The organism is Streptomyces sp. cmx-4-9 (assembly GCF_046548835.1).
In the GTDB taxonomy this organism is placed as follows: domain Bacteria; phylum Actinomycetota; class Actinomycetes; order Streptomycetales; family Streptomycetaceae; genus Streptomyces.
Map to the genome: position 1 here is coordinate 168,443 of NZ_JAEBEE010000010.1, position 56,392 is coordinate 224,834.

Genomic DNA, 56,392 nt, shown 5'->3' on the forward strand with positions numbered 1-56,392 from the left:
GGGCCCGCCGCCACGCCGGTCGAGGAGTACGCCTCGCTGCCGGCGCAGGGCGAGCACTCCGAGACCAAGGAGAAGGAGTCCGTGCGATGACCCCGGGCTCCGCCGGGGCCCTGTCGGTGACGCTGTGCCGCGACCCCCGGCAGTTCGCCGCGCTGGAAGAGCCGTGGAACCGGCTCGTCCGCGGCTGCCCCACCGCCACTCCGTTCCAGAGCCATGCCTGGTTGCACTCCTGGTGGCTGTCGTACGGGAAGGAGGGGCGCCTGCGGATCGTCCTCGTGCGGCGCGGGGAGGAACTGGTCGGCGCGGCCGCGCTGATGCTCGTGCACCGGCCGCTGCCGCTGCTGGTGCCGCTCGGGGGTCCCATCACCGACTACTTCGACGTGCTGGTGGCCGCGGACAGCGCCGAGCAGGTCCTCCCGGCGCTGGCCCGCGGGCTGCACCGGGCCGCCCGCGGCGCCGTCGTCGACCTGCGCGAGGTGCGTCCGGGGGCGGCGGCCGAGGCCCTGTACGGGCAGTGGTCCGGGGCGCGCGCCCGGCTCGCCGACTCCACCTGCATGGAGCTGCCCGCGCTGCCCTTCGACGAGCTGGTCAAGCGGATGCCTGCCTCCGGCGGGCAGCGGGTGCGGGCCAAGCTCCGCAAGACCGACGCGGCCGGGATCGTCGAGCACGAGGCCACCGAGGCCGAGGTGCCGGACGCCGTACGGACCCTGCTGCGGCTGCACGAGAAGCAGTGGCGCGGCCGCGGGGTCACCCCCGAGCACCTGCGGCCCCGGTTCGCCGAGCACCTGACCCGGGCCACCCGGCGGATGGTGCGGACCGGGGAGGCCCGGCTGACGGAGTTCCGGCTGGACGGGGAGGCGGTGGCGGCCAACGTCACGCTGCTCTCGGCCGGGCTCAGCGGCGGCTACCTGTACGGGGCCGACCCGGACCTGCGGACCCGCAAGGTGGACGTGGCGACGCTGCTGCTGCGGTACGAGGTCGGGCGGGCGCTCGACGACGGCCGCCCGGTGGTGTCCTTCCTGCGCGGCAGCGAGCCGTACAAGAACCACTGGCGGCCCGAGACGGTCGTCAACCAGCGGCTGCTGCTGGCCACGGCCCCGCTCGCACCCCTCCTGCGACTGCACGAATCGCAGCTGACGGGGCGCGAGCGGGCGGTGGACCGGCTGCGGGAGACCCTGCCGGCCGCCCGGGACTGGCGGGCCCGGATCAACGAACTCCGGGTCCGGTGACCGTGCCCGCGCCCGGCCGCCGTCCGGGACGCCCGCGCCTAGAAGGGCCAGAAGCCACTGCCCTTGTCCCAGCCGAGCTGGACGCAGACGGACTGCTTGCCGACCAGCTTGGACAGCCATTCGCCGAAGTTGACCGGCACGCACCACAGCTTGCTGTTGACGGGTGGCTGCGGCTTCGGGTCCGGCTTCGGTGCGACCGGGCTCGGCGTCGCGGGCGAGGGCAGCGGGACCGGGACGGTGGCCTCCGGGGAGGGGGCGCTGGGCTTCGGCGTCGGGGTGGGCTTCGGTGTCGGGGTGGGCTTCGGTGTCGGGGTGGGCTTCGGTGTCGGGACGGGCTTCGGCGTCGGGGTGGCCACCGGGGCCTCGGTGCTGGGGACGGGGCTCGGGACCGCAGGGGTCGGGATCGGAGTGGGGGTCGGAGTGGGGGTGACCACCGGGACGTCGGGCGTGGGCGCCGGGGTCGGGACCTGCGGGGTGGGTACCTGGGGGGTCGGGACCTGCGGGGTCGGGATGACCGGGGTGGGGACCACCGGGGTCGGGACCACCGGGGTCGGGACCACGGGGGTGGGGACCACCGGGGTCGGGATCACCGGGCCGGGCTTCTCCGGCGTCAGCGCGTCACGGAAGACCCGCGCGGAGTCCGGGTTCTGCTTGCACTGCCACACGCCGTGCGGGCAGTAGTCGGTGATGGTGTGGTAGAGCGGCTTGTGCTGCTCGATCCACTTCAGCATGCGCCGCACGTACTCCGGATTGTCCCCGTTGCGGAAGAGCCCCCACTCCGGGTACGAGATCTCCTTGCCGTGTGCTCTTGCGAAGTCCACGTGCTGCTGGAGTCCGTACGGCTGGCTGATCTGGTCGTCGAAGGTGCGGCCGGGAGCCTGGTCGTAGGAGTCCATCCCGACGATGTCGACCACGTCGTCGCCGGGATAGCACCTGGTCCAGCCGATGGCGTCGGTACCCCGGTTCGGCGCGAAGTCGAACTTGAACTCCTGGCCGGGCACCGCGCGCATCGCGGTGACCACGCGCCTCCAGTACGCCTTCCAGTTCTCCGGGTCCGGCCCGCACCGGTGGGTGTAGGTCGTGCCGTTCATCTCCCAGCCGAGCACGATCACCGTGTCCGGGACGCCGAGGGCCACGAGCCGCTCGGCGAGCTTCGTGAAGTGCTGGTCGAACCGGCCGTCCGCACCCTCCCGGATCAGCCGGGCCACCTCCCGGTCGGACACCCGGGCTTCGTTGCGGGCCTGCATGGGCACGTTCAGGACGAACATCCGGTCGTCGTCCGCCAGCCGCCAGGCCGCCCAGGACGACAGGAAGGAGACGTTGCCCTCGATGGCGGGCCAGACGTCACCCGGGAGGTAGGTGTGGCCCACCCGGATCTCCCTGCCGCCCAGCCACCGCGACAGCTGCGGGATGCGCGCCACCCCGGACGGGCCGTAGTCGAGATAGGCGCCCATGGCGGTGCCGGCTCCCGCGGGCCTGTCCTCCCCGGGCGCCGCGAGCGCGGCTCCGGTGGCGAGCAGTCCGGCCGTGACCGTACCGACGCAGGTGCTCGCCAGTCGGCGACGTGGTGTGGGCATGGCGTCTCCCGGGCTTTCCTGAATCGGTGTGCTTACGAAAGACGTTAGACAGCAGATATGACGAATGGCCTGTTCGGTGACTGACGGGTAGGCCATTCGCAGCTGCGCACCACCCCCGCTTGGTCCGACTAGGTGAAAGACACCGCCTCCATGCACGCGTTCGCCCCCCATGCCCCCGCGGTCCTGCTCAGACTCGATCGGAACCCGTTCCACCACGGAACCCTTGGCGCCGTCAGATCCCTTGGCCGCAAAAGCGTGGAGGTCCATGCCGTCGTCGAAGCCGGGGGAGGTCCCGTGGGACGTTCGCGGTACCTGCGTGCCGTGCACCCCGGGCCGGCCGGCGGGCTGGACCCCGAGGCCCCCGAGGCGCTGCTGACGTGCCTGACCGGGGTGTCGGAGCGGATCGGGCGGCCCGCCGTGCTCTTCGCGATGGACGACCTGAGCGCGATCGCCGTCTCCCGGATCGCGCCCGGGCTGACGGACCGTTTCCGGATCCCCCATCAGCCCGACAACCTGCCCGCCCGGGTGGCCGACAAGGCGGAACTGTCCCGGCTCTGCGCCCGCTGGGACATCGCCCACCCGGAGACCGTGATCCCGGCGAGCGGCACGGAGGCGGCCGACGCGGCGTGGCGCCTGGGCCTGCCCGTGATCGCCAAGTGGAGCCGGCCCTGGCTGCTGCCCGCGGGAGCGGACGGGCTGCGGAGCACCACCCTGGTGCACACCGCCGCCGAGGTGCGCAGGCTCTACGAGCGGTCCGCCGAAGCCGGGAGCCGGCTGCTGCTGCAGCGGTTCCTGCCCGCCGGACCGGACACCGACTGGTTCTTCCACGGCGCCTTCGCCCGGGGCGGGCACCCGCTGCTCACCGGCTCCGGCCGCAAGGAGCTGTCCTGGCCGGTGCGCACCGGGCTGACGGCCGTGGGGCGCTGGCTGCCGGACCCGGCGGTCGAGGAGGCCGGGCTGCGGCTGGCCGAACGCCTGGGCTACCAGGGCATCCTGGACCTGGACTTCCGCCGGGACGAGGACGGCACCTTCCGGCTGGTCGACTTCAACCCCCGCCCCGGCGCGCAGTTCCGGCTGTTCACGGACGCCTCCGGGCTGGACGTCGTCCAGGCGATGTACCTGGACCTGACGGGCCAGCAGGTGCCGCAGCCCTCCGGCGGCCCGGGCCGGCTGTTCGTCGCCGAGAACTACGCGCTGCTGGCCGCGGTCCGGGGGCGTTCACTGCCGCGCCGGACGGCGCCGGGCCCCGCGGCGCAGACCGCCGCGGACCGCCCGGCGCAGCGCCGGGCCGCGCCCGCGCCGGCTCCCGCACGCGGCCCGGCGGGCGGGCGGCGCGCCGGGGAGCGGGGGCGCATCGAGACGGCCTGGTACGCCGCCGACGACCCGGGGCCGTTCCTGGCGATGCTGCTGGCCTTCCTCGGACGCGGGGTGGGCAAGGGCGCCCGGGTCCTGCGCGGGGTGCCCGGACAGGGCCGCCGCACGGCCCTCTCGGCGGTCCGGGCCCCGCGCCAGCGCGGCCGGGACCAGGGCTCCGCCGGTCCGGCCTCCCGCACCGCACCGCCCGAGACCCCGGCGGAGCCGGATGAGCTGGTGACCCGTTGAGCTGGACGAGGAGAGGACGGCCGTGACGCGGATGGACGATCTGGTGGTGATCGGCGCGGGCCCGTACGGGCTGTCGGTCGCCGCGCACGCCGCGGGCGCGGGACTGGACGTCCGCGTCCTGGGCCGGCCGATGGCCTCGTGGCGCGACCACATGCCCGACGGCATGTACCTGAAGTCGGAGCCCTGGTCGTCCAATCTGTCCGCCCCGGACGGCCGGCACACCCTGGCCGCGTACTGCGCCACCCGGGGACTGGCCGCGGAACACGGCACTCCGCTGCCGATCGGCACGTTCAGTGCGTACGGGATGTGGTTCGCCCGCAACGCCGCGCCGGAGGTGGAGGAGGTGACCGTCACGGAGGTGGCCCCGCAGGGCGAGGCCTTCCGCATCCGCACCGCCGAGGGCCCGCAGCTGCTCGCCCGCACGGTCGCCGTCGCGGTCGGGGTGATGCCCTTCGTCCACCACCCGCGGGCCCTGCGGGAGCTGCCGCCCGCCCACTACTCGCACAGCAGCGGCCACCGGGACCTGGCCCGTTTCGCCGGGCAGGAGGTCGCCGTGCTGGGCGCCGGGCAGGCCGCCCTGGAGACCGCCGCGCTGCTGGCCGAGCAGGGCGCCCGGCCCTGCCTGGTGGTCCGCGGCTCCCGGCTGAACTGGAACACCGTGCCGCAGCCCCTGGAGCGGCCCGTGCTGCGGTCCCTGCGCGACCCGCACAGCGGGCTCGGCACCGGATGGCGCAGCTGGGCGTGGTCGGAGCTGCCGTGGGCCGTGCGCCGGCTGCCCGCCCGGACCCGGGAGCGGATCGCGGCGACCGCGCTGGGGCCCGCCGGCGCCTGGTGGCTGCGGGAGCGGTTCGAGCAGCGCGTCCCCGTGCTGCTCGGGCACCGGCTGCACCGGGCGTCCGCGGTGGGGGACCGGACCCGGCTGGGACTGACCACCAGGACCGGGGAGTCCGTGGTCCTGGACGCCGCGCACGTCATCGCCGCCACCGGGTTCACCCCGGACCTGGCCCGGCTGGGCCTGCTCGACGCGGGGCTGCGGGGCGCGCTGGCGACGGTGGGGGCCGGCCGGACCCCCGAGCTGAGCGCCCGCTTCGAGTCCTCCTGGCCCGGCCTGTTCTTCGCGGGACTGCTGACGGCTCCCTCATTCGGCCCTTCCATGCGATTCGTGCACGGCGCGGGCTTCACGGCGGGGAGACTGGTGAAAGGAGTCCTGGGGCGTCTCGGCGCCCGGGGACCCGTGCCGGGCGGCAGACGGACCGCGCCCGACCGGGCGACGACGTACCTGCGATGAGATCTCCGTGAGATCTGCGGTGAGAGGGGTCCTCGATGAGCGCGGAGCGAGCACAGGGCCGCGGCTGGGTGCGGATCCCGGCCAGCCGGGCCGAACAGCCCGGGACGCCGGGACCCGGGGGGCAGGCCCCGGGCGCGTACGCGGCGCCGTACGGGGCCCCGTACGCCCCCGGACCGTACGGCGCTCCGTACGGGGCGCCCCGCGGGGGCGGTGCGGCCACCGACCCCGCCACGATCTACCTCTCGCTCGTCAGGCGCTGGCGGGAGGCCGGGCGCACCCTTCCGGGGCATCCTGACGAAGAGTGGGAGCGGCTCATCTCCCAGCCGTGCTGGCCCGGCCGTTAGGTGGTGTGACGCGTGGCAGCGGCGGAGCACGACAGATCCGGGCAGGGCCGGACGGCACCGGTGACCGGGGCCGCGGAGCGGCTCGCACTGAACGGCATGGGCAGCTTCGAATGGGACCTGGGCACCGGGGCGCTGCTGCTGGACGAGGCCGGGATGGCCGTGTTCGACCTGCTGCCCGAGGAGTTCGACGACACCCCGGAGGGGCTGGGGCTGCGGATCCCCGAGGAGGACGGCAGACGCCTCGGGGAGGCGGTCGCCTCGGTCCTCGACGACGGCGGGGAGACCTACGGCTCCTACTTCACGGTGCAGCGGCGCGACGGCCGCGACCAGTGGACGCACACCCAGGGGCGCATCCTGCGGGACGGCGAGGGGCAGCCGTACCGGATCGTCGGCATCGTCCGCGACGCGACGGCGGAACTGGCCCACGCAACCGTGCTGCGCAAGCTGGAATCGGCGCGCATCCAGCAGACGACGATCGTGCAGCGCACCACCGAGGCCCTGTCGCGGGCGGTGACCGTCGACGACGTGACGGCCGCCCTGACCGGGGCCGGCGCACTGGAGCGGCTCGGCGCCGACGGGCTGGCCCTCGGACTGGTCGAGGGCGGCACCATCAAGATGATCGCGCTGAGCGGCGAGACGCTGGAGATCCTCAGCGAGCGCAACCTCACCCGGCTCGACGGCTCGCTGCCGCTGTCCCGGGCCGTCCTCACCCGCAAGGCCCGCTTCGTCACCTCGCTCGCCGCGCTCGGCGAGGAGTTCCCGCTGCTCAGCGACTACCTGAACCGCATCCAGTACGACGCGGCGGCCTACCTTCCGCTGATCGCCCAGGCCAAGGCCATCGGCGGCCTGGTCCTGTTCTACCGGCGGCGCAGCGAGTTCAGCCCCGAGGAGCGCAACCTCTGCCTGGGCCTGGCGGGCATCGTGGCCCAGTCCCTCCAGCGGGCCCTCCTGTTCGACCAGGAGCGGGAGTTCGCCACCGGCCTGCAGGCCGCCATGCTGCCGCGGCGCATCCCGGAGATCACCGGCGGGGAGATCGCGGTCCGCTACCACTCCGCGTGGAGCGGCCGGGAGGTCGGCGGGGACTGGTACGACGTGATCGCGCTGCCCCGCGACCGGGTCGGCATCGTCGTGGGCGACGTCCAGGGGCACGACACGCACGCCGCGGCCATCATGGGCCAGCTGCGGATCGCCCTTCGGGCCTACGCGGGCGAGGGCCACCCCCCGTCCACGGTGCTGGCCCGGGCTTCCCGCTTCCTCGCCGAACTCGACACCGAACGCTTCGCCACCTGCATGTACGCGCAGGTGGACCTGGAGACCGGCGGGGTACGGGCGGTCCGCGCAGGCCACCTCGGCCCGCTGATCCGGCACACCGACGGCCGCACGGGCTGGCCGAACGTCCGCGGCGGGCTCCCGCTCGGACTGGCCACGGCCTTCGCCCAGGAGGAGTTCCCCGAGACCCGGCTCGACCTGGTCCCCGGGGAGACGCTCGTGCTGTGCACCGACGGGCTGGTGGAGGAGCCCGGCACCGCCATCACCCAGGGCATGGAGGCCCTCGCCCACGCCGTCCGCAGCGGACCGCAGGAGGCCGGGGCGCTCGCCGACCACCTCTCCGACCGGCTCTGGGAGCGCTGGGGCTCCGGGGACGACGTGGCCCTGCTGGTGCTGCGCCGGGCCCCCGACCCGGGCACCCACCGGGCCCCGCGGATCCACCAGTACATCCACCAGGCCGACCCCGAGGGCCTGTCCGAGGCCCGGTACGCGCTGCGGCACGCCCTGCGGGACTGGGGCATGCCCGAACTTGCCGACGACGTCGAACTGGCGGCCGGGGAACTCCTGGTCAACGCCCTGCTGCACACCGACGGCGGGGCCGTGCTGACGATGGAGGTGCTGCCCGAGCCGGTCCGGCGGATCCGGCTGTGGGTCAAGGACCGCTCCAGCGTGTGGCCGCGCCGGCGGACCCCGGGGGAGGCGGCCACCACCGGGCGCGGACTCCTCCTGGTGGACGCGCTCGCCACGCACTGGGGTGTGGAGTCCCGCGGCGACGGCAAAGCGGTGTGGTGCGAGTTCACCGCCGGTGGCAGCCCGAGGAACCCGGTGTGAGCAGGCCGTCACCCCGAGTTGTGAGGGGCGGCGTGCCGGGTGATGATGCCGTCATGAGACGGAACGTGCTGTGCGCAGGCTGAGCAGGGGCGCCGCGACGGGCATCCTGGCGCTGCTCCTGCTGGCTGCCGGGGTGCCGACGGTCGTGGACTGGACGACGGGCCGCCCGCACGCGGAGCCCGGGTGCCAGGCGGTGGCCTTCATGTCGATGACGGGCGTGGCGCCCGAGTGCCGGTAGCGGCGGCTACCGGCCGGGCGCGGCCGGGCCCCACCGGGGCTAGCCCCGGGTGATCAGCCGGATCTCGCGGCGGTCCTCGGCGACCGTGTCCACGGAGCGGGGCATCAGGCCCGAGAAGTGGACCTCGTCGAGCTTCGCCTCGGCGAGCGCCGCACCCGCGTGGATGCCCGGGGTGTACCTGAGCGAGCCGGTGGCCTCCCACGCGTGCTCCCGGCCGTCGCAGTCGGCCTCCCCGCCGCCGAAGGCGAGCCGCGTGCCCTCCTGCCGGACCGACGCCGAGATCTGGAGCTTCGCCCCCACGGGTGACGGGTTGGTGCAGTGGTAGGTGCCGGAAAGGGTGACCGTGCCGTCCGGGTGGATGTGACCGTGCGACAGTACGGAAATCCCCTGGTCGTACACGGTGGCCTGGGCCGGGGCGCTGAATGCGGCCGTCGCGGCCAGCGCCGAGAGCGCCGCCAGGGCCATGCGGGTTCCGTGAATACGCATTGTTCCTCCGGGTCGATTCGGGTGACGGGATTCCGCCGGAACGCATTGTGCTGGCAGTTGGACGGCAACTGGCTCCGCACACCCGTGTCGGTGTGTGCAATTTCCCGCCGGCGGGCGTGAGACTGACCGCAATCCGTCCCCGAAGGGATCCGCATGCGTCAGTCGGCCACCCCCAGCCGCACCACTCCCAGCCGCACCACCCCTCTCGGCACCATGCCCCGCCGCACCATGCCCCGCCGCACCATCCCCCTCCGCACGACCCCTCTCCTCGCCGCCGCCCTCCTCCCGCTCCTCCTGTTCGGCGCCGCCGCCTGCCGGCACGCACCCGAGGGCGCCGCGCTCGCGCCCGCCGCGGCCCCCGCCGTCCCGGTGGACGACGGGGCGCCCGGCGCCGGAGAGGACCCCGTGGGAGCACCGGGGCGGGCCGCGGCGGCCGGGCCGCTGCCCGCCGCCGTGCAGGACGCCCACGTGGGCGATGCCGTACGGGTGCGCGGCGCCCAGGTCGGGCGGCACCTCCAGGTGGTGCTGAACGCGTACGTGGATCCGGCGGTCAGCGTGGACAAGAACTTCGCGCCGCCAGCCGGGAAGCGCTGGGCGGCCGCCTCCATGTCGTTCGTCAACGTGGGCGGGGCCTCGTACGGGGCGCTCGGGCGCATGTGGGCGTACGACAGCGCGGGGAAGCGTTACGCGGTGGTGCCCACCGGTGAACTGACGACCGGCAAACCACTCGTCTTCGATTCCCTGGAGGTCGGTGAGCGGGCCGAGGGATGGGTGGTGTTCGAAATCCCGGAAAACGCCCGCGTGGTGCGGCTCCAGTACCAGGACGCGAACATCCAGCCGAATTCCGGAGGTGGTTTCTGGGGTGTCTAGCCCGCCCGGGTGAAAGGCCGTGAAAGAGCCGGGGGAGAGACCACTAGGGTGCGGCGCATGACTTCTACTCAAGCCGAAATCGACCGGTCCCAGCTCGGCACCCTTTCGGTGCTCGCCTGGATCGGCGACCCCTCCGAGGCGCACGACATCCCGTACCTCCTCGCCTACACCCTCGGTGACGGCCCGAAGGGCCGGGAAGCCGGGGAGGCGGCCGCCCGCGGGCTGCTGGAGGAGATCGGCCTGCCCATCGGAGACGTCGTCATGGACGGCACCCGCAACCCCTCGGGCTTCCCGGTGCAGATCCTGCTGGAAGGCAATCAGATCGCGCTGACCCTGCCCGGGATGAACGCGCAGTGCACCGCGCCCGACGAGTGGGTCGCCGCGGCGGACGAGAGCGGTCAGGCCTACTTCCTCTTCGCCACACGCGCCTGGCCGGAGGCCGTTCCCGGCCAGCCGGTCACGGCTGAGACCCTCCAGGCGTTCGCGGGCGACGAGGCCGTCCTCACCGGGAGCGCGCACTGCGTCCTGTCGGTGCGCCGCCTGCAGAAGTAGCCCTTCGGCGGGGCCCCGGCCCGCCCCGCCCCCCCGCTCCGGCCGCCGGGCTCCCAGCCTGCCCGGTGGCCGGTCCTGCGCAGCGCCCGCTCCCCGGCACTACGGGCACCCGGGGCGTTCGAAGGCGAACCGCAGGGAGCGGACCCGGTTGTCGAAGTTCGAACCCGCCAGGTCCGGCAGGCCCACCGCGCGCAGGCCGACCGGCCGGGTCAGCAGCTCCCGGAAGAGGGACTTCATCTCCACCCGGGCCAGGTGCGCGCCGAGGCAGAAGTGCGGGCCCCCGCCGCCGAACCCCAGGTGCGGGTTGGGGGACCGGGTGATGTCGAAGGCGTCGGGATCCGGGAAGACCCGCTCGTCGCGGTTGGCGGAGGCGTAGTACAGGACGACCTTGTCGCCCGGGCGGAACAGGTGCCCGTCCAGGGTGTGCTCGCGGGCGACCGTCCGGCGGAACTGGATGATCGGCGTCGAGTGGCGGATCATCTCGTCCACCGCCCCGTCCGCGTACGCCTCGAAATCCGAGAGCAGCAGGTCCCGCTGGTCCGGATGGTCGGTCAGCAGGGTCAGCCCGTGGGTGATCGCGTTGCGGGTGGTCTCCACCCCGGCGACCATCAGGAGGCTGAAGAAGGCGCCGAGCTGGCGCGCCCCGAGGGCCTGGCCGTCGACGTTCGCGCACACGAGAGCCGAGATCAGGTCGTCGGCGGGGTTCTTGCGCCGCTCCCGCCCGATGCCCGCCACCATGCGCTGCATCCGGGCCAGGGCCCGCAGCCCGCGGCCGGGCATCCGGAGCCGGGAGAGCAGGGCGCGTTCCACACCGATGTGCTCGGAGGCGTGGTTCACGCGGTCGGCGATCTCCGCCCGGTAGTGCTCCGGGATGCCCATCATGTTGCAGATGACCTCCAGGGGCAGCCGGGAGGCCACCGCCGAGACGAACTCGTCGGGTTCCTGGTCCAGTACGTCGTCCACGATCCGCGCCGCGACGGCGTGGATGTCCTCCTCGGCGGCGGCCAGCAGCCGGGGCGTGAAGGCCCGTTGCACGATCTTGCGGAGCTGGGCGTGGTCGGGGCCGTCCAGATTGACCATCGAGTCCCCGAACAGTGCCCGCACCCACCGGGCCGGCTCGGGCGTGGTCACCCCGGGGGCGCTCGCGAACAGCTTGGGCAGCCGGCTCGCCTCCTGCACCTGGCCGTGCCGTACCAGCGCCCAGTGCCCTGCCCCCTTGGCCCCCTCGGGGACGAACACCGGCGCGTCCAGGGCCCGCAGGCGGGCGAAGGCGGCCAGCCGGTGGGCGGGGGGCCGCTGCCAGAAGCCGGGTTCGGCCAGTTCCGCCCCGGGGGCGGCCCCGGGTGGGGGGACGGGGCCGGTGCGGGGTGCCGGGAGTGTCATGGCCTGCCTCCAGTCGCTGCGCGTGTGCGCGTGGTCCTGAGCTGGAGAACGCCGGGGGCGGCCCGGGGTGACGGCCCGGCGGGAACGGCCCGCCGGGGGGGCTCCCGGCGGGGCGTCGGGCGCAGGGCTCAGACGGCGGGGCGTCGGGCGCAGGGCTCAGACGGCGGGGCGGGCCGCGCGGGTGGCCAGAGTGACGCCCACGGCCACCGTGGCCGTCGCGACCAGGCCCGCGTACAGCACCGCGTACGTACCCGCCCAGGTACAGGCGAAGACCGCCAGGGCGGACAGCGGCAGGGTCAGCTGCTGCGCCGCACCGCGCTTGAAGTGCCGGGAGTGCAGCAGCCACACCATCAGGAGGAAGAGGGCGGAGGGGACGGTCACCGCGGCGTTCGCAGCCGCCTGCGTGATGTGCGCCGTGCCCACGGCGTGCTCGACCGCGACCTCGATGCCCGCGCCGATCGCCGCCCCCGAGGCGAAGACGAGCAGGTGTCCGTAACCCCAGGGGATGGCCTGCCGGTTCGAGATCAGGTACGCGTGCATCGGGACCGCGAAGTAGATCCACCACGCGGCGAAGACGATGAGCAGTCCGCCCGCGGCGATGGGCAGCAGCTCGCCCAGGGCCTCGTGCTCGTCGAGCGCCGACTTCACCGCGACCGTGCTCGCGGAGATGGTCTCGCCCAGCACGATGATGGTGAACAAGCCGTACCGCTCCACGATGTGGTGGGCGTGCCAAGGCGTCTGGTGGCCGCGCTCGGCCAGCACCGGGACCAGCAGCTCGGCCGCCACCATCACCAGGAACAGCCAGCGCCGTACGTCCTGCGGGGCGAACAGCAGCCCCACCCAGCCCGCCTGGCAGACCACGAGCCCGGCCGCGTACGTCAGGGCCGCGGTGCGCGCCGGACCGCTCTCCCCGGCCGCGGCCCTCAGCCACTGCGCGGTCAGTGCCACCCGCATGATCAGGTAGCCGACGACGGCCACCGTCCAGTTGTTGTCGTCGAAGGCCCGGCCGACCCCGGCGGCGTACACGAGGACACCGGCGATCTGCACGAGCGTGGCGATCCGGTACGGCACGTCGTCGCAGTCGTAGGCGGAGGCGAACCAGGTGAAGTTCATCCACGCCCACCACACGCCGAAGAAGACGAAGAAGTAGCCGATCAGCCCGGTCCCGGGATGACCCTCGGCCAGCGCGTGCACGAGCCGGGCCCCGCACTGGGCGATCGCGACGACGAAGCAGAGGTCGAAGAACAGCTCCAGCGGGGTGGCCGCGCGGTGGTGCTCCTCGCGGCTGCGTGCGGTCATCGGTACGTAGGCCATGCCGGCCAGCAGACCAGAGGAGGGCGCTTCGGCAGGCCAGACGCGCGGCTCGGGGCACCCGCGTGCCCCGGGCGGACTCGTACCGGTCCAGTACCAGCCGGGTTACGAGCGGATGGCCGGCCAGGGGCTGCGCCACCGTCCAGGCGCCGCAGCCCGCCCGGGCCCCCTTCTCGGGTGCGGGCGGCATCGCGGGCGGCATCACGGGCAGTCGTGACGGCGTGCCGGTGGTGGCCTCGCCGATGCGCAAGCAGGACTGCGGCCTGCGGACCGGTGTCTGTATGGACGACCCGGGCGTGCACCTGCCCGTCCTCGCGCCGGACTGCCGCGGGCGGACCAACGCACTGACAGCGGCGGGACCTTGTCCCGTCCCTTCCGGTGCGTTCTGCTCTGCCGCGGGCCGTCGTCGGGGGCGGAATCTGGATAAGCAAGGACACCCCTCGACGTTCCAGGACATGCCATGAGCTCCGCGACACAGGAAGCGGTACGGCCACAAGCCGATCCCGCGCAGTACCGACCGGGCCGCACCATCACCGAATGGACGCCGGAGGACCCCTCCTTCTGGCAGTCCACCGGCAAGAGGGTCGCGACCCGCAATCTGTGGATCGCCGTACCGGCCCTGCTGGTGGCCTTCGTGGTCTGGCAGGTGTGGAGCATCACGGCGACCAACCTCAAGGACGTCGGCTTCGGCTTCTCGCAGTCCCAGCTGTTCTGGCTGACGGCGGTGCCCGGCATCACGGGCGGTACCGCGCGCATCCTCTACACCTTCATCGGCCCGATGGTCGGCCAGCGCCGCTTCACGGCGATCTCCACCGTCGTGCTGATCGTGCCGCTGCTGTGGCTGGGCTTCGCGGTGCAGAACCCCGACACCCCCTACGGCACGATGGTCGCCATCGCCGCCCTGTGCGGCATCGGCGGCGCGAACTTCTCCTCCTCGCTGGCCAACATCGGCTTCTTCTACCCGAAGCAGGAGAAGGGCAACGCGACCGGCATCAACGGCGGCCTGGGCAACCTCGGCGTATCCGTGGTCCAGCTGCTCACCCCGATCCTGATCACCTCCTCGGTCCTGGCGATCGGCGCCGGCCAGGAGAAAGCGAACGGCTCGGAGATCTACCTCCAGAACGCGGCCTTCGTCTGGGTACCGGTGCTGATCGTGCTGGCGGCCGTCGCCTGGTTCGGCCAGAACGACCTCAAGGTGGCCTCCACCCCCTTCAGCCAGCAGAAGATCATCTTCAAGCGCAAGCACAACTGGCTGATGACCTGGCTCTACGTCGGCACCTTCGGTTCCTTCATCGGCTTCGCCGCGGCGCTGCCGCTGCTGATCAAGACCACCTTCCCGGCGTACTCGGTGGCCACCTATGCCTGGATGGGCCCGGCGCTGGGCGCGCTGGCCCGCTGGGCGGGCGGCTGGATCGCCGACAAGCTCGGCGGTGCGCGGGTGACGATCCTGTCCTTCGTGGGCATGGCGGCGTCGATCATCGGCGTGATCACCTTCCTTCCGGCCGGCTCCGACCAGGGCTCCTTCCAGGGCTTCTTCCTCTGCTTCCTGTCCGCCTTCTTCTTCTCGGGCATGGGCAACGGCTCGACCTTCCGCCAGATCCCGGTCATCTTCCGAGGCCAGCACCTCAAGGGCCTGACGGAGGGCACCGCGGAGTACGCCGCCGCCCTGAAGCAGTCGGAGATCGAGTCGGGCGCCGTGACCGGCTTCACCGCCGCCATCGCCGCCTACGGCTTCTTCTTCATCCCGGCGATGTTCGCCAACTTCGCCGTGACCAGCGCGATGTGGGGCTTCGTGACCTTCTACGCCTCGTGCGTGGTGGTGGCCTGGTGGTTCTACGCCCGCAAGGGCGCCGAAGCCCCCAGCTAGTGCCGTGCCGGGCGCCGCGACCCGGCGCACCTTTCCGGTCACGGCGCCAGGCCCACTCTGATTCCTCGCGGTCATGGTGCTGCTCCTCTCCGCCCTGCTCCCCGCTTACGGCCCCTTGATCGCGGCGGCCGACTTCGGCCGGACCCGCACCAGCCGCGTCGGCCGGTTCGTCGTCCACCGCTTCTTCATGCTGCCGGGGCTCGCCACGACGTGCCTCGCGGTATCCACAGGCCCCGCCCTTCTTCATATGGTCCGACAGGACGGAATTCTTGTGAAAGTTTTCACAAGCGCACGAGGGACCTAGGTCCCCGCTGAAACCCCAGGTCAGCGAGGGGTCTGCGGGGGCAGGCCGAGGGGGTCGGGGGACCTTCGGGCGGCAGGTCGGGACCTACGCGGCCACCGATGATCGATCAAAAGGCGTGCAATGGACACAAGCAATGAGGCGACTCGAAGAAGGTGCGGGCGATGACTGCCACCCCTGCGGAAACCACGAAGAACGGCGGAGCCTGGGAGGGCTTCAAGGGCGGCCTCTGGCGCGATGCCATCGACGTCCGCGACTTCATCCAGCAGAACTACGAGCCGTACGAAGGCGACGACACCTTCCTCGCCGGCCCGACCGAGCGCACCACCGCCGTGTGGAAGGCCATCACCGACAAGTTCCCGGAGGAGCGCGAGAAGGGCGTCTACGACATCGCCCACGACATCCCCTCGACGATCACCGCGCACGCCCCCGGGTACATCGACCGGGACAGGGACCTGATCGTGGGTCTGCAGACCGATGCCCCGCTCAAGCGCGCGATCATGCCGTACGGCGGCTGGCGGATGGTCGCCGGCGCCCTGGAGACCTACGGCTATCCGGTCTCCGAGGAGCTGGAGAAGGTCTTCACGGAGTACCGCAAGACCCACAACGCCGGTGTCTTCGACGCCTACACGCCCGAGATCCGCGCCGCCCGCAAGGCCGGCGTCGTCACCGGCCTGCCGGACGCCTATGGCCGCGGCCGCATCATCGGCGACTACCGCCGCGTGGCCCTCTATGGCGTCGACCGCCTCATCGCCTTCAAGAAGGAGGAGAAGGAGGAGCTGAACTCCTGCCCCGCGGGCCGCCGTTCGCTGGAGGAGACGATCCGGCTGCGCGAGGAGCTCGCCGAGCAGATCCGCGCCCTCGCCGAGCTGAAGGCGATGGCCGCCTCGTACGGCCACGACATCTCCCGCCCGGCCGCCACCGGCCGCGAGGCGATCCAGTGGCTGTACTTTGCGTACCTGGCCGCCGTGAAGGAGCAGAACGGCGCTGCCATGTCCCTGGGCCGTACCTCCACCTTCATCGACGTCTACCTCCAGCGGGACATCGAGGCCGGCCGCCTCACCGAGGAGCAGGCCCAGGAGCTGGTCGACGACTTCATCATCAAGCTCCGCATCGTCCGCTTCCTGCGCACCCCGGACTACGACGAGCTGTTCTCGGGCGACCCCACCTGGGTCACCGAGTCGATCGCGGGCATGGGCGAGGACGGCCGTCCGCTGGTCACCCGCACCTCCTTCCGCTACCTCCAGACGCTCTACAACCTCGGCCCGGCCCCCGAACCGAACATGACGGTGTTCTGGTCGCCGCAGCTGCCCCAGGGCTTCAAGGAGTTCTGCGCCCGCGTCTCGATCGACACCTCCTCGGTCCAGTACGAGTCGGACGAGCTGATGCGTCCGCGCTTCGGTGACGACACGGCCATCGCATGCTGCGTCTCGGCGATGCCGGTCGGCAAGCAGATGCAGTTCTTCGGCGCACGGGTCAACCTGGCCAAGACCCTGCTCTATGCGATCAACGGCGGCCGGGACGAGAAGTCCGGCGCTCAGGTCGGCCCCGAGACCGGCGCCCTCACCTCCGAGGTGCTGGACTACGACGAGGTCATGGCGAAGTTCGACGCGCAGATGGAATGGCTCGCCCAGACCTACGTCCACGCGCTGAACGTCATCCACTACATGCACGACCGGTACGCCTACGAGCGCATCGAGATGGCCCTGCACGACCGGGACGTGCGCCGCACGATGGCCTGCGGCATCGCCGGGCTCTCCGTCGCGGCCGACTCGCTGTCCGCGATCAAGCACGCCAGGGTCACGGCCCTGCGCGACGGGACGGGCCTGGTCACCGACTATGCCGTCGAGGGCGACTACCCGGCCTACGGCAACAACGACGACCGCGTCGACGACATCGCCGTCTGGCTCGTCGAGGAGTTCATGAAGAAGATCCGCAAGCACGAGACGTACCGGGGTGCGGAGCACACCCAGTCCGTGCTGACGATCACCTCGAACGTGGTCTACGGCAAGAAGACCGGCAACACCCCGGACGGGCGCCGGGCCGGCGAGCCGTTCTCCCCGGGCGCCAACCCGATGAACGGCCGCGACACCCACGGCTACGTGACCTCCGCCCTGTCGGTCGCCAAGCTGCCCTACGAGGACGCCGAGGACGGCATCTCGCTGACCAACACCGTCACCCCCGACGGCCTGGGCCGCACCCCCGAGGAGCGGATCCGGAACCTGGCGGGCGTCCTCGACGGCTACATGGCCAGCGACGGCTTCCACATGAACGTGAACGTGCTCAACAGCGACACGCTCATGGACGCCATGGAGCACCCGGAGAAGCACCCCCAGCTGACCATCCGGGTCAGCGGCTACGCGGTGAACTTCGTCCGTCTCACGCGGGACCAGCAGCTCGACGTGCTGAACCGCACCTTCCACGGCTCCCTCTAGAGCCGCGGTACCCCCCACCGCGCGGCCCGGGGCCGGGCCCCGCCCCGGCCCCGGGGCCCGCGCGAACCAGCGGACACCGGATCAGTTGGAGCACCTGCCATGACCGTCCTCTTCGGAACGAGCATCCCCGTCGGCCGGGCCGCCGCCGCCGTCGTCAGCGCGGGCCAGACCCCGGCCGCGGCCGCCACCCAGCGGCCCAGCGAGGGCTCGGTGCACTCCTGGGACCTGTCGACCGGTGTCGACGGCCCCGGCACCCGCTTCGTGACCTTCCTGTCGGGCTGTCCGCTGACCTGCCTGTACTGCCACAACCCGGACACCTGGAAGATGCGCAACGGCAAGCGCACCTCGGCCGACGCCGTCATCGCCGAAGCCGCCAAGTACCGGCGGTTCATCGCCGCATCCGGCGGCGGCGCCACGGTCTCCGGCGGAGAGCCGCTGCTCCAGCCCGTGTTCGCCGGGGAGCTGCTGCACCGGATGAAGCACGAGCTTGGCCTGCACACCGCTCTGGACACCTCGGGGTTCCTGGGGGCCCGCGCCACCGACGCCTTGCTGCGCGACGTGGACCTGGTCCTGCTGGACATCAAGTCCTGGGACCGGGAGACCTACAGGAAGGTCACCGGCCGCCCACTGGAGCCCACCCTGGACTTCGCCCGCCGGCTCGCCGGCCTCGGCAAGGAGGTGCACCTGCGGTTCGTGCTGGTGCCCGGGCTGACCGACGCCCCGGAGAACGTGGAGGGCGTCGCCGCGTTCGCGGCGGGCCTCGGCAACGTCTCGCGGGTCGACGTCCTGCCCTTCCACAAGCTGGGTGAGGGGAAGTGGCAGGCCTTGGACATGAACTTCAGCCTCCATGACACCCCGTCGCCCACCGCCGGACAGGTGGCGCAGGCCGCATCCGTCTTCGCGGCGCACGGGCTCGCCGCGGTCTGACCCGTTCAGCCCACCCGTAAAGGTGGCATAACGGGCCTAAACGGTACAGACCACTTAGCGTGGTGCTGTGTCCGAGCCCTCAGAAGTCCTCGTCGAAGCCCCGCCACCGCCCGGCGACCCCGAGAGCCCAGCGCCCGCCGGGAGATCCGTCACCGCACGGGCCACCCTGGCCGGCGCCGTCGTCTCGCTGCTGCTCGTCGTCGCGATCGTGCTGGGCAGCCGTCTGCTGCGCGACTTCGACTCGGCGCTGCTGCCGTACGCCGTCGCCACCGTCTTCCTGGCCTTCGGCGTGGCCTACCGGTACACGGTCTGGGTCTCCGCGCCCGGCGCCCGCCGGCTGTTCAAGAAGGGCTTCGGCAGTTTCTTCTCCGTCGAGAACTTCCGCAAGGCGCCCACGGCCCTGCCGAAGATGATCGCGACCTACCTGGGCTTCCAGAAGTTCCTCGGGGCCCGCTCCCGCGCGCGCTGGGCCGCCCACCAGCTGATCTTCTGGGGCTGCATCCTGGCGGCGCTGATCACCTTCCCGCTGACCTGGGGCTGGTTCACCTTCACCTCCGACAGCGGATCCGGTCCCGGATACGCCATGCGGATCTGGGGGATCAAGGTCCTCGGCTTCAACTCGCTGAACATCCTGGGCTGGCTGATGTTCCACGGCCTGGACATCGCCGCGGTCCTCGTCATCCCCGGCGCCTCGTACTTCCTGTGGCGCCGGATGAAGGACCGCGGGGCCATGACCGGCCAGCGGTTCGCCTACGACCTGCTGCCGCTGATCTGCCTGATCGTGATCTCGGTGACCGGCCTGCTGCTGACCTTCTCCTCGATCTTCCTGCACGGCGGCGGCTACGAGTTCCTCGCCCTGCTGCACATGGTGTCGGTGGTGTTCACCCTCATCTACATCCCCTTCGGGAAGTTCTTCCACATCGTCCAGCGCCCCGCCGCCGTCGGCATGCAGCTGTTCAAGTACACGGCCCGCAAGGACGAGGGCGAGCAGGTCTTCGCCTGCAAGCGCTGCGGTGAGCCCGTCGACACCGCCCCGTACGTCGAGAACCTGCGCGGCACCATGCGGGACCTGAAGCTCGACTTCGACGCCTGGGCCGAGTACTGCCCCCGGTGCAAGCGGGTACTGCGCGGCACCGCCTACCTGAACCACGTCAAGAAGGGCTTCAAGTGACCGCGACGGACCCCGCCAAGGCGGTGCCGGTGCCCCTGGACCCGTCGATCGCCCCGCCCGGCACCCGCAACTTCCGCGACGCCGGCGGCATCCCGGCCGACCAGTGGCACGCCGACCAGAACGGCGAGACCCTCGTCCCCACCCACTGCTGCTTCTGCGGCGTCCAGTGCGGCATGTACCTGCGCGTGGACCGCGGCGGCAAGGTCTTCGGCGTGGAGCCCCGCAACCACGACATCAACCGGATGCGGCTGTGCCCCAAGGGCATCAACGCCTACCAGCAGGTCAACCACCCCGACCGGCTGACGGCCCCGCTGATGCGCCGTACCCGGGACGAGGAGTTCCGCGAGGCGTCCTGGGACGAGGCCCTGGACTTCACGGTCGCCGAGATCCGCCGCATCCAGGCGGCCCACGGCAACGACGCCTTCGGACTGCTCGGCGGCGCCAGCCTGTACTCCGAGAAGACGTACCTGGTCGGCAAGTTCGGCCGGGTCGCGCTGAAGACCCGGCACGTGGACTACAACGGCCGGCTCTGCATGGTCAGCGCGGCCGGCGCCAACAAGCTGTCCTTCGGCATTGACCGGGCCGCCAACCCCTTCTCCGACATCCTGCTCACCGACTGCCTGCTCATCGCCGGCTCGAACGTGGGCGAGTGCTTCCCGGTCATGACCCAGTACGTGTGGGGCGCCCGCGACCGGGGGGCCACCCTCATCGTGGTCGACCCGAGGGAAACCGCCATCGCCCGGACCGCGGACATCCACGTCGCCCTCAAGCCCGGCACCGACTCGGCCTTCTTCAACGCCGTCCTGCACGTCATCGTGGCCGAGGGCCTGACCGACGAGGCCTACCTCGCGGCGCACACCACCGGCTGGGAGGAGGTCAGGGAGACCGTCCAGTCCTACCCGCCCTCCCGCTCCGCCGGGATCTGCGGTGTCCCCGAGGAGCAGATCGTCCACGTGGCCCGCACCTTCGGCCGCGCCGGCAAGGCCATGGCCTTCCACGCCCGCGGGGTCGAGCACCACTCCCAGGGCGTCGAGAACTGCCTCTCGATCATCAACCTGTGCGTGGCGACGGGAAACCTCGGCAAGCCCGGAGCGGGCTACGGCACCATCACCGGACAGGGCAACGGCCAGGGCGGGCGCGAGCACGGGCAGAAGTCCGACCTGCTGCCCGGCGGCCGCTCCATCCTGAACGAGGAGCACCGCCGGCAGATCTGCGCCATCTGGGGCATCGAGGAGTCCGAACTCCCCACCGCCGGAACCTCCATGATGGAGATGGTCTGGCAGATGCAGCGCCAGGAGATCCGCGGCCTGATCGGGGTCTGCAACAACCCCTTCGTGTCCCTGCCCAACTACGGCACGGTCAAGGAGGGCTACGACACCCTCGAATTCCACGCACAGTTCGACTTCTTCCTCTCCGAGACCGCCGCCAACGCGCACGTGGTCTTCCCCGTCACCGTCTGGGCCGAGGACGAAGGCGTCATGGCCAACACCGAGGCCCGCGTCGTCAAGCACAACAAGGCGCAGGAGCCGCCCGCCGGAGTCCGCACCGACACCTGGGTGCTGTGCGAGCTGGCCCGCCGCCTCGGCGTGGGCGACAAGTTCGACTTCCCCGGCTCCCGCGACGTGTTCGAAGAGCTGCGGGTGGCCTCCGCCGGCACCGTCAACGACTACTACGGCATCACCTACGAACGGCTGGAGGAGACGGGCGGCATCATGTGGCCCTGCCCCTCCACCGACCACCCGGGCACGCCCCGGCTGTTCGAGGGCGGCCGGACCTACCACCCCGACGGGAAGGTCCACCTCCAGGTCGTCGAGTGGCACGCGCCGATGGACCCGTACACCGACGAGTTCCCCCTCTCCCTCACCACCGGACGCACCGTCGCGCACTTCCTCTCCGGGAACCAGACGCGCCGCCTGGGCGCCCTCGTCGAGCAGACCCCGCGCCCCTGGGTGGAGGTGCACCCCTCGCACGGCTTCCGCAACGGCGACCCGGTACGGGTGGTCACCCGCCGCGGCAGCGAGGTGTTCCCGGCGCTGGTCACCGAGGCCATCCGGCCCGACACCGTCTTCATCCCGTACCACTGGCCCTATCCGACGGCCGCGAACGCCCTGACCATCGACGCCCTCGACCCCCGCTCGAAGATCCCCGAGTACAAGGTCTGCGCCGCACGGATCGAAGCCGCCGCGCAGATCGACGAGGTCCCGGCACCGCCCACGCCCCCCGGCCGCCAGGCGTACCCGGAGACCCAGGTGTCCCGCACCGACCCCCTGCCTCCCACGTCCCCGCAGGGCCGTGGCACGGCGGAGAGGAACTGACCCCGCCATGATGGGACGAACGATCTTCATCGATCCGGGGCGCTGCATCGGCTGCCAGGCCTGCGTCTCGGCCTGCCGCGAATGCGACTCGCACCGCGGCAAGTCCATGATCCACCTGGACTACACCGACCCCGGCATGTCCGTCGCCTCCCTCCCGACCGTGTGCATGCACTGCGAGGACCCGGTCGCACCCTGCGCAGAGGTCTGCCCCGCCGACGCCATCCTGGTGACCGCCGACGGCGTGGTGCAGCAGGCCGACACCACCCGCTGCATCGGCTGCGCCAACTGCGTCAACGCCTGCCCCTTCGGCGTCCCGAAGATCGACCTCCAGGCGAAGCTGCAGATGAAGTGCAACCTCTGCTACGACCGCACCGCCTACGGGCTGGCCCCGATGTGCGCCACCGTCTGTCCGACCGGCGCCCTCTTCTACGGAACCCTCGAAGAGCTCCAGGCCGAGCGGCCCGGCGTGCAGGTCGCCGACTCCTTCGCCTTCGGCGACGTGATGGTCAGCACCGGCGTGGCCATGGTCGTGCCCGCCGACAAGGTCCAGTGGCCGGTCCCGGGGGGCCTCCCCGTCGTCGAGATCAACGGAGTGGATGTGCGATGAGCGTGACCGAACAACCCGCTCCCGGACGGGTCCCCGACCCGGGCGACGGCGACGCCGCCGCGGCCGCGCTCCGCGACCGGATCAGCGCCGACTCGCTCACCACCCGCCGCGACTACCTGCGGATCGTCGCCACCGTCTCCGGCGGCCTGGCCATCGGCGGTGTCGGCGTTGCCGCAGGCATCCTGCACCGGCACGGCGACAGCGAGAAGCTCCCCGAGCCCAAGAAGGTCACCGACGCACTGGCCCCGGGTCAGTCCGTCGCCTTCCGCTTCCCCGGTGACGAGGACCGCGCGCTCGCGGTCCGGCTGGCCGACGGTTCCCTCGTCGGCTACTCGGCCGTCTGCACCCACCTGGCCTGCGCCGTGCTGTGGCGTGAGGACCGGGGCAACGACGGGGAGCTGTACTGCCCGTGCCACGAGGGTGTCTTCGACGCCCGCACCGGCGAGGTGACCGCGGGCCCGCCGCCCCGGCCGCTGCCCCGGATCTTCCTGACCGAACGGCCCGACGGCAGTGTCTGGGCCGTCGCCACCGCCCGGTCGGGAGAACCGGCCAGGGAAGCCCTGTGCCGGCAGTTCCTCGACTCCCGTCCCGAGATGGCGCAGCAGCTCGGCTGCCCCGGGGCGGCCGGCGCGACCGGGAGCGGACGGACATGAGCGACGCACAGCTGCCGCCCCGCCCCGAGTACCGCCCGGGCAGCGCCGACCCCCGGTTGAACAGACCGGTGCGGGAGCGGTATCCGCAGATCCGCTCCACCAGCGGGTACGGCGACCCGCGGGTCCGGCACACGGGCCCCGGCCCGGGCGCCGGCACCGACCAGGAACCGGAGCGTGCCTCGAAGCTCAACGCCCGTCTGGTCCTGGCCCTCAGCGTCGTCATCGGGCAGCTCTGGGCCCTGACCGTGACCGTCAACGAATGGATGGAAGGCAACACCGGCACGGCGTGGTGGGGGGCGGGATTCCTCGTCCTGTCCTTCCTCGTCGTGATCGTGCTGTGGCTCCTCGACCCCAAGGACCGGTGACCATGTCGATACCCACGCCCACCTCGCGCACGGTGCCCTCGCACCGCGCGGAGACCTACAAGCCCGGTGCCACGATCGGCGACTGGCGCCCCGAGGACGACGGCTTCTGGGAGTCGACCGGCCGCCGCGTCGCCCAGCGCAACCTCTGGGTCTCGATCCCCGCGCTGATGCTCGGCTTCGTGGTCTGGCAGGTCTGGTCGGTCACCGTGGTCAACCTGAACAACGTCGGCTTCAGCTTCTCCAAGTCGCAGCTGTTCTGGCTGACGGCCATCCCCGGCCTCACCGGCGGTACCTTCCGCATCCTCTACACCTTCATCGGGCCCATGGTCGGCGAGCGGAAGTTCACCGCCTTCAGCACGATCATCCTGGTGGTGCCCATGCTGTGGCTGGGCTTCGCGCTCCAGGACACCGGTTCCCCGTACTGGGAGCTGGCCCTGATCGCCGCCGTCTGCGGTATCGGCGGCGCCAACTTCGCCTCCTCGATGGCCAACATCGGCTTCTTCTTCCCCAAGCGGGAGAAGGGCAACGCCAACGGCCTCAACGGCGGCCTCGGCAACCTCGGTGTGAGCGTGGTCCAGCTGGTCGCCCCGCTGGTGGTCACCGCCGCCGTCCTGGGCGCCCCGGCGGGCGGCCCGCAGTACGACGCCAAGAACAACACCGACATCTGGCTGCAGAACGGCGCCTTCCTGTGGGTGCCCCTGCTCGTCATCATGGCGCTGCTGGCCTGGTTCCTGATGAACGACCTCAAGGTGGCCGCCGCGCCCTTCAGCCAGCAGAAGGTCATCTTCAAGCGCAAGCACAACTGGCTGATGACCTGGCTCTACGTCGGCACCTTCGGCTCCTTCATCGGATTCGCGGCGGGCCTGCCCCTGCTGATCAAGAACAACTTCGAGAGCCAGGGCTACCAGGCCACCACCTATGCCTGGCTCGGCCCCTTCGTGGGCGCGCTCATGCGCTGGGCCGGCGGCTGGCTCTCCGACAGGATCGGCGGAGCCAAGGTGACCATGCTGTCCTTCGTGGGCATGGCCGTGGCCCTGGTCGTGGTGATCTTCGCGCTGCCGGGCGGCGGCGACAAGGGCAGCTTCTGGGCCTTCCTCATCGGCTTCCTGGTGGCCTTCGCCTTCTCCGGCCTGGGCAACGGCTCCACCTTCCGCCAGATCCCCGTGATCTTCCGGGACCAGCACATGCGGGAGGCCGAGGGCAAGGGCCCCGAGGTGCAGGCCGCGGCCCTGAAGCAGTCGGAGATGGAGGCGGGCGCCGTCACCGGCTTCTCCTCCGCCATCGCCGCCTACGGCTTCTTCTTCATCCCCGCGATGTTCGCCGCCATGGCCGTCACCCACGCCTTGTGGCTCTTCATCGGCTTCTACGCCACCTGCCTGGCCGTGTGCTGGTGGTTCTACGCCCGCAAGGGCGCCGAGGCCCCCAGCTGACCGTCGCCGCCGGCGGGGGCGGCCGTACCCTGGAGGAATGAGCAGCGCCCCCGCCCCCCAGCCCCCGCCCGCACCGAAGGGCGACCGTCCCGAGCAGGGCGGCAGCGCGCCCCGGCCCCGGCTGGTCTTCGACGACCCGCTGGACCAGCAGTCCTCGGACGACACCGACCGGGGCTGGGGCGAGCGGCCGCCCGCCGGCGGAAGCGCGGCCGACCTGGCCCGCTTCCTCGACGAGAAGCCCCCGCACCACATCTGAGCCGCCGTGGCGGCCGGTGCTGCTAGAACCCGTTGCGCGGTCCCGCCGGACCGGCGCTGCCGGCCGGGGCGTCGCCGGGAGCACCCCGCTGGGCCACCAGGGTGTCCCGGATCTCCTTGAGGACCTGGAGCTCGGTGAGCTCGATGGTCTCCTGGACGCCCTCCTTGGCCTTGCGGCGGGCCTCCACCTTGGCCAGGTACTTCGCCATCGGCAGGACCATCAGGAAGTACACGACCGCGGCGGTGATCACGAAGGTCAGGGTGGCGTTGAGGACCGAGCCCCAGAGGATCTCCACCCCCGTCGCCTGGCCCTGGGCGTCGACGCCGCACGGGTTCTTGATGCACGACTTGTAGACGTCGAGGTTCTTCGTCCCGATGGCTCCCACCAGCGGCCCGATGATCCCCTTGACGATGGAGTTCACGATGTTCGTGAACGCCGCGCCGATGACGACGGCGACCGCGAGGTCGACCACGTTGCCGCGCATCAGGAAGGCTTTGAAGCCCGCCAGGACGCTCTCCTTCTTCTTCTCGCTCACCACTGAGCCTTTCTACGCATGTGCCGAACACGGAGCCAACGGTTCCGAAAGTTACGGCAGTCCGGGCTCGGTGTGCCCATTCAGGGCGCACGTGAAGGGGACGTGACCGGCCGTCCGTACGAATCAGCACAGGGTCACCGCCAGCCGGGTCACCGCGCCGGCCCCCACCAGCTCCCGCGCGGTCTCCCGGTCCACGGACAGCACCACCAGTGCGCCCCCGTCCCCGGTTCCGGCCGCGCCCCCCTCCGATGGCTCGGGCACTTCGGCGACCCTGGCCCCCGAGGCCACCACCCGGGGCGGCCCGGTGCGCTCCGCCGCGACCACGTCGACCCGGTCGCCGGGCCGCAGCAGCCGCACGGTGGCCGCGTCCGCGATCCGCACCGGCGCGGACACCGTCCGCACCACCGCGGGCGGGCGCTTCACCTCGGGCGGCGGCGCGCCGCCCCGCGAGGCCTGCGCATCGGCCCCGCCCACCGCCAGCGCCGCCGCCACGACGGTCAGCCCCGTGGCCACGGCCCGCCGCCTGCGCCGCACGGCCCGGCGCAGCCGGCCGCCACACCGCTCCACGCGCAGCGGCGGGAACGGCGGGACAGGCCGGGCGGGCGTGCAGGGCGCAGCGCCCGCGGAACAGGCCGGAGCGGCCCCGGCCCTGGCGGAGGAGGGGGCGGGGGAGGGACCGGAAGCGGGGGAGCGGGTGGGGAAGGGTGAAGGCGAACGGGTCGCAGGGGTACGGGACATGAGGTACACCGCCAAGCAGGTCGGATGCCGTGTCCGGACCCGGCGCCCGGACACCCCTCACGATCCCGGCTCCCGCCGCCTCCCGCCCGCGCCTGTGGACAGCCCCCGGCATGGGGAAAACCCCGTCACCCCCACGGGTGCCGGGACCGGTCCGGCCACGCCCCGCAAAGAGCCCCGCGCCGCACGCCGCCGTACCCCGCACGGCGCCGCCCCGTACGCGTCCCGCGCGGCCCGGGCTGCTACGGAAGGTCGATGCCCAGGTCCCAGCCGTCGTGCGCGTGCGTGCACAGGCAGTCGCGGGTCTCCGTCGCCGGCAGCGCCGCCACCGCGTCGAAGAGGACGTGCCGCAGGCGCCCGACGTTCTCGCCGAAGACCTTGAGGACCTCGGTGTGGGAGACGCCCTCACCGGTCTCCGCGCCCGCGTCCAGATCCGTGACCAGGGCCATCGAGGTGTAGCAGAGCCCCAGCTCCCGGGCGAGGACCGCCTCCGGGTGCCCCGTCATGCCGACGACCGACCAGCCGGCCGCGGCATGCCACCGCGACTCGGCGCGCGTCGAGAAGCGCGGGCCCTCGACGACGACCATCGTGCCCCCGTCGACCGGCTCCCACTGCCGCCCCCGGGCCGCCGCCAGGGCGACCGAGCGCCCCACGGGGCAGTACGGGTCCGCGAAGGTGGTGTGCACGACGTTCGGGACGCTGCCGTCGGGCAGGGGCTCCCCGTCGAAGTACGTCTGCGCCCGGGACTTCGTACGGTCGACCAGCTGGTCGGGGACGAGCAGCGTGCCCGGGCCGTACTCGGGCCGCAGGCCGCCCACCGCGCAGGGGCCGAGCACCTGGCGGACGCCCACCGAGCGGAGCGCCCACAGGTTGGCGCGGTAGTTGATCCGGTGCGGCGGGACGGTGTGGCTGCGTCCGTGCCGGGGGAGGAAGGCCACCTGGCGGCCCGCGAGCTCACCGAGGTAGAGGGAGTCGCTCGGGGGGCCGTAGGGGGTCTCCACCCGGACCTCGGAGACGTCCTCCAGGAACGAGTAGAAGCCCGAACCGCCGATGACACCGATCTCTGCGTTCGCCATGCGGTCACCCTAACCGGGCAGGTCCCGGCGGATGCCTGAGGCCCCGCCGCCCAAGCGGGGCGGCGGGGCCTCAGGAGGAAGCCGGCGGGTCAGGCAGCCGAGGTGGAGCTGCCGCTGGAGGCGGACGTCGAGGACGACGAGGCGGCCGGGGCGGCAGCGGTCGACGGCGTGGACGACGAGGCCGGGGCCGGCTTCGTGGCAGGCGTACTGCTCGACGAAGCACCGCGGCTGTCGTTCCGGTAGAACCCGGAGCCCTTGAAGACGATGCCGACCGCGGAGAACACCTTCTTCAGGCGTCCGTCGCAGTTCGGGCACACGGTCAGTGCGTCATCGGTGAACTTCTGCACGGCCTCAAGGCCCTCACCGCACTCGGTGCACTGGTACTGGTAGGTCGGCACGAATTTCCTCCTGGCACTCTCACTCAATGAGTGCTAACGACGCTCCATGGTGACGTATTCCGGCCGTTCAGTCCACCGTCCTCGGCGTGCGGTGACCCAAACCACGCCCGAACCACGCCCGAAGCACGCCCGAACCGCGCTCGGACCGGTGCTCAGACGGTGCTCAGGTCGCGCGGCCGGGCCTGCGTGCCGACGCTCCCTGCCGCGCTGCCCGAGGCCTTCTCCGCCGCGCCGCCCGAGGTGTTCCCGGAGGCGTTCACGATGCGGCTGGGCGCCTTCGGAGCCAGCTTGCCCCGCAGGGCCAGCAGGGTGACCAGGGCCACGGCGGTGGCCGCCAGCGGCACGAGGAACCCGTACGAGGAGCCGTGCGCGTCCGTCAGGCGTCCGGCCACGACCACGGCGATGGCCTGCCCGAAGGCGACCGCGCCGGTCAGCCAGGTGAAGGCCTCGGTGCGGGCGTTCGCCGGGATCAGCGATTCGACCATGGTGTAGCCGGTGATCAGGGCCGGGGCGATGCACAGGCCGACCAGCAGGCCGAGTGCGGCCAGCAGGACCGTCGAGTCGGCCGCCCACAGCAGCGACGCGGTGGCGGTCAGGCCGATGTAGCCGAGCAGCAGCCGGCGGCGCGGGCCGATCTTCCAGGCGATGGCGCCCATGGCGATGCCGGCGACCATGTTGCCGGCCGCGAAGATCCCGTACAGCAGGCCGTTGGCGCCCGGGTTGCCGATCTCGTTCGAGAAGGCGGCCAGCGAGACCTGCATGCCGCCGAAGACGGCGCCGATCCCGAGGAAGGCGACGATCAGGACGCGCAGGCCGGGGAAGGACAGGGCCGAGGCGCGCTTGGCGGCGCCGGCGACCTGGACGTGGGGCTTGGGCTGGGTGCCGCGCCGGGCGGCGAACAGCAGGCCGCCGATCAGGGTCAGGGTGGCCTCGGTGATCAGGCCGGCCGAGGGGTGCAGGCCGGTGCAGAGCGCGGTCGCCAGGACCGGGCCGACGACGAAGGTGAACTCGTCGGTGACGGACTCGAACGCGGCGGCGGTGGGCAGCAGCGGCGAGCCTTCGAGCTTGGCGGCCCAGCGGGCCCGGACCATCGGGCCGACCTGCGGCACGGAGGCGCCGGCCGGGATCGCGGCGGCCGCGAGCGCCAGGACCGGCGCGCCGGCCAGGGCGAGGGCGGCCAGGCCGCTCACGGCGGCGGCGTGGACCAGCACCACCGGCAGCAGCACGGCGCTCTGGCCGCGCCGGTCGGTCAGGTTGCCCATCACGGGGGCGCACAGCGCCATCGAGACGCCGGTGACGGCGGCGACGATGCCGGCGTTGGCGTAGGAGCCGGTGGTGTGCTGGACGAGCAGCAGGATGCTGATGGTCAGCATGCCGAAGGGCAGCCGGGCGGCGAAGCCGGGGAGAAGGAAGCCGAGGGCGCCGGGCGTGCGCAGGAGCTGCCCGTAGCCGGGTCGGGCGGACGTGTCGGTCGTGACCGCGGATGTCACGGCCTGGCCTTTCCGCTGCCTGGTAGAGCGTCCCCGTCTGCGGACGATGCTCCGCCTTGTGAGCGGCCGCACCCGTACATGTGGGAGCCCCGAGAGCTGTCCTCTTGCGCAGAACCGAGTGATACCTGGGCGCCCACTGCGGGGGGTGCCACGGCCGCTTTGCGGTCGCGCCAGCTCTGCGTCAGGCAGAGTTGGTTCGATATGGTGTGCCTTAATCATACAGGGGACGGCGCAAGTGCGCCCTGTGATTGTGCCGACAATGGATCTCTTCACCTGCGATTAACTGGAACTTCGCATTCCAGGGCCCCGTAAACGGGGCTATATCAGGCCACACCGCGCGAAAATTGGCAGAATTGGAACGTCGTTCTAGAACGTCACTCTAAAGCGCCGCTCCAGCGGGACGCTCCGGAACGACTCTTCCGAACGACGCTCCGGATGCCGCTACCGCGCCGCCCCGTTCCCCGTGCCGAGCCAGCCGGCGAGCTTGCCGCCGCGGGCCACGGCCCGCAGCCGCGCCTCGGCCGCGTCCCGGACCGGGTCGGTGGCCACCACCAGCAGCTCGTCCCCGCGCCGCAGCACGGTCGAGGGCGCCGGTACGAAGCTCTTCGCGTCCCGGACCACCAGGGTGACCGAGGCGCCGGCCGGGAGGCGCAGCTCGCCCACCTCGACGCCGTGCATCCGCGAGGCCGGCGGGATCGCGAAGGACAGCAGGTGTCCGCGCAGCTTCTCCAGCGGGGCCGACTCGATGCCGAGGTCGGAGGCGCCCTCCTGGGAGTCGCCGAGCTTCAGCTTGCGCGCCAGCCACGGCAGGGTCGGCCCCTGCACCAGGGTGTAGACGACGACCAGCACGAAGACGATGTTGAACACCCGGTCGCTGCCTTCGATCCCGGACACCATCGGGATGGTCGCCAGGATGATGGGCACGGCCCCGCGCAGGCCGGCCCACGACATCAGGGCCTGCTCCTGCCAGGGGATTCGGAAGGGCAGCAGGCTGATGAAGACCTCCAGCGGCCGCGCCACCATGGTGAGGACGAGGCCGATGGCCACGGCGGGCCAGAAGTCGTGCACCAGCTCGTGCGGGGTGACCAGCAGACCGAGCAGGACGAACATGCCGATCTGGGCGATCCAGCCGAGGCCGTCCGCGAAACCGCGGGTGGCGGGCCAGTGCGGGAGCTTCGCGTTCCCGAGCACCATGGCCGCCAGGTAGACGGCGAGGAAGCCGGAGCCGTGCGCGATGGCGCCCGCCGCGTAGGCCGTGATCGCGATGGCCATCACGGCGATGGGGTACAGGCCCGAGGCGGGCAGGGCCACGTGCCGCAGTCCGTACGCCCCCGCGAATCCGACGGTCAGGCCGATCGCGGCGCCGATGGCCAGCTCCAAGGCGATCTTCCCGAGCAGGACGTACCAGTCGTCCACCGGCCCGACGGTGGAGAAGGCGACGACGAGGATGACGACGGGAGCGTCGTTGAACCCGGACTCGGCTTCCAGTACGCCCGTGATCCGCGACGGCAGCGGCACCTTGCGCAGCACCGAGAAGACGGCCGCGGCGTCGGTCGAGGAGACGACCGCGCCGATCAGCAGGGCCTGGCGCCATTCGAGCCCGACGAGGTAGTGCGCGCCCGCCGCGGTCACGCCCACGCTGACGGCGACGCCGACCAGCGACAGCACGACCGCTGCCGGCAGGGCGGGTTTGATCTCTGTCCACTTGGTGCCCAGACCACCCTCGGCGAGGATGACGACGAGTGCGGCGTACCCGATGACCTGGGTCAGCTCGGCATTGTCGAAGACGACGTTGCCTATGCCGTCCTGGCCTATCGCGATGCCTATGCCGAGGTAGATGAGCAGGCTGGGCAGGCCGCTGCGTGAAGAGATGCGTACCGCCGCGACGGCGACGAGCAGCACGAGCGAGCAGACCAGCAGAAGCTCATTGAGCGTGTGGACAGTCAGTGGGCGACCCTTTCCTCAAAGCGCCGGAGGATCGGCTCGATCGGCGCGTTCGGCAAGTGTTTCGTTACCTTACCTAATCTTTGACGCTTTCTTGACGCGATACCCACATTGTGAAACGCCTGTTCGGCCCTGTCCTCACCAGCTCCACCCCTGGCGGATCATCGAGCCGGGTCCTGCGCCTATGGTTGCTCCCAGCACTCCCAGGACCACCCTGCCCCTCGAAGGACAGCGATGCCCGCCAACGAAACCGCTCCTCCCGCCAAGAAGAAGGGGCGACGTGCCCGTCTGATCGTGCTCGTACTGGTCCTGGCGCTGCTCGCGGGCCTCGGCTACGGGGCGTACTGGGGCGTCGACAGCGTGCGCGCCTCGTTCCCCCAGACGACCGGCTCCCTCAAGGTGCCGGGCCTGACCGGGACCGTCGACGTCAAGCGTGACGACCACGGCATTCCCCAGCTCTACGCGGACAACGACGAGGACCTCTTCCGCGCGCAGGGCTTCGTGCACGCCCAGGACCGGTTCTGGGAGATGGACGTACGCCGCCACATGACGTCCGGGCGGCTCTCCGAGATGTTCGGCTCCGGCCAGGTCGAGACCGACGCCTTCCTGCGCACGCTGGGCTGGCGGCAGGTCGCGCAAGAGGAGTTCGACAAGAAGCTCTCGCCCGAGACGAAGAAGTACCTGCAGGCCTACGCCGACGGGGTCAACGCGTACCTCAAGGGGAAGTCCGGCAAGGACCTCTCCGTCGAGCACGCGGCGCTGAAGCTCAGCGGTGACTACCGGCCCGAGCAGTGGTCGCCGGTGGACTCGGTGGCCTGGCTCAAGGCGATGGCCTGGGACCTGCGCGGCAACATGCAGGACGAGATCGACCGTGCGCTGATGTCGAGCAAGCTCACCCCGCAGCAGATCGACGAGCTCTACCCGCCCTACCCCTTCGACCGGAACAAGCCGATCGTCGAGGGCGGCAAGACCGACGGCGGCAAGTACGCCCCCCAGGGCACCGGCGGCTCGGGTTCGAACCGCGGCACCGGGACCGGCATGGGCACCGGCACCGGGACCGGCACGGGGACCGGATCGCTGGCCTCCGCCGGCGGCGGCACCTCCACCGGGCTGGCCGGCGACGCCACCGCCCAGGGCGCGACCGTGGGCCTGCGCACCCAGCTGACCTCGCTGGCCGAGACCCTGGACGAGATCCCGGCGATCCTCGGCCCCAACGGCAGCGGCATCGGCTCGAACTCCTGGGTGATCTCGGGCAAGTACACGACCACCGGCAAGCCGCTGCTCGCCAACGACCCGCACCTGTCCCCGCAGCTCCCCTCGGTCTGGTACCAGATGGGCCTGCACTGCCGCGCCGTCTCGGCCCAGTGCCAGTACGACGTGGCCGGCTACACCTTCTCCGGCATGCCCGGCGTGGTCATCGGCCACAACGCCGACATCGCCTGGGGCATGACCAACCTGGGCGCCGACGTCACCGACCTCTACCTGGAGCAGGTCAGGCCCGAGGGCTACGTCTACGACAACAAGGTCCTCCCCTTCACCACCCGTGAAGAGGAGATCAAGGTCGCGGGCGGCGCCAGCAAGAAGATCACCGTCCGCACCACCAACAACGGCCCGCTGATCTCCGACCGCAGCGAGGAGCTCGGCACCGTCGGCGCCCGGGCCCCCGTCGCCAGCTCGGCCCCCGACCGCGGCGACGGCTACGCGGTCGCCCTGCGCTGGACCGCCCTGGACCCGGGCAAGTCCATGGACGCGGTGTTCAAGCTCGACCGGGCCAAGGACTTCGACAGCTTCCGCGCCGCCGCGGCCGACTTCGAGGTGCCCTCCCAGAACCTGATCTACGCCGACAACAAGGGCCAGAGCGGCAACATCGGCTACCAGGCCCCGGGCCGCATCCCGGTCCGCGGCCAGGGCGACGGGCGCATGCCCGCGCCCGGCTGGGACTCCAAGTACGCCTGGAAGGGCGGCAGGGACGGCAACGCCGGCTACATCCCGCAGGGCGAGCTGCCCTGGGACCTCAACCCCGCCCGCGGCTACATCGTCACCGCCAACCAGGCCGTCGTCGAAGGCGGCACCGGCTCGGGCAAGTACCCGAACCTGCTGACCACCGACTGGGGCTACGGGGCCCGCAGCCAGCGGATCAACGACCTCATCGAGGCGAAGATCAAGGACAGCGGCAAGATCTCCACCGACGACATGCGCACCATGCAGATGGACAACAGCAGCGAGATCGCCGCGCTGCTGACGCCGATGCTCGCGAAGGTCGACGTGTCGGACCCGGCCGTGCGCTCCGCGCAGAAGCTCCTCGACGGGTGGAACTACACCCAGGAGCCCGATTCGGCCGCCGCCGCGTACTTCAACGCGGTCTGGCGCAACATCCTGAAGCTGTCCTTCGGCGACAAGATGCCGAAGGAGCTGCGCATCGAGGGCAGCTGCATGAACGTCAAGGGCGACGGCACCGGCCCCGCCGACGACCTGGCCAAGACGGTCCGCGAATGCGGCACCCGCGCCGCGGACTCGGCGCAGCCGGACGGCGGCGACCGCTGGTTCGAGGTGGTCCGCCGCCTGGTCAAGGACGAGAAGTCGCCCTGGTGGCAGTCGCCCGCGGCCCGCAACCAGCCGGCCGCCACCACCCGCGACGAGCTGTTCGCGCGCGCCATGGCGGACGCCCGCTGGGAGCTGACGGCCACGCTCGGCAAGGACCAGTCCACCTGGAGCTGGGGCCGCCTGCACCAGCTGACGCTGAAGAACCAGACGATCGGCACCGAGGGCCCCGGCTTCCTGCAGTGGCTCCTCAACCGCGGGCCGTGGAACCTGGGCGGCGGCGAGGCCACCGTCAACGCGACCGGCTGGAACGCCTCCAGCGGGTACGGGGTCACCTGGGTCCCGTCGATGCGGATGGTCGTGAACCTCAACGACCTGGACAAGTCCCGCTGGATCAACCTCACGGGCGCCTCGGGCCACGCCTACAACGGCCACTACACCGACCAGACCACGATGTGGGCCAAGGGCGAACTGCTGGACTGGCCCTTCGGCAAGGAGGCCGTCGACAAGGCGACGGTCGACACGCTGACCCTCAAGCCCGAGGGCTCATGAGCTGAAGCGGACCACCCCCGAGGGGGTGGCCACCGCCCGGACGGGGTGGTCGTGCGGTTCCTCCGGGACGTGCGCGACCACCTCGTCGTCGTAGAGGAGCACCACAAGCGCCGCGCTGCTGCCGGCCCGCTCCAGCCGGGCCAGGACCCGGTCGTAGGAGCCCCCGCCGCGCCCCAGCCGCACACCGCGCCGGTCCACCGCCAGCCCCGGCAGCAGGACGGCGTCCGCCCCGGCCACCGCGTCCGGCCCGAGCGCCGGCCCCGTCGGCTCCCAGAGCTGCATCTTCCCGGGGTGCGCGGCGGCGGCGAGGCTGCCGGGGCCCTCGTACGGCGCCCAGTCCAGGTCGTTGTCGGGCAGCAGCAGGGGCAGCAGGACGCGCTTGCCGGCCGCCCGCAGGGCGTCGAGCAGCTCGCGGGTGCCGGGTTCGGAGCCGACGGAGACGTACGCGGCCACCGTGGCGGCGCCGGCCAGTTCGGGCAGTCCGAGCGCCCGTACGGCGAGGGCGGCGGCGGCCCCTTCGCGGTCCCGCGGCGACAAGGCGCGGCGCGCGGCCAGGAGTTCTCGGCGCAGCGCGGCCTTCGCGGAAGCGGAGGAGAGGTTCTCGGTCACAGCGGATGCCAATTTCTTCGGTAAATAGGTACATAACTGGATCTACCTGCTGCGATCGCGTCAGGTGTTCGGCAGGACCCACTATCGTTCGGGGCATGACTATGTTGCACCCCGTGATCAAGAAGGCCGTGATTCCGGCCGCGGGCCTCGGTACTCGCTTCCTCCCGGCGACCAAGGCGACCCCGAAGGAAATGCTTCCTGTCGTGGACAAGCCGGCCATCCAGTACGTGGTCGAGGAAGCCGTGGGCGCCGGACTGGACGACGTACTCATGATCACGGGGCGTAACAAGCGCGCTCTGGAAGACCACTTCGACCGGAACTACGAACTGGAATCCGCGCTCATCGCCAAGGGCGACGACGACCGGCTGAAGAAGGTCCAGGAGTCCAGCGACCTGGCCACCATGCACTACGTCCGCCAGGGCGACCCGCGGGGCCTGGGCCACGCCGTGCTCTGCGCCGAGCCGCACGTGGGCCGCGAGCCCTTCGCCGTCCTCCTCGGCGACGACCTCATCGACCCGCGCGACCCGCTGCTGCGCCAGATGGCCGACATCCACGCCCGCACCGGCGGGACCGTCATCGCGCTGATGGAGGTGGACCCGGCCATGGTGCACCTCTACGGCTGCGCCGCCGTCGAGGCCACCGACGAGGACGACGTGGTCCGCATCACCGGACTCGTCGAGAAGCCGGACACGGCGGACGCCCCCAGCAACTACGCGGTCATCGGACGCTATGTCCTCAACCCCGCGATCTTCGACATACTGCGGGAGACCGAGCCGGGCCGCGGTGGGGAGATCCAGCTCACCGACGCCCTGCAGAAGCTGGCCGCGGACGAGAGCGTCGGCGGCCCGGTGCACGGCGTGGTCTTCCGCGGCCGCCGCTACGACACCGGCGACCGCGGGGACTATTTGCGGGCCATCGTCCGACTCGCGTGCGAGCGTGAGGACCTCGGCCCGGAGTTCCGCACCTGGCTTCACCGTTACGTCACGGAGGAGATGTAGCACCTTGAGCAGTTCCGCACCGCAGGACACCGGCCGGCAGCAGGACGAGCAGCGCCTCTGGTCGGTGGACGAGCACCTCGCGGACATCCTCGCCGCGGTCCGGCCGCTGGAGCCCATCGAGCTCCAGCTGCTCGACGCCCAGGGCTGCGTCCTGGTCGAGGACGTCACGGTGCCCGTCGCCCTGCCGCCCTTCGACAACAGCTCCATGGACGGCTACGCCGTCCGCACGGCCGATGTCCAGGGGGCGAGCGAGGAGTTCCCCGCGGTGCTGACGGTCATCGGGGACGTCGCGGCCGGCAGCGGCGAGCTGCCGACCGTGGGCCCCGGCGAGGCCGCCCGCATCATGACGGGCGCCCCGCTCCCACCCGGTGCGCAAGCCGTCGTCCCGGTCGAGTGGACCGACGGCGGGACCGGCGGCGGCGCCGCCTCCGGCATGACCCCGGCCAGCGCCGCCCCCGAGGGCGCGGCGGGCGAGGTGCGGGTGCACCGGGCGGCCGAGGCCCGGGCGCACGTCCGCTCGCGCGGCAGCGACGTCCAGGCCGGGGACCTCGCGCTGGCCGCGGGCACCGTCCTCGGGCCGCCGCAGATCGCCCTGCTGGCCGCCGTCGGGCGGGGCACCGTCCGGGTGCGGCCGCGCCCCCGCGTGGTGGTCCTGTCCACCGGCAGCGAGCTGGTGCAGCCCGGCGAGGCGCTGGCCGCCGGGACGATCTACGACTCCAACAGCTTTGCGCTCGCAGCGGCCGCGCGGGACGCCGGGGCCATCGCCTACCGGGTGGGGGCCGTGGCCGATGACGCCGAGGTCCTGCGCGCCACCATCGAGGACCAGCTGATCCGGGCCGACCTGCTGGTCACCACCGGCGGGGTCAGCGTCGGCGCGTACGACGTGGTGAAGGAGGCGCTGACCGCCGTGTCCAGCGGCGACGAGGACGTAGACGGGGCCGGCATCGACTTCCGCAAGCTCGCCATGCAGCCCGGCAAGCCCCAGGGCTTCGGCTCCGTCGGCCCCGACCACACCCCGCTGCTGGCGCTGCCGGGCAACCCGGTCTCCTCGTACGTCTCCTTCGAGCTGTTCGTGCGCCCCGCGATCCGTGCGCTCATGGGCCTGCCGGAGTCCGAGGTGAGCCGGCCGAGCGTGCGCGCGGTGCTGAAGGCCGACCGGGGGATCAGTTCGCCGGCCGGCCGCCGCCAGTTCCTGCGCGGCGCGTACGACGCCCAGAGCGGCACGGTCAGCCCGGTCGGCGGATCCGGCTCCCATCTCATTGCCGCACTGGCGCACGCCGACTCCCTCATGGTGGTCCCGGAGGACGTCACCTCGGTGGAGCCCGGGGCCGAGCTGGAAGTGGTCCTGCTCGGCTGAAGCGGGGCCGGTGCGGGTAGCGTGTTGCACCACACAGGCCCCCGGGGGCCCGGACGGAAGCGGCGCGCAGATCATGAGTACGCAGAGCAGGCTGACCCACATCGACGAGGCCGGCGCGGCCCGGATGGTCGACGTGTCCGAGAAGGACGTCACCACCCGCACGGCGCGCGCCAGCGGACGGGTGCTCGTGTCCCCCCGCGTGATCGAACTGCTGCGCGGCGAGGGCGTCCCCAAGGGCGACGCCCTCGCCACCGCGCGGATCGCCGGGATCATGGGCGCCAAGAGGACCCCGGACCTGATCCCGCTCTGCCACCCGCTGGCCGTCTCGGGCGTCACGGTGGACCTGTCGGTCGCCGACGACGCCGTGGAGATCCTCGCGACGGTGAAGACCACCGACCGCACGGGGGTCGAGATGGAGGCGCTGACCGCCGTCGCGGTCGCCGGACTGACCGTCGTCGACATGGTCAAGGCCGTCGACAAGGGCGCCGTCATCACCGACGTCCGGGTGGAGGAGAAGACCGGCGGCAAGTCCGGCGACTGGAACCGCTCGTGAACGCCCCGCGCGGCGGCGAGGTGCACAGCCACCTCCCCGCGACCGGTGAGGCCTGGGCGGCCGAGCCGCCCCGCGCCGCCGCGGGCCCCTCACTGCGGGCCCTGGTGGTCACCGCCTCGAACCGGGCCTCGCAGGGCGTGTACGCCGACCGGGGCGGCCCGCTGCTCACCGCGGCGCTGGAAGGACTCGGCTTCGCCGTGGACGGGCCCCGGGTGGTACCGGACGGCGATCCCGTCGGCCAGGCGCTGCGCGAGGGCGTGGCCGCCGGCTACGACGTCATCCTGACCACCGGCGGCACCGGCATCTCGCCCACCGACCGGACCCCGGACGCCACCGCGAAGGTGCTGGACTACGAGATCCCGGGCATCCCGCAGGCGATCCGCGCCGAAGGGCTTGCGAAGGTACCGACCGCGGCCCTGTCACGGGGCCTGGCGGGCGTGGCCGGGCACACCCTCATCGTCAACCTGCCGGGCTCCACGGGCGGGGTCCGCGACGGACTCGCCGTGCTCTCCCGGCTGCTCCTGCACGCCGTGGACCAGATCCGGGGCGGCGACCACCCCCGGCCGGGCGAGGACGCGAGACCCTCCGGGAGCGCGAGCTGAACGGCCCCTCCTGGCCGGTGGTCCTGACGGACGGCCCCGTCACGCTGCGCCCGATAAGGCTGCGGGACCAGAAGGCCTGGCGCGAGGTCAACCGGCGCAACCGGGAATGGCTGCGGCCGTGGGAGGCCACGATCCCGCCGCCCGCGCCCTGGGGCCCGGTGGTCCACCGGCCGACGTACCGCCAGATGGTGCGCCACCTGCGGGCGGAGGCGAACGCGGGCCGGATGCTGCCCTTTGTCATCGAGTACGAGGGCCGGCTCGTCGGCCAGCTGACGGTCGCGGGGATCACCTGGGGCTCGATGTGCGCGGGGCACGTCGGCTACTGGGTTGACCGCGAGGTGGCGGGCCGCGGGGTGATGCCGACGGCGGTCGCCCTCGCCGTCGACCACTGCTTCGGCAAGGTCGGCCTGCACCGCATCGAGGTGTGCATCCGGCCGGAGAACGGCCCGAGCCGGCGGGTGGTGGAGAAGCTGGGGCTCCGCGAGGAGGGACTGCGGCCGCGCTACCTGCACATCGACGGGGCCTGGCGCGACCACCTCGTGTACGCCGTCACGGTCGAGGAAGCGCCGGAAGGGCTGCTGCGCCGCTGGCACCGGACGCGGCACCGGGAGATCCCGCCGAAATGAAAAGCGAATGCCAGTTCGAATTCAGGGCCCGGCGAGCCGATTCGCCCATAACCTGATCCGAAGAATCACAAAAAAAGTCCGTGATATCAGCGAGATCGTGCGACACACCGGCCCGATTGGCCGATCCCTTCGTCCGCGCCCCTCTACGGTGTGAGGTGTGAGCAGCAGCGGCCTCATCTACGCAGTCATTGTGGGGGCCTGGGCCGCCTACTTGGTGCCCATGTGGCTCCGGAGGCAGGACGAGCTGAACGAAGCCCGTCCGACGGAACGCTTCTCCACTGCCATCCGGCTGCTTTCCGGCCGGGCGGGAATGGAGCGCCGTTACGCCAAGGGGCTGCGTGAACGCGGTACCGACGCAGCGGATCCCCCGCCCCACGCGGACCCGGACGCGGTCACGGAATCGGTCGATTCCGCCGACCTGGACGCCCGGGCCTTCGTCGTGCCCCCGACCCGGACGGAGCAGCCGCGGTCGGCCGCCGCGGGGCGGGAGCAGCGCGCGGAGCGGGCCCGGCGCGAGCAGCGCCTCCAGGTCCTCGCCCGGCGCCGGCGCACCACCGCGCTCCTCTTCCTCGTCTTCACCCTCGGTGCGGTCGTCGCGGCGGTCGGCGGGCTCGGCTACCTGTGGGCCCCCGCGGTCCCGGCCCTGCTGCTGAGTTCGTACATCGTGCACCTGCGGGCCCAGGAGCGGCGGCGCTACGAGTTCACCATGGACCGGCGGCGCGCCGAGGCGGCCGCCCGGCAGCTGCGCGAGAGCCGGCCGCGCCGGCGCGAGCCGGAGGCCGCGGCGGACACCGAACCGGACCCTGCCCCACCGGTCTCCCCGCAAGAAGCGGGCCGCCGGGCGCTGGTCGAACAGACCGACCACGCGGAGTGGGTGGACCAGCAGCGCGAGCGTGAGCGCGGCCCCGCCCGCGGTGACAGCTGGGAGCCGGTCCCGGTCCCGCTGCCGACGTACGTGACGGCCCCGGTCGCACCCCGCGCCACCGGCCCCGCGGCGCCGGACGCCTGGAGCGCGACCCGCTCCAGCACCGCCGAGCCCACGGAACCCCGGCTGCGCGCCCAGCCGCAGACCCCCGCGCCGGAGCCCAAGGCCCAGCCGGCCACGCCCCGCCCCCGGGGCCGGGAGCGCGGCCGTACGCCGCTCTTCGACCAGTACGAGAGCGACGAGCGTCCACGAGCTGCGAACGAATGATCGGTGACCTGCGCGGACGCTCACACAAACCGGTTTTGGAGCACCCGCGCGGGGATGCTAATGTTTCACACGTCGCAAGGGCCTGTGGCGCAGTCTGGTAGCGCACCTCGTTCGCATCGAGGGGGTCTGGGGTTCAAATCCCCACAGGTCCACACACGACAGTTCGCGGGTAGCTCCCGGGAACGTCACGAGATCCCGTCCGGTCGCAAGACCGGGCGGGATCTCTGCGTTTGCGCGAGGAGTTGGGGGCCGCCGGCCCCAACGGAGCGGGAAGCCCCGGCAGTTGGCGGGGAGCGGGGCCGGGGCCCGGCCGCGTCGGCCGGGCCGCCGGGGTCCGGTCCGGCTCGTCGGGCGGCTCAGGGGGTCTGCAGGGGTTTGGCCATGCAGATGCTGGAGTCGTGGAAGCGGTAGTAGCCGAACTTCGTCACCGTCGTGTAGCCCTCGGAGGCGTACAGGGCGACCGCCTCGGGCTGCTGGTCGCCGGTCTCCAGGACCATGCGGACCCGGCCGGCCGCGCGGGCGTCGCGTTCCAGTTCCGCCAGGATCCGGCGGGCCAGGCCGAGGCCGCGGGCCCCGGGTATGACGTACATGCGCTTCAGCTCGGCGTCGCCGTCCGCGTACCCCTCCTCGTTCTTCTCGTGGCTGCGCCAGCCGCCGCTGGCGACCGGGACGCCGGCGGCGTCGTACGCGAGCAGGTAGCGGCCCCTGGGCGGGACGAACATCGCCGGGTCGAGGAAGGTGAGATCACCCTCGCCCCCGTACCTGGCCTCGTACTCGAGCTGGACCTGGTCGTTGAGCTCCACCGCGTCGGGGTGGTCGTACGGCACGGTGCGGAGGCGGATCCCATGAGACATCCGGACATCGTACGGAAGGGTCCGGCTAAGGTGCTCGGATGCTCACTGTGACCTCCGTGAATGTCAATGGGATCCGCGCCGCCGCCAAGAAGGGCTTCGGGGCGTGGCTTGCGGGATCCGACGCCGACGTGGTGTGCCTCCAGGAGGTACGGGCCGAGGAGGGGCAGATCCCGGCGGAGGTCCACCGGCCCGAGGGATGGCACACCGCCTTCGCACCGGCCGCGGCCAAGGGCCGTGCCGGGGTCGCGCTGTACACGCGCCGGGCGCCGGAGGCCGTCCGGATCGGGTTCGGCAGCGACGAGTTCGACGCCGCCGGGCGGTACATCGAGGCGGACCTGCCCGGGGTGACCGTCGCGAGCCTCTACCTGCCCTCCGGGGAGGCGGGCACCGGGAAGCAGGACGAGAAGTACCGGTTCATGGCGGAGTTCCTGCCGTACCTGCGGGAGTTGCGGGCGCGGGCCGCCGCCGACGGCCGCGAGGTCGTGGTCTGCGGGGACTGGAACATCTGCCACCGGGAAGCCGACCTGAAGAACTGGAAGACCAACCGCAGGAACGCCGGCTTCCTCCCCGAGGAGCGGGAGTGGCTGGGGCAGGTCTACGACGAGGCGGGCGCCGGGTACGTCGACGTGGTGCGCGCGCTGCACCCCGACACGGAGGGCCCCTACTCCTGGTGGTCCTACCGCGGCCGCGCCTTCGACAACGACGCCGGCTGGCGGATCGACCTCCAGGTGGCGACCCCGCGGCTGGCCGGCCGGGCCGTGAAGGCCTTCGTCGAGCGCGCCGAGACGCACCCCGAGCGCTGGTCCGACCACGCACCCGTGACCGTGGTCTACGAACTCGGCTCCTGACCGGAGGCCAGCAGGCGGTCCAGCGCCATGCCCAGCTCCGCCTCCACGACGCTCTTCGCGAGCGGGCGCAGGCGGGGCAGGGCGTCCGGCGCCAGATGGGCCGAGACCAGGTCGCTGAACAGGGCCGCCATCGCGTCCGCGTGCTCGCGGACCAGGCGGCCGGTCTCCAGGACGGCCGCGAGCGGGACGCCCTCGCGGACCAGGGCCGAGGAGACGTCCAGCAGGCGCCTGCTGACGTGCACGATCTCGTCGCCGTCGGTGGCGAGGTAGCCGAGGTCCAGTGAGGCGGCCAGGTTCTCCGGGGTGACCTCGCCCTCGAAGTAGTCGGCCAGCGCCTCCGGGGTGAGCCGGACCGGGGTCTCCTCCGACCAGCCGATGCCCAGCAGTTCGCCGAGCTGGCCGACGTCGCGGCCGTTCTCGAAGGCGGCGGTCAGCTCGGCGATGCCGCCGAGGGTGTGGCCGCGCTCCAGCAGGGCCGCGATGGTGTGCAGCCGGGCCAGGTGGTGGTCGTCGTACCAGGCGATGCGGCCCTCGCGACGGGGTGGCGGCAGCAGCTTGCGCTCCCGGTAGAAGCGCAGGGTGCGCACCGGGATGCCGGCCGCCTCGGCCAGCTCCTCCGTACGGTATTCGCGCACGGTCTTCGCTTCCGTCTCATCCTTCGCCACGGGCGCAGCCTATGGCGTACCGGCAGTAACTTTCCGGTCGCGACCCCTACCCATGAGTACGGGGCTGCTCTACTCTCCCGATTGTGCCAGTAATTGCTGGCAGCGTCGGCGGTGTGTGCGGCGCGGTGATGGCAGGGCATGGCGTGGCTGGGACTGCGGATCAAGCGGAAGCGGAAGGCGGCGGGCATGGGCGGCATGGGCGGGCGCGAGGAGCGCGAGCACGTACGAGTGGCAGTGATCGGGTCGGGGTTCGGCGGGCTCGGCGCCGCCGTCCGGCTGCGCCGGGAGGGAATCACCGACTTCGTCGTGCTGGAACGGGCCGACTCGGTCGGCGGGACCTGGCGCGACAACAGCTACCCCGGGTGCGCCTGCGACGTCCCGTCGCACCTGTACTCCTTCTCCTTCGCGCCCAACCCCGACTGGCCCCGGACCTTCTCCGGGCAGCCGCACATCCGGGCGTACCTGGAGCACGTCGCCGACACCTTCGGGCTGAGGCCGCACGTCCGGCTGAACTCGGACGTGCAGCTGATGCGCTGGGACGCGCAGGAGCTGCGCTGGGAGATCGAGACCTCCTCCGGCGGGCTGACGGCCGACGTGGTGGTGTCGGCCACCGGCCCGCTGTCCGACCCGAAGACGCCGGAGATCCCCGGGCTCGACGGCTTCCCCGGCAAGGTCTTCCACTCCGCGCGCTGGGACCACGACTACGACCTGGCCGGCAAGCGCGTCGCCATGATCGGCACGGGCGCCTCCGCCATCCAGATCGTGCCGGCCATCGCGCCGCAGGTGGAGCGGCTCACGCTCTTCCAGCGGACCCCGCCGTGGGTGATGCCCCGCACCGACCGGGCCATCACCGCGGCGGAGCGCTGGCTGCACCGCCGGCTGCCCTTCACCCGCGCCGCGCGGCGCGGGCTGCTGTGGGGGATCCGGGAGCTGCAGGTCAGCGCCTTCACCAAGCGCCCCAAGCAGCTGGGGCTGGTCGAGTCGCTCGCCAAGGCCAACATGGCGCGCTCGATCAAGGACCCGGAGCTGCGCGCCAAGCTGACGCCGTCCTACCGCATCGGCTGCAAGCGCATCCTGCTCTCCAGCGAGTACTACCCCGCCCTGGCCCGGCCCGACGTGGACCTGGTCGCCTCCGGGCTCAAGGAGGTCCGCGGATCGGTGCTGGTCGCCGAGGACGGAACCGAGACCGAGGTCGACGCGATCATCTTCGGCACCGGCTTCCACGTCACCGACATGCCGATCGCCGACCGGGTGGTGGGCGCGCAGGGCACGACCTTGGCGGACGAGTGGAAGGACGGGATGCAGTCGCTGCGCGGGGCCACCGCGGCGGGCTTCCCCAACTGGATGACGATCATCGGGCCCAACACGGGTCTCGGGAACAGCTCGATGATCCTCATGATCGAGTCCCAGCTCGCCTACATGGCCGACTACCTGCGCCAGCTCGGCGTGCTGGGCGGGCGGGTGGCGCTCGCCGCCCGGCCCTCCGCCGTGAACCGGTGGAACCGGCACGTGCAGGCCCGCATGGAACGCACGGTGTGGAACACCGGCGGATGCACCAGCTGGTACCTGGACGCGCAGGGCCGCAACACCACGGTCTGGCCGGGCACCACCGGCGAGTTCCGCCGCGAGACGCGCAGCGTCGACCTCGCGGAGTACGAGGTCCTGCGGATCAAGGACCGGGAGCGGGCCCCCGCGCTCGCCGCGGTGGTCCCGGCGGGCGGCGGCGCAGCCGGGTCCGCCGCGCCGCCCGCCCCCGCGCAGGCCGCCGTGCAGGCGCCCGCCGAGGAGGGCGCCGCGTGAGCCGCCTGATGCACGTCTCCAGCGGGCCCTACGCCCCGCCCGCCGCGCGGCGCGAACTCGTCGCCGTCTCCGCCGACGGGGCCCGCCTGCACGTCGAGGTGCACGGCGAGGACGGGGCGCCGGCCGTGGTCCTGGCGCACGGCTGGACCTGCTCCACCGCGTTCTGGGCCGCGCAGGTGCGGGACCTGGCCGAGGACCACCGGGTCATCGCCTACGACCAGCGCGGCCACGGCCGCAGCCCCGCCGCCCGGGCGCACAGCACCGGCGCCCTCGCCGACGACCTGGTGGCCGTCCTCGGCGCCGTCCTCGCTCCCGGGGAGCGGGCGGTGCTCGCCGGGCACTCCATGGGCGGGATGACGATCATGGCGGCGGCCGGCCGGCCGGAGTTCGCCGAGCACGCCGCGGCCGTGCTGCTGTGCAGCACCGGCAGCGCCCGGCTGGTGGAGGAGGCGCTCGTCCTGCCGGTGCGCGCCGGGCGGCTGCGGACCCGCGTCACCGGCGCGATCCTCGGCTCCCGCGCCCCTCTGGGGCCCGTCACGCCGGTCGCCCGCAAGGTGCTCAAGTACGCCACCATGGGCCCCGGCTCCGCGCCCGACAAGGTCGAGGCCTGTGCCCGGATCGTGCACGCCTGCCCCACCGGGGTCCGCCGGGCCTGGTCGCAGGTGCTGTCCGGGCTGGACCTGGAGGCCGAGCTGGCCGGGCTGACCGTGCCCACCGCGGTCATCGCCGGCGCGCGGGACCGGCTGACCCCCGTGGTGCACGCCCGGGCGATCGCCGCCGCGCTGCCCGACTGCGTGGGGCTGACCGAGCTCCCCGGCATCGGCCACATGACCCCGATAGAGGCCCCCGAGGCCGTCACGACCGCGGTGCGCGAGCTGAGCGCCCGCCACCTGTCCGCACCGCAGAAGGAGAAGACCCCGTGAGCCCTCGCAGGAGCCTGGAAGGCCAGGTGGCCGTCGTCACCGGCGCCGCCCGCGGAGTCGGCGAGCTGCTCGCCCGCAAACTCTCCGCGCGGGGCGCGAAGGTCGCCCTCGTCGGCCTGGAGCCGGATGCCCTCAAGGAGGTCTCCGAGCGGCTGCACACCGAAAGCGACCACTGGCACGCCGACGTCACCGACCACGAGGCCATGGCCCGGGTCGCGCAGGAGGTCAAGGCGCGGTTCGGCAAGGTCGACATCGTCGTCGCCAACGCGGGCGTGGCCTCCGGCGGTCCCTTTGCGGACTCCGACCCCGACGCCTGGCGCCGGGTGATCGAGGTCAACCTCATCGGCGGCGCCGTCACCGGGCGGGCCTTCCTGCCCGTCCTGACGGAGAGCCGCGGGTACTTCCTGCAGATAGCCTCGCTCGCCGCGATCACCCCGGCGCCGATGATGACCGCGTACTGCGCCTCCAAGTCGGGGGTCGAGGCCTTCGCCCACTGCCTGCGCGCCGAGGTCGGTTACAAGGGCGTCAAGGTCGGGGTGGGCTACCTGTCCTGGACCGACACCGACATGGTGCGCGGCGCCGACCAGGACGAGGTCATGCGGGAACTGCGCGGGCGGCTGCCGTGGCCCGCGAACCGCACGTACCCGCTGGAGCCGGCCGTCGACCGGATCGTCGCGGGCATCGAGCGGCGCTCCGCCCACGTGTACGCGCAGTGGTGGCTGCGCGGCATGCAGGGCGTGCGCGGCTACCTGCCGGGGATCATCGGGGCGGTCGGACAGCGCGAGATGAAGCGGTTCGAGCCCCGACTCGGCACGGTCTCCACGGGACTCGTGGGGGCCGGCGGGGCGGCGGACGAGCAGGAGCGGAGCCGGCGCATCTAGCCGGAATGCGAAGGATGTCCTTGCGTGCCAGGCTGGGCGGGGCCACGCCCCGACACCCTTCCAGGAGGGAAAGCATGGGTCTCAAGGACCAGTTCCAGGACAAGGCGAAGCAACTCGCCGAGCAGGCCAAGGCCAGGGCGCAGGACGCCCGGGGCAGGGCCGCCGAGCGTTCCCCGCAGGCCGGGCAGGAGCCGAAGGCACGGGCCGACCGGGCCCGTGACTCCTTCGACAGCGGCTTCGAGGACTGACCGGGTCCCGGCCGCCGTCGGCACCCCGCAGGGCCCGGTCCGCAGCGCTGCTGCGGGCCGGGCCCCACGGGGTCCGGGCGGGGGGCCGGGGTCAGCGCGGGGGCAGCTTCGGGCGGCGCCGGTCCGGCACGTCGGTGTAGCCGGGCGGCTGCAGGGCCGGGTCCTGCTCCAGCAGTTCCAGCGCCAGGTGCACCGCGTCGTCGAGCTGCGCGTGCCGGCCCTCGGCCCAGTCGAGCGGGGTGCGCAGGATCGCGAGGTCCGGTTCCACCCCGTGGTTCTCCACCGACCAGCCGTACTCGGGGAACCAGGCGGCGTTCATCGGCACCGTGATCACCGTGCCGTCGCCCAGGGTGTGCCGGCCGGTCATGCCGACCACCCCGCCCCAGGTGCGCTGGCCGACCACCGGGCCCAGCCCCAGCAGCTTGAACGCCGCGGTGATCATGTCGCCGTCGGAGGCGGTGGCCTCGTCGGCCAGGGCCACGATCGGACCGCGGGGCGCGTTGGAGGCGTACGAGACGGGCTGGGCCCCGCGCGTCAGGTCCCAGCCGAGGATCGACCGGGTCAGCTTCTCCACCACCAGCTCGCTGATGTGCCCGCCCGCATTGCCGCGCACGTCCACGATCAGGGCCGGCCGGGACATCTCCATGCGCAGGTCCCGGTTGAACTGCGCCCAGCCCGAGCCGCCCATGTCGGGGATGTGGAGGTACCCGCAGCGGCCGCCGCTGATCTCCCGGACCACCGCGCGCCGCTTGGCCACCCAGTCCTGGTAGCGCAGCGGCCGTTCGTCGATCAGCGGGACGACGGCGACCCGGCGGGCCCGCTCCGGGCCCTCCACCGGGCGGAAGGTCAGCTCCACGGTGGTCCCGCCGGCCGCCGCGAGGAGCGGGGCGGGTCCGGTCACCGGGTCCACCGGGCGCCCGTCCACATGGGTCAGCTCGGCGCCCTCGCGGATGCCGGTGCCCGCCAGCGGGGAGCGGGCCTTGGAGTCCGAGGACTCGCCGGGCAGGATCCGGCTGACCACCCACGCCCCGTCCCGGCAGACGAGGTTGGCGCCGAGCAGGCCGATGGCCCGCTGGTAGTGCGGAGGGCCCTCGTTGCGGCGGGCGGGGGAGACGTAGGCGTGCGAGGTGCCGAGTTCGCCGAGGACCTCGCGCAGCAGGTCGGCGAACTCGTCCGGTGAGGCGACCCGTTCCACCAGCGGCCGGTACTGGGACAGCACCGCGTCCCAGTCGATGCCGCACATGTCCGGCTCCCAGAAGTAGGCACGGATGATCCGTCCCGCCTCCTCGAAGGCCTGGCGCCACTCGGCCGCCGGGTCCACCTCGTGCAGGATCCGCCGCAGGTCCAGGTAGACGGTCGAGTCGCTGTCACCGGACTCGGTGGCCGGGACGGCCCGCAGGTCGCCGTCGTCGTTGACCACCAGCCGGGTGCCGTCGCCGCTGAGCGCGAACCAGTCCAGGCCCGAGGCCAGTTCGGTCTTGCGGGCCTTGGTCAGGTCGAAGTGCTCCAGGGTGGGCTTGCCGCTGGTGTCGGAGGGGTTGGCGAAGGTCTCGCCGAGCGCGCCGGAGATCGGCCAGCGCAGCCAGACCAGTCCGCCGCCGCTCACCGGGTACAGGGCCGAGTACTTCGACGCCGACACGGGGAACGGCGTGACCCGGCTCTCCAGCCCCTCCACCTCCACGGTCACCGAGCCGTCGCCCGAGTCGGAGTCGCCCTCGACCGGGTCGAGACCGCCGGCGGCCGGGCGGCCGTCGGGGGTGAAGGCGAAGGGGGAGTTGGTCGCCGAGGACAGCGGCACCAGGTACGGGCGGCAGCCCAGCGGGAAGGACAGGTCGCCGGTGTGCACGTCGTAGACCGGGTCGAAGCCGCGCCACGACAGGAAGGCGAGGTAGCGGCCGTCGCGGGTGAAGACCGGGCTCTCGTCCTCGAAGCGGCCGTTGGTGACGTCGATGACGGTGGGCGCGCCCGGACCGGAGATCCGCGCCATCCTGATCGACCGCAGCGAGCGCCCGATGCCCGGGTGCGACCAGGTCAGCCAGCACCCGTCGGGGGAGAACGCCAGGTCGGTGACGGGCCCGTTGTCGGAGCGCACCAGCTCGGTGACCTCACCGTCGGACTCCTCGGCGGCGTCGACGAGCAGCAGGCGCCCGTCGTGGGAGGCGAGGGCGAGGCGTTCGCCGTCCGGGTCGGACAGCAGCTCCAGGACGCGGCCCAGCCTGCCGGAGGCCAGCCGGCGCGGGGCGCGCTCCCCGGAGGCCCGCGGCAGGGAGGCGATCTCGATCGCGTCCTCGCCCTCGGCGTCGGTCACGTAGGCGACCTGTCCGCTGCTGCCGAGCATCTCGGGCAGCCGCACCCGCACCCCGGGGGAGTCGGCGATGGTGCGGGCCGGGCCGTCGCGGTGGGTCAGCCAGTACAGGCTGCCGCGCACCACGACCGCGCTGGCCCGGCCGGTGGTGTCGACGGAGAGCGAGTCCACGTGGCTGGCGGCCGGGATCTGGTAGGGGCGGCGGCCCGCGCGGGGTCCCCCCAGCCGTACCCGGAGCTTGCGCGGGACGGCGTCCGGGGCGAGGGAGTCCACGAGCCAGAGGTCCCCGGCGCACTGGTAGACGACCCGGGTGCCGTCGGTGGAGGCGTGCCGGGCGTAGAACTCGTCGTGGTCGGTGTGCCGGCGCAGGTCGGTGCCGTCGGGCCGGCAGGAGTAGAGGTTGCCGACGCCCTCGTGGTCGGAGAGGAAGGCGATCCGGCCGCCCACGAACATCGGGGAGTCGAGGTGGCCCTCGACGTCCTCCAGCAGGCGTACGCCGTGCAGCCACAGCCGCCCGGTGGCGCCGCCGCGGTAGCGCTTCCAGGCGGCGGGCTCGTGCGGGGGCTTGCCGGTGAGGAGCAGGGAGCGGCGCTCGCCGTCGGCTCCGGCGTGCACCTGGATGTCGGAGACGGGCCCCCAGGGCAGGCGGCCGCCCGGGCTGCCGTCGGTGGGGAGGCTGTACGCCCAGGCGAAGTAGGAGAAGGGCTGGCCGTGCGAGGAGACGGCCAGGATGTCGCTGCGGCCGTCCTCGTCGGGCGGGGTCCAGCCGCAGACGCGGGTGTCGGTGGCGCCCCAGTGGCTGAGCTGGCGGGCCGGGCCGCCGTCGACGGGGGCGAGGTGGATCTCGGGGTCGAGGCTGCGCCAGGTGGTGAAGGCGATGTGGCGGCCGTCGGGGGAGAAGCGCGGGTGGCTGACCCGCGTCCGGTCGACGGTGATCCGCCAGGCCCGGCCGGGAGTCTGTCCGTCGGGGACGAGGGGGGCGACCCACAGGTCGTCCTCGGTGGCGAAACACAGCAGGTCATCGTGCAGGTGCGGGAAACGGAGGTACGCGACGTCGTGACTCACCCCCCAATGCTTTCCGCGCGGGAGGGCCCTGGCAACTCGTACAGGTGATCCATGACACGCTCCCGAGCGAAACGGAACGGTTTCGTTTCGATGGGTGCGGGGGTATGGTTTCCGGTGTACGGAACAGTTTCGTTCGGACGGGAGATGCGGCGATGACCGAAGCGATGGCGGCTCGGCGCAGCCGCATCACCCCCGAGCGGCAGGCCGAACTGCACGAAGCGGTGCTCGACCTCCTGCGCGACGTCGGCTACGAAGCGCTGACCATGGACGCGATCGCCGCCCGCACCAAGTCCAGCAAGGCCACCCTCTACCGCCAGTGGGGGAGCAAGCCCGAGCTGGTCGCCAAGGCCCTCCGGTGCACGCAGCCCGTCTCGCTGCGTGAGATCGACACGGGCACCCTGCGCGGGGACTTCGCGCGCATGGTGGAGCACTCCGACGACGCGCAGATGGCCAAGGACACCGCACTGATGCGGGGTCTGGCCCACGCCGTCCACGAGAGCCCGGAGCTCCACAAGGCGCTGCGCGACCTCCTGGTCGACCCGGAGCTCAACGGCCTCCAGGCGATGCTGCAGCGCGCGGTGGACCGGGGCGAGATCCGCCCGGACTGCCCCGCCCTGGACTTCGTACCGCACATGCTCATCGGGGCGTTCATCGCGCTCCCGCTGATCGAGGACCGCTCGGTGGACCGGGCTTTCCTCGGTGACTTCATCGAAGCCGTGGTCTTCCCCGCCCTCGGCATCTGATCCACCCCGTCCCCGAAGCTCCGCCGCTGTTCCTGACACGCCGCTCTCGTCGTCGGGCCGGCTCTCCACGCCCTGATCCGCACCGGATCCATCCCACGACCTGAACGGGAGAACCACCGACGTGGCCACCTTCCTCTACCGACTCGGCAGGGGCGCCTTCCGGCGCCGCCGATTCGTCGCCCTCGTCTGGGTGGCGCTGCTGTTCGTCGCCGGCTTCGGCGCGGCTTCGGCGTCCGCCCCCACCTCCGGCTCGTTCTCCATACCCGGCACGGAGGCCCAGAAGGCCTTCGACCTGCTGGACAAGAAGTTCCCGGGCATGGCCGCCGACGGCGCCACCGCCCGCATCGTCATCAAGGCCCCGGACGGCGCGAAGGTCACCGACCCGGGCACCAAGGCCCAGGTCGAGAAGATCGTCGAGGACCTGAAGTCCGGTCCGGGCAAGGACCAGATCTCCTCGGTCGCCGACCCGTACCAGACGCAGGCCGTGAGCCAGGACGGCTCCACCGCCTACATCAGCACCAAGTACAAGGTCAGCGGCATGGAGCTGACCGACGTGGCCCGTGACGCGCTGAAGGACTCCGGCAAGGAGCCCCAGGCGCAGGGGCTCACCGTCGAGATCGGCGGCGACGCGCTGATGGCGGCCCCCGAGACGGGGTCCGGAGAGATCATCGGCATCCTGATCGCCGCGATCGTCCTCGTGATCACCTTCGGTTCGCTGATCGCGGCCGGGCTGCCACTGCTGACCGCGCTGATCGGCGTGGGCATCGGCGTCTCCTCGATCACCGCGCTCGCCAACGTGCTGGACCTCGGCAGCACCACCTCCACCCTGGCGATGATGATCGGCCTCGCGGTCGGCATCGACTACGCCCTCTTCATCGTCTCCCGCTACCGCGCGGAGCTCGCCGAGGGCCGCGAGCGGGACGAGGCCGCGGGACGGGCCGCCGGAACCGCTGGTTCCGCCGTGGTGTTCGCCGGTCTGACCGTGGTCATCGCCCTCGTGGGCCTGGCCGTCGTCAACATCCCGATGCTCACCAAGATGGGCGTCGCGGCTGCCGGAACCGTGGTCATCGCGGTCCTGGTCGCCCTCACCCTGGTCCCGGCCATCCTCGGCTTCGCGGGCAGGAAGGTCCTGCCGGCCGGCGAGAAGAGCAAGCTCTTCGGCAAGGGCGGCAAGGGCGGCAAGGGCAAGGACGCCGCCGACCCGGACGGGAAGCCCAACGGCGGTACCCGCTGGGCCCGGTTCGTCCTGCGCCGCCCGGTGACCGTCCTGCTGGCCGGCGTGATCGGCCTCGGCGTCATCGCGATCCCGGCGGGCAAGCTGGAGATGGGCCTGCCGGACGACGGCGCCCAGCCGGTCTCCACCACCCAGCGCCAGGCCTACGACCTGCTGTCCGACGGCTTCGGCCCGGGCTTCAACGGTCCGCTGATGGTCGTCGTCGACGGCGACAAGGCCCTGGCCGACCAGACCGCCGACCGGATCAAGGGCCTGGAGGGCGTCGCCGCGGTCACCCCGCCGGCCCCCAACGAGGCCGGCGACGCCGCGGTCATCACGGTCATCCCGAAGGACCGCCCCTCCTCCACGCAGACGGAGGACCTGGTCCACTCGATCCGCGACGGCAGCGGGGACGACGTCCTCGTCACCGGCGCCACCGCGATGAACATCGACTTCTCGCAGAAGATGAACGACGCGCTGCTGCCCTACCTGGCGCTCGTGGTCGGCCTGGCCTTCCTGCTGCTGATGCTGGTGTTCCGCTCGGTCCTGGTCCCGCTCAAGGCGGCCCTCGGCTTCCTGCTCTCGGTGGTCGCCGCCCTCGGCGCGGTCGTCGCGGTCTTCCAGTGGGGCTGGCTCGGCTCGCTCTTCGGGGTGGAGCAGACCGGACCGATCATGTCGATGATGCCGATCTTCATGGTGGGCGTGGTCTTCGGCCTGGCCATGGACTACGAGGTCTTCCTCGTCACCCGGATGCGGGAGGCGTACGTCCACGGCGAGCGCCCCGGCCAGGCCGTGGTGACCGGGTTCCGCTACAGCGCCCGGGTGGTCGTGGCCGCCGCCGTCATCATGATCGCGGTCTTCGCGGGCTTCATCGGAGCCAGCGAGCAGATGGTCAAGATGATCGGCTTCGGTCTGGCCGTCGCCGTGTTCTTCGACGCCTTCGTGGTCCGCATGGCCATCGTCCCGGCGGTGCTCGCCCTGCTCGGCCACAAGGCCTGGTGGCTCCCGGGCTGGCTGGACAAGCTCCTGCCCAACGTCGATGTGGAAGGCGAGAGCCTGCGCCGCCACCTGGGTGACGACTCCGGTTCCCCGGAGGACCCGGGCAAGGACCGCGAGCTCGTCAACGCCTGACCCGGCCGCGCCCCGGCGCGGACCGCACCCCGGCCCCGTACCGCCCGTTCACCCGGGCGGTACGGGGCCGGGGCCGTCTGGCCTAACGGGGGGCCGGGGCGTTCGTGCGGCGCAGGAAGCGGCGCAGGGCCGCGATGTCGAACTGGACCACCGCGACGCCCTCGGGGGAGTGGAACTCGACGATGGCCTGCACCCGCCCGCACGGCCAGATGCGCACGTCGCCGGTGCCGGTCGGGGCCGTCAGGCCCGCCTCCAGCAAGGCGCGGGGGAAGACCCACTCGTTGTCGGTGCCCTCGGGGGAGAGGTCGGCGGGGAAGACGATCCGTACGGCCAGCGGCTCGGCGGGGACGAAGCGCAGGGCCACCGGGACGGTCCGGTAGAGCGGGTCGTCGGTGATCACACGGGCTCGGCAGCGCTCCTCGACGAGGTCGATGGTCGCAGCGGCGGTTGCGGTGGTGGTCCGCGCGGCGGGGTTCTCGGCGGTCGCTGACATCGACACGACTCCTCGAAATTGGAGCATTTGAGCCTGTTTGTCTGTCCAGCCTCGCACATTCCCACGAAACTGCGCGCCCCTCTTTGTGACGCGAGCGCTCTTGCCAATCATTTGCAAGTGGGCACTATTCTTGAACGGTTCCAGACTGTGCGAGAAGCGGAGCCGTTCCATGCATGTGCCCGACGGATTCATCAACGCACCCGTTTCGGTGGCGGCCGCAGTGGTGGCCACCGGCGCGGTGGCCGTCAGCCTCCGCGGAGCCCGCCGGGAACTGGACGAGCGCACCGCGCCGCTCGCCGGCCTCGTCGCCGCCTTCATCTTCGCCGTCCAGATGCTGAACTTCCCCGTCGCCGCAGGCACCAGCGGGCACCTCCTGGGCGGAGCCCTGGCCGCAATACTCGTCGGCCCCTTCACCGGGGTGCTGTGCGTGTCCGTGGTGCTGCTGATGCAGGGCATCCTCTTCGCCGACGGGGGCCTGACCGCCCTCGGCGTGAACATCACCGTCATGGGCGCCGTCACCGTCGTCGTGGCCTACGCGCTGTTCCGCGGGCTGCTCAGGGTCCTGCCGGGGACCCGCCGGTCGGTGACCGCGGCCGCCTTCGCCGGGGCCCTGCTGTCGGTCCCGGCCGCCGCCGCCGCCTTCACCCTCATCTACGCCGTCGGCGGGACCACCCAGGTGCCCATCGGCAAGGTGTTCACCGCCATGGTCGGCGTGCACGTGCTGATCGGCATCGGCGAGGCCCTGATCACCGCCGCCACCGTGGGCGCGGTGATCGCCGTACGGCCCGACCTGGTGCACGGGGCCCGCGGGCTGACCGCGCCGCTGAAGCTGCGCGTGGGCGGAGAGTTCGTCGACGCCCCCGCCGCCGCGGTCCGGCCCGTCGCGGCCCGCTCCGCCAAGAGGGTCTGGGCCGTCGGTCTGGCCGCGGCCCTCGTCCTCGCCGGCCTCGTCTCCTCCTTCGCCTCCAGCAGCCCCGACGGGCTGGAGAAGGTCGCCGCCGACCAGGGCATCGACGCCAAGGCCGACCAGTACGAGCACGCCACCGCCGACTCCCCGCTCGCCGACTACGCGGTCAAGGACGTCGGCAACGAAAGCCTCTCCGTCGGCCTCGCGGGCGTCATCGGCGTCGGTGCGACCGTCGCCGTCGGCTCCGGCGTCTTCTGGATCGCGCGTCGCCGCCGCACCGACGAGCCGGCCCCCGCTCCCGCGCCCTCCACCACGGCGGTCTGACGTGGGCGCCGGCCATGCCCACACGCTCTACCGGCACGGGCACTCGCCGGTCCACGCCCTGCCCCCGCACTGCAAACTCGCCGCGGTCTTCGGCTTCGTCCTCGTCGTCGTCTCCACCCCGCGCGAGGCGGTGTGGGCCTTCGGCCTGTACGCCGTGCTCATCGCCGCGGTCGCGGCCGCGGCCCGGATCCCGGCCGGCTTCCTGCTGCGGCGGATGCTGATCGAGGTCCCGTTCGTCGCCTTCGCCGTACTGATGCCCTTCGTCGCGGAGGGCGAGCAGGTCGTGGTGCTCGGACTCCAGCTCAGCGTCCCGGGCCTGTGGGGCGCCTGGAACGTGCTGGCCAAGGGCACCCTCGGAGTCGCCGCATCCGTCCTGCTCGCCTCCACCACCGAACTGCGCGCGCTGCTGCTCGGCCTGCAGCGGCTGAAGCTGCCGCCCCTGCTCGTCCAGATCGCCGGCTTCATGATCCGCTACGGGGACGTGATCGCCGACGAGCTGCGCCGGATGTCCGTCGCCCGCCGCTCGCGCGGTTTCGAAGCCCGGGGGATCCGGCACTGGGGCGTGCTCGCCAAGACGGCGGGCGCGCTGTTCATCCGCTCCTACGAGCGCGGCGAGCGGGTCTACCTCGCGATGGTCAGCCGCGGGTACGCCGGCTCGATGCCGGTGATCGACGAGGTGGCCGCCACCCGGACCCAGTGGGCGTACGCGGCCGTGCTCCCGGTGACGGCGCTCGCCGTCTGTCTGATGGGATGGACCCTGTGACCACGCCATCCGCACCCCGGCCCGCCACGGACCCGTCCCCCGCCTCCCTGGAGGTCTCGGGTCTCGCCTACGCCTACCCGGACGGCCACCAGGCCCTGTTCGGAGTGGACCTGACCGTCGCCCGCGGCGAGCGGGTCGCCCTCCTCGGGCCCAACGGCGCCGGCAAGACCACCCTGGTGCTGCACCTCAACGGCATTCTGACCGGAGGGGTCGGATCCGTCTCCGTGGCCGGGCTGCCGGTGGCCAAGCGGAACCTCGCCGAGATCCGCCGGCGGGTCGGGATCGTCTTCCAGGACCCCGACGACCAGCTGTTCATGCCGACCGTGCGGGAGGATGTCGCCTTCGGACCGGCAGCTTCCGGAATGCGCGGCGCGGAGCTGGAGGAGCGGGTCCGGCAGGCCCTGGAGCAGGTCGGCATGGCGGAGTTCGCCGACCGGCCGCCGCACCACCTCTCCTTCGGCCAGCGCCGCCGGGTCGCGGTGGCCACGGTCCTCGCCATGCGGCCCGAGATCCTCGTCCTCGACGAGCCCTCCTCCAACCTGGACCCGGCCTCGCGCCGCGAGCTGGCGGACATCCTGCGCTCGCTGGACGTCACCGTGCTGATGGTCACCCACGACCTGCCGTACGCCCTGGAGCTGTGCCCGCGGGCCGTGGTCCTCAGCGAGGGCGTCATCGCCGCGGACGGCCGCACCCAGGACCTGCTCTGCGACGAGC

Annotated in this window: 53 protein-coding genes and 1 tRNA gene (2 of these 54 cut by a window edge); 38 read left to right on the forward strand and 16 right to left on the reverse strand. The window is 72.3% G+C overall.

Features of this window, described 5'->3' with window-relative positions:
- Both ACLJTM_RS29415 and ACLJTM_RS29420 read left to right on the forward strand, forming a co-directional pair.
- On the forward strand, positions 1-90 hold the final stretch of the coding sequence (locus ACLJTM_RS29415; protein WP_411106793.1) for a lipopolysaccharide biosynthesis protein. 627 nt of this gene lie to the left of the window's left edge; the window shows 90 of its 717 coding nt (coding positions 628-717); its start codon lies beyond the left edge, outside the window; its stop codon occupies positions 88-90.
- Positions 87-1,229, forward strand: a complete 1,143-nt coding sequence (locus tag ACLJTM_RS29420; protein ID WP_411106794.1) for a GNAT family N-acetyltransferase — start codon at positions 87-89, stop codon at positions 1,227-1,229. The genes ACLJTM_RS29415 and ACLJTM_RS29420 overlap by 4 nt, the downstream gene beginning before the upstream one ends.
- Positions 1,230-1,267: 38 nt before the next feature.
- Here the strand turns inward: ACLJTM_RS29420 and ACLJTM_RS29425 are convergent, their stop codons facing one another.
- Positions 1,268-2,806, reverse strand: a complete 1,539-nt coding sequence (locus tag ACLJTM_RS29425) for a glycoside hydrolase family 26 protein (protein ID WP_411106795.1) — start codon at positions 2,804-2,806, stop codon at positions 1,268-1,270.
- 294 nt (positions 2,807-3,100) lie between these two features.
- On the opposite strand from ACLJTM_RS29425, the gene ACLJTM_RS29430 reads away from it, so the two are divergent.
- From ACLJTM_RS29430 to ACLJTM_RS29450, 5 genes are all read left to right on the forward strand, one after another.
- A complete protein-coding gene (locus ACLJTM_RS29430) occupies positions 3,101-4,408 on the forward strand; it encodes an ATP-grasp domain-containing protein (protein WP_411106796.1) in 1,308 nt (435 codons plus the stop codon).
- Positions 4,409-4,439: 31 nt separating this feature from the next.
- A complete protein-coding gene (locus ACLJTM_RS29435; protein ID WP_411106951.1) occupies positions 4,440-5,696 on the forward strand; it encodes an NAD(P)-binding domain-containing protein in 1,257 nt (418 codons plus the stop codon).
- 35 nt (positions 5,697-5,731) lie between these two features.
- A complete protein-coding gene (locus ACLJTM_RS29440) occupies positions 5,732-6,040 on the forward strand; it encodes a hypothetical protein (RefSeq protein WP_411106797.1) in 309 nt (102 codons plus the stop codon).
- Between the two features lie 12 nt (positions 6,041-6,052).
- Entirely contained in the window at positions 6,053-8,140 is a 2,088-nt protein-coding gene (locus tag ACLJTM_RS29445; protein WP_411106798.1) for a SpoIIE family protein phosphatase, read from the forward strand.
- A gap of 70 nt (positions 8,141-8,210) precedes the next feature.
- Positions 8,211-8,378 (forward strand): hypothetical protein, encoded by a 168-nt coding sequence (locus ACLJTM_RS29450; protein WP_411106799.1) that lies wholly within the window; start codon positions 8,211-8,213, stop codon positions 8,376-8,378.
- A 39-nt stretch (positions 8,379-8,417) separates the two neighbouring features.
- Here ACLJTM_RS29450 and ACLJTM_RS29455 read toward each other — a convergent pair whose 3' ends face one another.
- The gene (locus tag ACLJTM_RS29455) at positions 8,418-8,864 is read right to left on the reverse strand and encodes a DUF6299 family protein (protein WP_411106800.1); all 447 of its coding nucleotides are present in this window, start codon (positions 8,862-8,864) and stop codon (positions 8,418-8,420) included.
- A gap of 153 nt (positions 8,865-9,017) precedes the next feature.
- Here ACLJTM_RS29455 and ACLJTM_RS29460 point away from each other — a divergent pair, with 153 nt between their 5' ends.
- Entirely contained in the window at positions 9,018-9,734 is a 717-nt protein-coding gene (locus tag ACLJTM_RS29460) for a DUF4352 domain-containing protein (protein WP_411106801.1), read from the forward strand.
- Between the two features lie 57 nt (positions 9,735-9,791).
- The gene (locus ACLJTM_RS29465; protein WP_411106802.1) at positions 9,792-10,286 is read left to right on the forward strand and encodes a DUF5949 family protein; all 495 of its coding nucleotides are present in this window, start codon (positions 9,792-9,794) and stop codon (positions 10,284-10,286) included.
- 99 nt (positions 10,287-10,385) lie between these two features.
- Here the strand turns inward: ACLJTM_RS29465 and ACLJTM_RS29470 are convergent, their stop codons facing one another.
- Complete coding sequence (locus tag ACLJTM_RS29470; protein WP_411106803.1) at positions 10,386-11,669, reverse strand: cytochrome P450; 1,284 nt, start codon at positions 11,667-11,669, stop codon at positions 10,386-10,388.
- 156 nt (positions 11,670-11,825) lie between these two features.
- On the reverse strand, positions 11,826-12,983 hold the full coding sequence (locus tag ACLJTM_RS29475; protein ID WP_411106804.1) for a low temperature requirement protein A: 1,158 nt from the start codon (positions 12,981-12,983) through the stop codon (positions 11,826-11,828).
- 62 nt (positions 12,984-13,045) lie between these two features.
- On the opposite strand from ACLJTM_RS29475, the gene ACLJTM_RS29480 reads away from it, so the two are divergent.
- Positions 13,046-13,444, forward strand: a complete 399-nt coding sequence (locus ACLJTM_RS29480; protein ID WP_411106805.1) for a nitrite reductase (NAD(P)H) small subunit — start codon at positions 13,046-13,048, stop codon at positions 13,442-13,444.
- Positions 13,441-14,847 carry an MFS transporter gene (locus ACLJTM_RS29485; protein WP_411106806.1) on the forward strand — a complete coding sequence of 469 codons (1,407 nt, stop codon included), beginning with the start codon at positions 13,441-13,443 and terminating at the stop codon, positions 14,845-14,847. Before ACLJTM_RS29480 ends, ACLJTM_RS29485 begins: the two co-directional genes overlap by 4 nt.
- A gap of 105 nt (positions 14,848-14,952) precedes the next feature.
- Here ACLJTM_RS29485 and ACLJTM_RS29490 read toward each other — a convergent pair whose 3' ends face one another.
- On the reverse strand, positions 14,953-15,075 hold the full coding sequence (locus tag ACLJTM_RS29490; RefSeq protein ID WP_411106807.1) for a hypothetical protein: 123 nt from the start codon (positions 15,073-15,075) through the stop codon (positions 14,953-14,955).
- 237 nt (positions 15,076-15,312) lie between these two features.
- Between ACLJTM_RS29490 and pflB the strand changes: the two genes are divergently transcribed.
- The 9 genes from pflB to ACLJTM_RS29535 all read left to right on the forward strand — a co-directional run bounded on the left by pflB (position 15,313) and on the right by ACLJTM_RS29535 (position 25,307).
- Complete coding sequence (gene pflB, locus ACLJTM_RS29495) at positions 15,313-17,583, forward strand: formate C-acetyltransferase (protein ID WP_411106808.1); 2,271 nt, start codon at positions 15,313-15,315, stop codon at positions 17,581-17,583.
- 99 nt (positions 17,584-17,682) lie between these two features.
- Positions 17,683-18,510 (forward strand): pyruvate formate-lyase-activating protein, encoded by an 828-nt coding sequence (gene pflA / locus ACLJTM_RS29500; RefSeq protein WP_411106809.1) that lies wholly within the window; start codon positions 17,683-17,685, stop codon positions 18,508-18,510.
- Between the two features lie 67 nt (positions 18,511-18,577).
- A complete protein-coding gene (locus ACLJTM_RS29505) occupies positions 18,578-19,681 on the forward strand; it encodes an MFS transporter (RefSeq protein WP_411106810.1) in 1,104 nt (367 codons plus the stop codon).
- Positions 19,678-21,996: a molybdopterin oxidoreductase family protein gene (locus ACLJTM_RS29510; RefSeq protein ID WP_411106811.1), complete on the forward strand. Its 2,319-nt coding sequence runs from the start codon at positions 19,678-19,680 to the stop codon at positions 21,994-21,996. The genes ACLJTM_RS29505 and ACLJTM_RS29510 overlap by 4 nt, the downstream gene beginning before the upstream one ends.
- A gap of 7 nt (positions 21,997-22,003) precedes the next feature.
- Positions 22,004-22,603 (forward strand): 4Fe-4S dicluster domain-containing protein, encoded by a 600-nt coding sequence (locus ACLJTM_RS29515; protein ID WP_048474589.1) that lies wholly within the window; start codon positions 22,004-22,006, stop codon positions 22,601-22,603.
- Positions 22,600-23,256 (forward strand): ubiquinol-cytochrome c reductase iron-sulfur subunit, encoded by a 657-nt coding sequence (locus ACLJTM_RS29520; RefSeq protein ID WP_411106812.1) that lies wholly within the window; start codon positions 22,600-22,602, stop codon positions 23,254-23,256. Before ACLJTM_RS29515 ends, ACLJTM_RS29520 begins: the two co-directional genes overlap by 4 nt.
- Entirely contained in the window at positions 23,253-23,621 is a 369-nt protein-coding gene (locus ACLJTM_RS29525; RefSeq protein ID WP_411106813.1) for a hypothetical protein, read from the forward strand. Before ACLJTM_RS29520 ends, ACLJTM_RS29525 begins: the two co-directional genes overlap by 4 nt.
- Before the next feature lie 2 nt (positions 23,622-23,623).
- Entirely contained in the window at positions 23,624-25,051 is a 1,428-nt protein-coding gene (locus ACLJTM_RS29530; RefSeq protein WP_411106814.1) for a NarK family nitrate/nitrite MFS transporter, read from the forward strand.
- A 37-nt stretch (positions 25,052-25,088) separates the two neighbouring features.
- Positions 25,089-25,307 (forward strand): hypothetical protein, encoded by a 219-nt coding sequence (locus ACLJTM_RS29535; protein WP_411106815.1) that lies wholly within the window; start codon positions 25,089-25,091, stop codon positions 25,305-25,307.
- Positions 25,308-25,329: 22 nt separating this feature from the next.
- On the opposite strand, the gene mscL is transcribed toward ACLJTM_RS29535, so the two are convergent.
- The 6 genes from mscL to ACLJTM_RS29565 form a co-directional block, all read right to left on the reverse strand.
- Complete coding sequence (gene mscL / locus ACLJTM_RS29540) at positions 25,330-25,845, reverse strand: large conductance mechanosensitive channel protein MscL (protein WP_411106816.1); 516 nt, start codon at positions 25,843-25,845, stop codon at positions 25,330-25,332.
- 120 nt (positions 25,846-25,965) lie between these two features.
- Positions 25,966-26,355, reverse strand: a complete 390-nt coding sequence (locus ACLJTM_RS29545; protein WP_411106817.1) for a hypothetical protein — start codon at positions 26,353-26,355, stop codon at positions 25,966-25,968.
- A 464-nt stretch (positions 26,356-26,819) separates the two neighbouring features.
- Complete coding sequence (locus ACLJTM_RS29550) at positions 26,820-27,653, reverse strand: S-methyl-5'-thioadenosine phosphorylase (protein WP_411106818.1); 834 nt, start codon at positions 27,651-27,653, stop codon at positions 26,820-26,822.
- 89 nt (positions 27,654-27,742) lie between these two features.
- Complete coding sequence (locus tag ACLJTM_RS29555) at positions 27,743-28,051, reverse strand: FmdB family zinc ribbon protein (RefSeq protein ID WP_411106819.1); 309 nt, start codon at positions 28,049-28,051, stop codon at positions 27,743-27,745.
- Positions 28,052-28,203: 152 nt separating this feature from the next.
- The gene (locus ACLJTM_RS29560; RefSeq protein WP_411106820.1) at positions 28,204-29,541 is read right to left on the reverse strand and encodes an MFS transporter; all 1,338 of its coding nucleotides are present in this window, start codon (positions 29,539-29,541) and stop codon (positions 28,204-28,206) included.
- Between the two features lie 441 nt (positions 29,542-29,982).
- A complete protein-coding gene (locus tag ACLJTM_RS29565; protein ID WP_411106821.1) occupies positions 29,983-31,443 on the reverse strand; it encodes a potassium/proton antiporter in 1,461 nt (486 codons plus the stop codon).
- Between the two features lie 276 nt (positions 31,444-31,719).
- Here ACLJTM_RS29565 and ACLJTM_RS29570 point away from each other — a divergent pair, with 276 nt between their 5' ends.
- Positions 31,720-34,578, forward strand: coding sequence for a penicillin acylase family protein (locus ACLJTM_RS29570; RefSeq protein WP_411106822.1), 2,859 nt, complete (start codon positions 31,720-31,722; stop codon positions 34,576-34,578).
- Here ACLJTM_RS29570 and ACLJTM_RS29575 read toward each other — a convergent pair.
- Positions 34,573-35,187 (reverse strand): 5-formyltetrahydrofolate cyclo-ligase, encoded by a 615-nt coding sequence (locus tag ACLJTM_RS29575; protein WP_411106823.1) that lies wholly within the window; start codon positions 35,185-35,187, stop codon positions 34,573-34,575. The two genes, ACLJTM_RS29570 and ACLJTM_RS29575, sit on opposite strands and share 6 nt — an antisense overlap.
- 95 nt (positions 35,188-35,282) lie before the next feature.
- On the opposite strand from ACLJTM_RS29575, the gene galU reads away from it, so the two are divergent.
- The 7 genes from galU to ACLJTM_RS29610 all read left to right on the forward strand — a co-directional run bounded on the left by galU (position 35,283) and on the right by ACLJTM_RS29610 (position 40,667).
- Positions 35,283-36,185 carry a UTP--glucose-1-phosphate uridylyltransferase GalU gene (gene galU, locus ACLJTM_RS29580; RefSeq protein ID WP_411106824.1) on the forward strand — a complete coding sequence of 301 codons (903 nt, stop codon included), beginning with the start codon at positions 35,283-35,285 and terminating at the stop codon, positions 36,183-36,185.
- A gap of 4 nt (positions 36,186-36,189) precedes the next feature.
- Positions 36,190-37,542 carry a gephyrin-like molybdotransferase Glp gene (gene glp, locus ACLJTM_RS29585; RefSeq protein WP_411106825.1) on the forward strand — a complete coding sequence of 451 codons (1,353 nt, stop codon included), beginning with the start codon at positions 36,190-36,192 and terminating at the stop codon, positions 37,540-37,542.
- A 73-nt stretch (positions 37,543-37,615) separates the two neighbouring features.
- Positions 37,616-38,095 (forward strand): cyclic pyranopterin monophosphate synthase MoaC, encoded by a 480-nt coding sequence (gene moaC / locus ACLJTM_RS29590; RefSeq protein ID WP_411106826.1) that lies wholly within the window; start codon positions 37,616-37,618, stop codon positions 38,093-38,095.
- A gap of 20 nt (positions 38,096-38,115) precedes the next feature.
- Complete coding sequence (locus tag ACLJTM_RS29595; RefSeq protein WP_411106952.1) at positions 38,116-38,697, forward strand: molybdenum cofactor biosynthesis protein B; 582 nt, start codon at positions 38,116-38,118, stop codon at positions 38,695-38,697.
- A 17-nt stretch (positions 38,698-38,714) separates the two neighbouring features.
- Positions 38,715-39,323, forward strand: a complete 609-nt coding sequence (locus tag ACLJTM_RS29600) for a GNAT family N-acetyltransferase (RefSeq protein ID WP_411106827.1) — start codon at positions 38,715-38,717, stop codon at positions 39,321-39,323.
- Positions 39,324-39,480: 157 nt separating this feature from the next.
- Positions 39,481-40,515 carry a hypothetical protein gene (locus ACLJTM_RS29605; protein ID WP_411106828.1) on the forward strand — a complete coding sequence of 345 codons (1,035 nt, stop codon included), beginning with the start codon at positions 39,481-39,483 and terminating at the stop codon, positions 40,513-40,515.
- A 78-nt stretch (positions 40,516-40,593) separates the two neighbouring features.
- Positions 40,594-40,667 (forward strand) — tRNA-Ala (locus ACLJTM_RS29610).
- A gap of 204 nt (positions 40,668-40,871) precedes the next feature.
- Here ACLJTM_RS29610 and ACLJTM_RS29615 read toward each other — a convergent pair.
- Positions 40,872-41,369: a GNAT family N-acetyltransferase gene (locus ACLJTM_RS29615; RefSeq protein ID WP_411106829.1), complete on the reverse strand. Its 498-nt coding sequence runs from the start codon at positions 41,367-41,369 to the stop codon at positions 40,872-40,874.
- A gap of 38 nt (positions 41,370-41,407) precedes the next feature.
- Here ACLJTM_RS29615 and ACLJTM_RS29620 point away from each other — a divergent pair, with 38 nt between their 5' ends.
- Complete coding sequence (locus ACLJTM_RS29620) at positions 41,408-42,217, forward strand: exodeoxyribonuclease III (RefSeq protein ID WP_411106830.1); 810 nt, start codon at positions 41,408-41,410, stop codon at positions 42,215-42,217.
- Here the strand turns inward: ACLJTM_RS29620 and ACLJTM_RS29625 are convergent.
- Positions 42,199-42,882, reverse strand: coding sequence for a MerR family transcriptional regulator (locus tag ACLJTM_RS29625; protein WP_411106831.1), 684 nt, complete (start codon positions 42,880-42,882; stop codon positions 42,199-42,201). The two genes, ACLJTM_RS29620 and ACLJTM_RS29625, sit on opposite strands and share 19 nt — an antisense overlap.
- Before the next feature lie 195 nt (positions 42,883-43,077).
- Between ACLJTM_RS29625 and ACLJTM_RS29630 the strand changes: the two genes are divergently transcribed.
- The 4 genes from ACLJTM_RS29630 (at position 43,078) to ACLJTM_RS29645 (ending at position 46,734) form a co-directional block, all read left to right on the forward strand.
- A complete protein-coding gene (locus ACLJTM_RS29630) occupies positions 43,078-44,682 on the forward strand; it encodes a flavin-containing monooxygenase (protein ID WP_411106953.1) in 1,605 nt (534 codons plus the stop codon).
- Positions 44,679-45,605, forward strand: coding sequence for an alpha/beta fold hydrolase (locus tag ACLJTM_RS29635; protein ID WP_411106832.1), 927 nt, complete (start codon positions 44,679-44,681; stop codon positions 45,603-45,605). Before ACLJTM_RS29630 ends, ACLJTM_RS29635 begins: the two co-directional genes overlap by 4 nt.
- Complete coding sequence (locus ACLJTM_RS29640) at positions 45,602-46,486, forward strand: SDR family oxidoreductase (protein WP_411106833.1); 885 nt, start codon at positions 45,602-45,604, stop codon at positions 46,484-46,486. The genes ACLJTM_RS29635 and ACLJTM_RS29640 overlap by 4 nt, the downstream gene beginning before the upstream one ends.
- A gap of 74 nt (positions 46,487-46,560) precedes the next feature.
- Complete coding sequence (locus tag ACLJTM_RS29645) at positions 46,561-46,734, forward strand: hypothetical protein (RefSeq protein WP_411106834.1); 174 nt, start codon at positions 46,561-46,563, stop codon at positions 46,732-46,734.
- A 91-nt stretch (positions 46,735-46,825) separates the two neighbouring features.
- On the opposite strand, the gene ACLJTM_RS29650 is transcribed toward ACLJTM_RS29645, so the two are convergent.
- Entirely contained in the window at positions 46,826-50,104 is a 3,279-nt protein-coding gene (locus ACLJTM_RS29650) for a S41 family peptidase (RefSeq protein ID WP_411106835.1), read from the reverse strand.
- 152 nt (positions 50,105-50,256) lie between these two features.
- On the opposite strand from ACLJTM_RS29650, the gene ACLJTM_RS29655 reads away from it, so the two are divergent.
- Together ACLJTM_RS29655 and ACLJTM_RS29660 are read left to right on the forward strand one after the other, a co-directional pair.
- On the forward strand, positions 50,257-50,847 hold the full coding sequence (locus ACLJTM_RS29655; RefSeq protein WP_411106836.1) for a TetR/AcrR family transcriptional regulator: 591 nt from the start codon (positions 50,257-50,259) through the stop codon (positions 50,845-50,847).
- Between the two features lie 121 nt (positions 50,848-50,968).
- Positions 50,969-53,191: an MMPL family transporter gene (locus ACLJTM_RS29660; protein ID WP_411106837.1), complete on the forward strand. Its 2,223-nt coding sequence runs from the start codon at positions 50,969-50,971 to the stop codon at positions 53,189-53,191.
- 82 nt (positions 53,192-53,273) lie between these two features.
- Here the strand turns inward: ACLJTM_RS29660 and ACLJTM_RS29665 are convergent, their stop codons facing one another.
- Positions 53,274-53,684 carry an SsgA family sporulation/cell division regulator gene (locus ACLJTM_RS29665; protein ID WP_411106838.1) on the reverse strand — a complete coding sequence of 137 codons (411 nt, stop codon included), beginning with the start codon at positions 53,682-53,684 and terminating at the stop codon, positions 53,274-53,276.
- Between the two features lie 169 nt (positions 53,685-53,853).
- Here ACLJTM_RS29665 and ACLJTM_RS29670 point away from each other — a divergent pair, with 169 nt between their 5' ends.
- The 3 genes in view from ACLJTM_RS29670 to ACLJTM_RS29680 are tightly spaced (at most 1 nt apart) and all read left to right on the forward strand, a layout consistent with a single transcriptional unit that may run on beyond the window.
- Positions 53,854-54,915, forward strand: a complete 1,062-nt coding sequence (locus ACLJTM_RS29670) for an energy-coupling factor ABC transporter permease (RefSeq protein ID WP_411106839.1) — start codon at positions 53,854-53,856, stop codon at positions 54,913-54,915.
- Position 54,916: 1 nt separating this feature from the next.
- On the forward strand, positions 54,917-55,678 hold the full coding sequence (gene cbiQ / locus ACLJTM_RS29675) for a cobalt ECF transporter T component CbiQ (RefSeq protein WP_411106840.1): 762 nt from the start codon (positions 54,917-54,919) through the stop codon (positions 55,676-55,678).
- On the forward strand, positions 55,666-56,392 hold the 5' portion of the coding sequence (locus ACLJTM_RS29680) for an energy-coupling factor ABC transporter ATP-binding protein (RefSeq protein ID WP_411106841.1). 68 nt of this gene lie beyond the right edge of the window; only the first 727 of its 795 coding nucleotides appear in the window; the start codon lies at positions 55,666-55,668; the stop codon falls past the right edge of the window. The genes cbiQ and ACLJTM_RS29680 overlap by 13 nt, the downstream gene beginning before the upstream one ends.

What these genes read in the sequence shown, in the direction of transcription:
- ACLJTM_RS29420 (WP_411106794.1), top strand. Translation starts at nt 87, where the DNA reads ATGACCCCGGGCTCCGCCGGGGCCCTGTCGGTGACGCTGTGCCGCGAC.
- ACLJTM_RS29425 (WP_411106795.1), bottom strand. Translation starts at nt 2,806, where the DNA reads ATGCCCACACCACGTCGCCGACTGGCGAGCACCTGCGTCGGTACGGTC.
- ACLJTM_RS29435 (WP_411106951.1), top strand. Translation starts at nt 4,440, where the DNA reads ATGGACGATCTGGTGGTGATCGGCGCGGGCCCGTACGGGCTGTCGGTC.
- ACLJTM_RS29440 (WP_411106797.1), top strand. Translation starts at nt 5,732, where the DNA reads ATGAGCGCGGAGCGAGCACAGGGCCGCGGCTGGGTGCGGATCCCGGCC.
- ACLJTM_RS29455 (WP_411106800.1), bottom strand. Translation starts at nt 8,864, where the DNA reads ATGCGTATTCACGGAACCCGCATGGCCCTGGCGGCGCTCTCGGCGCTG.
- ACLJTM_RS29460 (WP_411106801.1), top strand. Translation starts at nt 9,018, where the DNA reads ATGCGTCAGTCGGCCACCCCCAGCCGCACCACTCCCAGCCGCACCACC.
- ACLJTM_RS29465 (WP_411106802.1), top strand. Translation starts at nt 9,792, where the DNA reads ATGACTTCTACTCAAGCCGAAATCGACCGGTCCCAGCTCGGCACCCTT.
- ACLJTM_RS29470 (WP_411106803.1), bottom strand. Translation starts at nt 11,669, where the DNA reads ATGACACTCCCGGCACCCCGCACCGGCCCCGTCCCCCCACCCGGGGCC.
- ACLJTM_RS29475 (WP_411106804.1), bottom strand. Translation starts at nt 12,983, where the DNA reads ATGGCCTACGTACCGATGACCGCACGCAGCCGCGAGGAGCACCACCGC.
- ACLJTM_RS29485 (WP_411106806.1), top strand. Translation starts at nt 13,441, where the DNA reads ATGAGCTCCGCGACACAGGAAGCGGTACGGCCACAAGCCGATCCCGCG.
- pflB (WP_411106808.1), top strand. Translation starts at nt 15,313, where the DNA reads ATGACTGCCACCCCTGCGGAAACCACGAAGAACGGCGGAGCCTGGGAG.
- pflA (WP_411106809.1), top strand. Translation starts at nt 17,683, where the DNA reads ATGACCGTCCTCTTCGGAACGAGCATCCCCGTCGGCCGGGCCGCCGCC.
- ACLJTM_RS29515 (WP_048474589.1), top strand. Translation starts at nt 22,004, where the DNA reads ATGATGGGACGAACGATCTTCATCGATCCGGGGCGCTGCATCGGCTGC.
- ACLJTM_RS29520 (WP_411106812.1), top strand. Translation starts at nt 22,600, where the DNA reads ATGAGCGTGACCGAACAACCCGCTCCCGGACGGGTCCCCGACCCGGGC.
- ACLJTM_RS29525 (WP_411106813.1), top strand. Translation starts at nt 23,253, where the DNA reads ATGAGCGACGCACAGCTGCCGCCCCGCCCCGAGTACCGCCCGGGCAGC.
- ACLJTM_RS29530 (WP_411106814.1), top strand. Translation starts at nt 23,624, where the DNA reads ATGTCGATACCCACGCCCACCTCGCGCACGGTGCCCTCGCACCGCGCG.
- ACLJTM_RS29535 (WP_411106815.1), top strand. Translation starts at nt 25,089, where the DNA reads ATGAGCAGCGCCCCCGCCCCCCAGCCCCCGCCCGCACCGAAGGGCGAC.
- ACLJTM_RS29550 (WP_411106818.1), bottom strand. Translation starts at nt 27,653, where the DNA reads ATGGCGAACGCAGAGATCGGTGTCATCGGCGGTTCGGGCTTCTACTCG.
- ACLJTM_RS29570 (WP_411106822.1), top strand. Translation starts at nt 31,720, where the DNA reads ATGCCCGCCAACGAAACCGCTCCTCCCGCCAAGAAGAAGGGGCGACGT.
- galU (WP_411106824.1), top strand. Translation starts at nt 35,283, where the DNA reads ATGACTATGTTGCACCCCGTGATCAAGAAGGCCGTGATTCCGGCCGCG.
- moaC (WP_411106826.1), top strand. Translation starts at nt 37,616, where the DNA reads ATGAGTACGCAGAGCAGGCTGACCCACATCGACGAGGCCGGCGCGGCC.
- ACLJTM_RS29615 (WP_411106829.1), bottom strand. Translation starts at nt 41,369, where the DNA reads ATGTCTCATGGGATCCGCCTCCGCACCGTGCCGTACGACCACCCCGAC.
- ACLJTM_RS29620 (WP_411106830.1), top strand. Translation starts at nt 41,408, where the DNA reads ATGCTCACTGTGACCTCCGTGAATGTCAATGGGATCCGCGCCGCCGCC.
- ACLJTM_RS29630 (WP_411106953.1), top strand. Translation starts at nt 43,078, where the DNA reads ATGGGCGGGCGCGAGGAGCGCGAGCACGTACGAGTGGCAGTGATCGGG.
- ACLJTM_RS29645 (WP_411106834.1), top strand. Translation starts at nt 46,561, where the DNA reads ATGGGTCTCAAGGACCAGTTCCAGGACAAGGCGAAGCAACTCGCCGAG.
- ACLJTM_RS29655 (WP_411106836.1), top strand. Translation starts at nt 50,257, where the DNA reads ATGACCGAAGCGATGGCGGCTCGGCGCAGCCGCATCACCCCCGAGCGG.
- ACLJTM_RS29665 (WP_411106838.1), bottom strand. Translation starts at nt 53,684, where the DNA reads ATGTCAGCGACCGCCGAGAACCCCGCCGCGCGGACCACCACCGCAACC.
- ACLJTM_RS29670 (WP_411106839.1), top strand. Translation starts at nt 53,854, where the DNA reads ATGCATGTGCCCGACGGATTCATCAACGCACCCGTTTCGGTGGCGGCC.